The sequence below is a fragment of the Streptomyces sp. NPDC017529 genome (assembly GCF_044329785.1).
GTDB lineage: Bacteria > Actinomycetota > Actinomycetes > Streptomycetales > Streptomycetaceae > Streptomyces.
Genome location: NZ_JBIRJY010000002.1, coordinates 136297 through 190831 on the forward strand (window position 1 = coordinate 136297; position 54535 = coordinate 190831).

General features: G+C 72.3%; 57 protein-coding genes (1 of these 57 cut by a window edge). 19 read left to right on the plus strand and 38 right to left on the minus strand.

Going from position 1 to position 54535, the window contains the following annotated elements:
* Positions 1–165 precede the first annotated feature (165 nt).
* From ACH4K4_RS04235 to bldG, 3 genes are all read right to left on the minus strand, one after another.
* Positions 166–2562 (minus strand): sodium-translocating pyrophosphatase, encoded by a 2397-nt coding sequence (locus tag ACH4K4_RS04235; protein ID WP_398164695.1) that lies wholly within the window; start codon positions 2560–2562, stop codon positions 166–168.
* 923 nt (positions 2563–3485) lie between these two features.
* The gene (locus tag ACH4K4_RS04240) at positions 3486–3959 is read right to left on the minus strand and encodes an ATP-binding protein (RefSeq protein WP_398164697.1); all 474 of its coding nucleotides are present in this window, start codon (positions 3957–3959) and stop codon (positions 3486–3488) included.
* A 110-nt stretch (positions 3960–4069) separates the two neighbouring features.
* A complete protein-coding gene (bldG, locus tag ACH4K4_RS04245) occupies positions 4070–4411 on the minus strand; it encodes an anti-sigma factor antagonist BldG (protein ID WP_004571875.1) in 342 nt (113 codons plus the stop codon).
* A 136-nt stretch (positions 4412–4547) separates the two neighbouring features.
* On the opposite strand from bldG, the gene ACH4K4_RS04250 reads away from it, so the two are divergent.
* On the plus strand, positions 4548–6935 hold the full coding sequence (locus ACH4K4_RS04250) for a DEAD/DEAH box helicase (RefSeq protein ID WP_398164699.1): 2388 nt from the start codon (positions 4548–4550) through the stop codon (positions 6933–6935).
* Between the two features lie 127 nt (positions 6936–7062).
* Here ACH4K4_RS04250 and ACH4K4_RS04255 read toward each other — a convergent pair whose 3' ends face one another.
* From ACH4K4_RS04255 to ssd, 7 genes are all read right to left on the minus strand, one after another.
* Entirely contained in the window at positions 7063–7461 is a 399-nt protein-coding gene (locus ACH4K4_RS04255; protein ID WP_398165396.1) for an Rv3654c family TadE-like protein, read from the minus strand.
* 34 nt (positions 7462–7495) lie between these two features.
* Positions 7496–7885, minus strand: coding sequence for a TadE family type IV pilus minor pilin (locus ACH4K4_RS04260; protein WP_398164700.1), 390 nt, complete (start codon positions 7883–7885; stop codon positions 7496–7498).
* Positions 7878–8105, minus strand: coding sequence for a DUF4244 domain-containing protein (locus ACH4K4_RS04265; protein WP_398164701.1), 228 nt, complete (start codon positions 8103–8105; stop codon positions 7878–7880). Before ACH4K4_RS04265 ends, ACH4K4_RS04260 begins: the two co-directional genes overlap by 8 nt.
* A gap of 51 nt (positions 8106–8156) precedes the next feature.
* Positions 8157–8966: a type II secretion system F family protein gene (locus ACH4K4_RS04270; RefSeq protein ID WP_398164702.1), complete on the minus strand. Its 810-nt coding sequence runs from the start codon at positions 8964–8966 to the stop codon at positions 8157–8159.
* Positions 8956–9873: a type II secretion system F family protein gene (locus tag ACH4K4_RS04275; RefSeq protein WP_398164703.1), complete on the minus strand. Its 918-nt coding sequence runs from the start codon at positions 9871–9873 to the stop codon at positions 8956–8958. Before ACH4K4_RS04275 ends, ACH4K4_RS04270 begins: the two co-directional genes overlap by 11 nt.
* Positions 9866–11014: a TadA family conjugal transfer-associated ATPase gene (locus ACH4K4_RS04280; protein WP_398165398.1), complete on the minus strand. Its 1149-nt coding sequence runs from the start codon at positions 11012–11014 to the stop codon at positions 9866–9868. The genes ACH4K4_RS04275 and ACH4K4_RS04280 overlap by 8 nt, the downstream gene beginning before the upstream one ends.
* 101 nt (positions 11015–11115) lie before the next feature.
* Entirely contained in the window at positions 11116–12291 is a 1176-nt protein-coding gene (gene ssd / locus ACH4K4_RS04285; RefSeq protein ID WP_398164704.1) for a septum site-determining protein Ssd, read from the minus strand.
* Positions 12292–12727: 436 nt separating this feature from the next.
* Between ssd and ACH4K4_RS04290 the strand changes: the two genes are divergently transcribed.
* On the plus strand, positions 12728–13612 hold the full coding sequence (locus ACH4K4_RS04290; protein WP_398164705.1) for an HAD family hydrolase: 885 nt from the start codon (positions 12728–12730) through the stop codon (positions 13610–13612).
* A 339-nt stretch (positions 13613–13951) separates the two neighbouring features.
* On the opposite strand, the gene ACH4K4_RS04295 is transcribed toward ACH4K4_RS04290, so the two are convergent.
* A complete protein-coding gene (locus tag ACH4K4_RS04295; protein ID WP_398164707.1) occupies positions 13952–14773 on the minus strand; it encodes an oxidoreductase in 822 nt (273 codons plus the stop codon).
* A 110-nt stretch (positions 14774–14883) separates the two neighbouring features.
* Between ACH4K4_RS04295 and ACH4K4_RS04300 the strand changes: the two genes are divergently transcribed.
* Entirely contained in the window at positions 14884–15870 is a 987-nt protein-coding gene (locus ACH4K4_RS04300) for an ATP-binding protein (RefSeq protein WP_398164709.1), read from the plus strand.
* Here the strand turns inward: ACH4K4_RS04300 and ACH4K4_RS04305 are convergent, their stop codons facing one another.
* On the minus strand, positions 15871–17160 hold the full coding sequence (locus ACH4K4_RS04305; RefSeq protein ID WP_398164711.1) for a hypothetical protein: 1290 nt from the start codon (positions 17158–17160) through the stop codon (positions 15871–15873).
* Positions 17161–17487: 327 nt separating this feature from the next.
* Here ACH4K4_RS04305 and ACH4K4_RS04310 point away from each other — a divergent pair, with 327 nt between their 5' ends.
* The 7 genes from ACH4K4_RS04310 (at position 17488) to ACH4K4_RS04340 (ending at position 25878) form a co-directional block, all read left to right on the plus strand.
* Positions 17488–19791, plus strand: a complete 2304-nt coding sequence (locus ACH4K4_RS04310; protein ID WP_398164713.1) for a bifunctional SulP family inorganic anion transporter/carbonic anhydrase — start codon at positions 17488–17490, stop codon at positions 19789–19791.
* A 114-nt stretch (positions 19792–19905) separates the two neighbouring features.
* Positions 19906–20037 (plus strand): lasso RiPP family leader peptide-containing protein, encoded by a 132-nt coding sequence (locus tag ACH4K4_RS04315; protein WP_398164714.1) that lies wholly within the window; start codon positions 19906–19908, stop codon positions 20035–20037.
* A gap of 360 nt (positions 20038–20397) precedes the next feature.
* Positions 20398–22362 carry an acetate--CoA ligase gene (gene acs, locus ACH4K4_RS04320; protein ID WP_398164716.1) on the plus strand — a complete coding sequence of 655 codons (1965 nt, stop codon included), beginning with the start codon at positions 20398–20400 and terminating at the stop codon, positions 22360–22362.
* A gap of 396 nt (positions 22363–22758) precedes the next feature.
* Positions 22759–24111: a Na+/H+ antiporter NhaA gene (gene nhaA / locus ACH4K4_RS04325; protein ID WP_398165399.1), complete on the plus strand. Its 1353-nt coding sequence runs from the start codon at positions 22759–22761 to the stop codon at positions 24109–24111.
* A gap of 44 nt (positions 24112–24155) precedes the next feature.
* The gene (locus ACH4K4_RS04330; protein ID WP_360130798.1) at positions 24156–24614 is read left to right on the plus strand and encodes a phage holin family protein; all 459 of its coding nucleotides are present in this window, start codon (positions 24156–24158) and stop codon (positions 24612–24614) included.
* Entirely contained in the window at positions 24611–25537 is a 927-nt protein-coding gene (locus ACH4K4_RS04335) for an alpha/beta fold hydrolase (RefSeq protein ID WP_398164717.1), read from the plus strand. The genes ACH4K4_RS04330 and ACH4K4_RS04335 overlap by 4 nt, the downstream gene beginning before the upstream one ends.
* 143 nt (positions 25538–25680) lie before the next feature.
* Positions 25681–25878 (plus strand): hypothetical protein, encoded by a 198-nt coding sequence (locus ACH4K4_RS04340; protein WP_398165401.1) that lies wholly within the window; start codon positions 25681–25683, stop codon positions 25876–25878.
* Positions 25879–25920: 42 nt separating this feature from the next.
* On the opposite strand, the gene ACH4K4_RS04345 is transcribed toward ACH4K4_RS04340, so the two are convergent.
* From ACH4K4_RS04345 to nth, 3 genes are all read right to left on the minus strand, one after another.
* The gene (locus tag ACH4K4_RS04345) at positions 25921–27123 is read right to left on the minus strand and encodes a MarP family serine protease (RefSeq protein ID WP_398164719.1); all 1203 of its coding nucleotides are present in this window, start codon (positions 27121–27123) and stop codon (positions 25921–25923) included.
* Positions 27124–27136: 13 nt separating this feature from the next.
* Positions 27137–27841, minus strand: coding sequence for an NUDIX hydrolase (locus ACH4K4_RS04350; RefSeq protein ID WP_398164720.1), 705 nt, complete (start codon positions 27839–27841; stop codon positions 27137–27139).
* Between the two features lie 137 nt (positions 27842–27978).
* Entirely contained in the window at positions 27979–29007 is a 1029-nt protein-coding gene (gene nth / locus ACH4K4_RS04355) for an endonuclease III (RefSeq protein ID WP_398164721.1), read from the minus strand.
* 251 nt (positions 29008–29258) lie between these two features.
* Here nth and ACH4K4_RS04360 point away from each other — a divergent pair, with 251 nt between their 5' ends.
* Positions 29259–29933, plus strand: a complete 675-nt coding sequence (locus ACH4K4_RS04360; RefSeq protein WP_003981529.1) for a Crp/Fnr family transcriptional regulator — start codon at positions 29259–29261, stop codon at positions 29931–29933.
* Between the two features lie 106 nt (positions 29934–30039).
* On the opposite strand, the gene ACH4K4_RS04365 is transcribed toward ACH4K4_RS04360, so the two are convergent.
* Both ACH4K4_RS04365 and ACH4K4_RS04370 read right to left on the minus strand, forming a co-directional pair.
* Entirely contained in the window at positions 30040–31068 is a 1029-nt protein-coding gene (locus tag ACH4K4_RS04365) for an agmatine deiminase family protein (RefSeq protein ID WP_398164723.1), read from the minus strand.
* Between the two features lie 160 nt (positions 31069–31228).
* Positions 31229–31813, minus strand: a complete 585-nt coding sequence (locus ACH4K4_RS04370) for a TetR/AcrR family transcriptional regulator (protein WP_398164724.1) — start codon at positions 31811–31813, stop codon at positions 31229–31231.
* 115 nt (positions 31814–31928) lie between these two features.
* Between ACH4K4_RS04370 and ACH4K4_RS04375 the strand changes: the two genes are divergently transcribed.
* Both ACH4K4_RS04375 and ACH4K4_RS04380 read left to right on the plus strand, forming a co-directional pair.
* Positions 31929–32957, plus strand: a complete 1029-nt coding sequence (locus ACH4K4_RS04375; RefSeq protein ID WP_398164725.1) for an NADP-dependent oxidoreductase — start codon at positions 31929–31931, stop codon at positions 32955–32957.
* Positions 32958–33064: 107 nt separating this feature from the next.
* Complete coding sequence (locus ACH4K4_RS04380; RefSeq protein WP_398164727.1) at positions 33065–33649, plus strand: TetR/AcrR family transcriptional regulator; 585 nt, start codon at positions 33065–33067, stop codon at positions 33647–33649.
* Between the two features lie 49 nt (positions 33650–33698).
* Here ACH4K4_RS04380 and ACH4K4_RS04385 read toward each other — a convergent pair whose 3' ends face one another.
* The 9 genes from ACH4K4_RS04385 to ACH4K4_RS04425 form a co-directional block, all read right to left on the minus strand.
* On the minus strand, positions 33699–33962 hold the full coding sequence (locus tag ACH4K4_RS04385; protein WP_360130822.1) for a hypothetical protein: 264 nt from the start codon (positions 33960–33962) through the stop codon (positions 33699–33701).
* Positions 33962–34237: a hypothetical protein gene (locus ACH4K4_RS04390; protein ID WP_398164729.1), complete on the minus strand. Its 276-nt coding sequence runs from the start codon at positions 34235–34237 to the stop codon at positions 33962–33964. The genes ACH4K4_RS04385 and ACH4K4_RS04390 overlap by 1 nt, the downstream gene beginning before the upstream one ends.
* A 40-nt stretch (positions 34238–34277) precedes the next feature.
* Positions 34278–35144: a peptidoglycan-binding protein gene (locus ACH4K4_RS04395; protein ID WP_398164730.1), complete on the minus strand. Its 867-nt coding sequence runs from the start codon at positions 35142–35144 to the stop codon at positions 34278–34280.
* A 76-nt stretch (positions 35145–35220) separates the two neighbouring features.
* A complete protein-coding gene (locus ACH4K4_RS04400; protein ID WP_398164732.1) occupies positions 35221–35877 on the minus strand; it encodes a hypothetical protein in 657 nt (218 codons plus the stop codon).
* Between the two features lie 127 nt (positions 35878–36004).
* Complete coding sequence (locus ACH4K4_RS04405) at positions 36005–36226, minus strand: hypothetical protein (protein WP_398164734.1); 222 nt, start codon at positions 36224–36226, stop codon at positions 36005–36007.
* A complete protein-coding gene (locus tag ACH4K4_RS04410) occupies positions 36223–38610 on the minus strand; it encodes a hypothetical protein (protein WP_398164736.1) in 2388 nt (795 codons plus the stop codon). The genes ACH4K4_RS04405 and ACH4K4_RS04410 overlap by 4 nt, the downstream gene beginning before the upstream one ends.
* Positions 38597–39442: a hypothetical protein gene (locus tag ACH4K4_RS04415; protein WP_398164737.1), complete on the minus strand. Its 846-nt coding sequence runs from the start codon at positions 39440–39442 to the stop codon at positions 38597–38599. Before ACH4K4_RS04415 ends, ACH4K4_RS04410 begins: the two co-directional genes overlap by 14 nt.
* A 6-nt stretch (positions 39443–39448) precedes the next feature.
* A complete protein-coding gene (locus tag ACH4K4_RS04420) occupies positions 39449–40525 on the minus strand; it encodes a hypothetical protein (RefSeq protein WP_398164738.1) in 1077 nt (358 codons plus the stop codon).
* A 102-nt stretch (positions 40526–40627) separates the two neighbouring features.
* The gene (locus tag ACH4K4_RS04425) at positions 40628–41254 is read right to left on the minus strand and encodes a hypothetical protein (protein WP_398164739.1); all 627 of its coding nucleotides are present in this window, start codon (positions 41252–41254) and stop codon (positions 40628–40630) included.
* A gap of 128 nt (positions 41255–41382) precedes the next feature.
* Between ACH4K4_RS04425 and ACH4K4_RS04430 the strand changes: the two genes are divergently transcribed.
* Positions 41383–41745 carry a DUF3592 domain-containing protein gene (locus ACH4K4_RS04430; protein WP_398164741.1) on the plus strand — a complete coding sequence of 121 codons (363 nt, stop codon included), beginning with the start codon at positions 41383–41385 and terminating at the stop codon, positions 41743–41745.
* A gap of 46 nt (positions 41746–41791) precedes the next feature.
* Here ACH4K4_RS04430 and ACH4K4_RS04435 read toward each other — a convergent pair whose 3' ends face one another.
* From ACH4K4_RS04435 to ACH4K4_RS04465, 7 genes are all read right to left on the minus strand, one after another.
* Positions 41792–42160 carry a hypothetical protein gene (locus ACH4K4_RS04435; RefSeq protein ID WP_398164743.1) on the minus strand — a complete coding sequence of 123 codons (369 nt, stop codon included), beginning with the start codon at positions 42158–42160 and terminating at the stop codon, positions 41792–41794.
* A gap of 65 nt (positions 42161–42225) precedes the next feature.
* Positions 42226–42516, minus strand: a complete 291-nt coding sequence (locus ACH4K4_RS04440) for a hypothetical protein (RefSeq protein WP_360130855.1) — start codon at positions 42514–42516, stop codon at positions 42226–42228.
* A gap of 93 nt (positions 42517–42609) precedes the next feature.
* Positions 42610–43194, minus strand: a complete 585-nt coding sequence (locus ACH4K4_RS04445) for a phage tail protein (RefSeq protein WP_398164744.1) — start codon at positions 43192–43194, stop codon at positions 42610–42612.
* A 106-nt stretch (positions 43195–43300) separates the two neighbouring features.
* Complete coding sequence (locus tag ACH4K4_RS04450) at positions 43301–43708, minus strand: hypothetical protein (protein ID WP_398164746.1); 408 nt, start codon at positions 43706–43708, stop codon at positions 43301–43303.
* Positions 43709–44029: 321 nt separating this feature from the next.
* Positions 44030–44212 (minus strand): helix-turn-helix domain-containing protein, encoded by a 183-nt coding sequence (locus tag ACH4K4_RS04455; protein WP_360130992.1) that lies wholly within the window; start codon positions 44210–44212, stop codon positions 44030–44032.
* Entirely contained in the window at positions 44212–44940 is a 729-nt protein-coding gene (locus ACH4K4_RS04460; RefSeq protein WP_398164748.1) for a hypothetical protein, read from the minus strand. Before ACH4K4_RS04460 ends, ACH4K4_RS04455 begins: the two co-directional genes overlap by 1 nt.
* Complete coding sequence (locus tag ACH4K4_RS04465) at positions 44937–45194, minus strand: WhiB family transcriptional regulator (RefSeq protein ID WP_398164749.1); 258 nt, start codon at positions 45192–45194, stop codon at positions 44937–44939. Before ACH4K4_RS04465 ends, ACH4K4_RS04460 begins: the two co-directional genes overlap by 4 nt.
* A 233-nt stretch (positions 45195–45427) precedes the next feature.
* Between ACH4K4_RS04465 and ACH4K4_RS04470 the strand changes: the two genes are divergently transcribed.
* Positions 45428–45868 carry a transcriptional regulator gene (locus tag ACH4K4_RS04470; protein WP_398164751.1) on the plus strand — a complete coding sequence of 147 codons (441 nt, stop codon included), beginning with the start codon at positions 45428–45430 and terminating at the stop codon, positions 45866–45868.
* Positions 45869–45889: 21 nt separating this feature from the next.
* Complete coding sequence (locus tag ACH4K4_RS04475; RefSeq protein ID WP_398164752.1) at positions 45890–46288, plus strand: hypothetical protein; 399 nt, start codon at positions 45890–45892, stop codon at positions 46286–46288.
* A 30-nt stretch (positions 46289–46318) separates the two neighbouring features.
* Here ACH4K4_RS04475 and ACH4K4_RS04480 read toward each other — a convergent pair whose 3' ends face one another.
* From ACH4K4_RS04480 to ACH4K4_RS04495, 4 genes are all read right to left on the minus strand, one after another.
* Entirely contained in the window at positions 46319–47149 is an 831-nt protein-coding gene (locus ACH4K4_RS04480) for an MBL fold metallo-hydrolase (RefSeq protein ID WP_398164753.1), read from the minus strand.
* Entirely contained in the window at positions 47146–48078 is a 933-nt protein-coding gene (locus ACH4K4_RS04485; protein ID WP_398164754.1) for an NUDIX hydrolase, read from the minus strand. The genes ACH4K4_RS04480 and ACH4K4_RS04485 overlap by 4 nt, the downstream gene beginning before the upstream one ends.
* Before the next feature lie 158 nt (positions 48079–48236).
* Positions 48237–48701, minus strand: coding sequence for a RidA family protein (locus ACH4K4_RS04490; protein WP_398164756.1), 465 nt, complete (start codon positions 48699–48701; stop codon positions 48237–48239).
* Positions 48698–48859: a DUF4177 domain-containing protein gene (locus tag ACH4K4_RS04495; protein WP_003981536.1), complete on the minus strand. Its 162-nt coding sequence runs from the start codon at positions 48857–48859 to the stop codon at positions 48698–48700. Before ACH4K4_RS04495 ends, ACH4K4_RS04490 begins: the two co-directional genes overlap by 4 nt.
* Positions 48860–49054: 195 nt before the next feature.
* On the opposite strand from ACH4K4_RS04495, the gene ACH4K4_RS04500 reads away from it, so the two are divergent.
* Both ACH4K4_RS04500 and ACH4K4_RS04505 read left to right on the plus strand, forming a co-directional pair.
* Complete coding sequence (locus ACH4K4_RS04500) at positions 49055–50101, plus strand: ArsA-related P-loop ATPase (RefSeq protein ID WP_398164757.1); 1047 nt, start codon at positions 49055–49057, stop codon at positions 50099–50101.
* Complete coding sequence (locus ACH4K4_RS04505; RefSeq protein WP_398164758.1) at positions 50098–51522, plus strand: ArsA family ATPase; 1425 nt, start codon at positions 50098–50100, stop codon at positions 51520–51522. The genes ACH4K4_RS04500 and ACH4K4_RS04505 overlap by 4 nt, the downstream gene beginning before the upstream one ends.
* Before the next feature lie 386 nt (positions 51523–51908).
* Here the strand turns inward: ACH4K4_RS04505 and ACH4K4_RS04510 are convergent, their stop codons facing one another.
* Positions 51909–52301 carry a WhiB family transcriptional regulator gene (locus ACH4K4_RS04510; protein ID WP_398164759.1) on the minus strand — a complete coding sequence of 131 codons (393 nt, stop codon included), beginning with the start codon at positions 52299–52301 and terminating at the stop codon, positions 51909–51911.
* Positions 52302–52803: 502 nt separating this feature from the next.
* Between ACH4K4_RS04510 and ACH4K4_RS04515 the strand changes: the two genes are divergently transcribed.
* Positions 52804–54535 carry the 5' portion of a transglycosylase domain-containing protein gene (locus ACH4K4_RS04515; RefSeq protein ID WP_398164761.1) on the plus strand. Its footprint extends 467 nt past the window's final position, so only the first 1732 of its 2199 coding nucleotides appear in the window; its start codon is at positions 52804–52806; the stop codon falls past the right edge of the window.

Genomic DNA, 54535 nt, shown 5'->3' on the forward strand with positions numbered 1-54535 from the left:
CCGGGCCCCGGGCCCCCAACCGGGGGGGGGGGGCCCCTCCCCCCCGGTTTGGCCCCTTTGGCCCCCCCCCCCGGGCCCCCCCCCCCCGCGGGGGGGGGGGGGGGGGCGGCGCCCAAAACCCCCCCCCCCCCCCCCGCCCGTTGAGCGGCGCGGATGCTCCGCCCGTCAGGAGACCACCGCCGGGTCGACGGTCTGGGCCACCTTCCCCGAGTTGTTGTCTTCGTCACCCACCGCGATGCCGCGGCGCTTGGAGACGTACACCGCGCCGACGATGACCCCGATGGCCAGGACCGCGACCACGATCCGTACGCCGATGTTCTTGTCCGCGCCGTAGCTGAACTTCACGACGGCCGGCGCGATCAGCAGCGCCACCAGGTTCATGACCTTCAGCAGCGGGTTGATCGCGGGGCCCGCGGTGTCCTTGAACGGGTCGCCGACCGTGTCGCCGATGACGGTCGCGGCGTGCGCCTCGCTGCCCTTGCCGCCGTGATGGCCGTCCTCGACCAGCTTCTTGGCGTTGTCCCAGGCGCCCCCGGAGTTGGCGAGGAACACCGCCATCAGGGTGCCGGTGCCGATCGCGCCCGCCAGGAACGAGCCGAGCGCGCCGACACCGAGCGAGAAGCCGACGGCGATCGGTGTGAGCACCGCCAGCAGGCCGGGCGTGGCCAGCTCGCGCAGCGCGTCCTTGGTGCAGATGTCCACGACACGCCCGTACTCCGGCTGCTCCGTGTAGTCCATGATCCCGGGCTTCTCGCGGAACTGCCGGCGCACCTCGTAGACGACCGAGCCGGCCGACCGGGACACCGCGCTGATCGCCAGCCCCGAGAAGAGGAAGACGACCGAGGCGCCCAGCATCAGGCCCACCAGGTTGTTCGGCTGCGAGATGTCCAGGCTCAGGCCCATGCCCCGGGCGGCGTCCCCCACGTCCCGTACGGCCGTGGCGATGGCGTCGCGGTACGAGCCGAACAGCGCGGCCGCGGCCAGCACCGCCGTGGCGATGGCGATGCCCTTGGTGATGGCCTTGGTGGTGTTGCCGACGGCGTCGAGGTCGGTGAGGACCTGCGCGCCGTCGCCGGTGACGTCGCCGGACATCTCGGCGATGCCCTGCGCGTTGTCGGAGACCGGGCCGAAGGTGTCCATCGCGACGATGACGCCGACGGTGGTCAGCAGCCCGGTACCGGCCAGCGCCACCGCGAACAGGGCCAGCATGATGGACGCGCCGCCCAGCAGGAACGCCCCGTACACGGCCAGGCCGATCAGCACGGCGGAGTAGACAGCGGACTCCAGACCGATGGAGATCCCGGAGAGCACCACCGTCGCCGGGCCGGTCAGGGAGGTCTTGCCGATGTCGCGGACGGGCCGCCGGGTGGTCTCGGTGAAGTAGCCGGTGAGCTGCTGGATGAGCGCGGCCAGCACGATGCCGATGGCTACCGCCACCAGCGCCAGGATCCGCGGATCGCCGCTGCGGCCCAGGATGGCGGGGTCCGTGACGCCGGACAGGTCGGCGTACGAGGACGGCAGGTACGCGAAGACCGCGACCGCCACGAGGACCAGCGAGATGGCCGCGGAGATGAAGAAGCCGCGGTTGATGGCGGTCATGCCGCTGCGGTCGGAGCGCCGGGGCGCCACGACGAAGATGCCGACCATCGCCGTGAGCACGCCGATGGCCGGGACCAGCAGCGGGAAGGCCAGGCCCGAGTCGCCGAAGGCGGCCATGCCCAGGATCAGGGCGGCGACCAGCGTCACGGCGTACGACTCGAAGAGGTCGGCGGCCATGCCCGCGCAGTCGCCGACGTTGTCGCCCACGTTGTCCGCGATGGTCGCGGCGTTGCGCGGGTCGTCCTCGGGGATGCCCTTCTCGACCTTGCCGACGAGGTCGGCGCCGACGTCGGCGGCCTTGGTGAAGATGCCGCCGCCGACGCGCATGAACATCGCGATCAGCGCGGCGCCGAGGCCGAAGCCCTCCAGGACCTTGGGCGCGTCGACCGCGTAGACGAGCACCACACAGGACGCGCCCAGCAGGCCGAGCCCCACGGTGAACATGCCGACGACGCCACCCGTACGGAAAGCGATCTTCATGGCCCGGTGCGAAACGGCCGTGAGATCCTTTTTCGCTTCGCCCTCGGCCGGCGTGGCTTCCCTGGCGGCGGCAGCGACGCGCACATTGCTGCGCACCGCCAGCCACATCCCGATATAGCCGGTGGCGGCCGAGAAACCGGCGCCGATCAAGAAGAAGACGCTGCGCCCGGCGCGCTGCGTCCAGTTGTCCGCGGGTAGCAGCATGAGCAGGAAGAACACCACGACGGCGAAAACGCCGAGGGTGCGCAACTGCCGCGCGAGATAGGCATTCGCGCCTTCCTGCACGGCAGCGGCGATCTTCTTCATGCTGTCGGTGCCCTCACCGGCCGCGAGCACTTGACGCACCAGCACCGCCGCGACGGCCAGCGCCGCGAGCGCCACCACGGCGATCACCAGCACGATGCCGCGGTTTCCCGACGTCAGCGATGGCTCGGCCAGGTATGAGGGGTGTTCCAGCAACTGAGGGGTGTAAGGCCCCGCCATTCGTCCTCCTTGACGTTTGGCACATGGGCGCGCGGATGCACGCTCAGGCGTCCTGAGCAAAGGTGTGGACGGATTGTAGGTAGCGGCACCGGATCAAAACAGTGCGCCTCAAAGGGAATTCGCCGGTGACGGCCGAGATCGTTCGAAGCACGGGCGGAGATCGGACAGAGATCAGGCGAAGAAGCGGCGAAGATCGAAAATCGAGCGGCCGGAGAAGCCTCGCCGCAATTCGCCTGGACGAATGAATGTGAATAATTAGCTGACAACTGAGTGATGATCTCAGTGTCTTACCTAACGCCGCTGCTCAACGGAGCCGCGGGAGGTGCGGTGACGGGCCGGCGGGAGCGCCGGGCGGCCGGGGACGCGCGGGGACGTACGCGTGCGCTCGTCCGGTCGGCGGGGCGCCGGCGGCATGGAGGGCGCTCTCCCCGGGGCGGCGCGCGGGCGGCGGGCGACCGTCGGCCCGGACGCGCGGCACCGCCACGGAAGTACGCAGTCCGGTACGGGTGCGCGCGCTCCCCGAGCACGGCGGCGGACCGTACGACCCGTACGGCCGAGTGGGCGTACCGATCTGGCCTGAAGAACGGGGTGCGCGCAGAGACGGGCACATCCGGGCGACCGGCTACGTGCGGCGGCCGCGGGCGCGGGAAAGAGTCGGGGCGCGTACCGCCGAATGGTGGGGGTGCCGCCGGGTGAGGTGACGTAGCCGGCGGGCGGCGGGGCTGGCGGTGGGCGGCGGGGCCGTGGTGGCGCGGCTTCGCGGTGGCGCGGCTTCGTACGCTTCGTACGGTCGCGCGGCCCGGGTGATTCGGTCAGGGAACCCGGTAGGGCGGTCGGGCCTCGTACGGTGGCGCAGGGGCCTTCTACGGCGGTGTCAGGGCTTCCCGCGCGCTACGGAAGCGCGACGCGGGCCCGGGTGCCCGCTACGGAAGCACCGGCGCCGTCACCGTCGGCCAGCTCATGCGGATGACGCCGCCGCTCTCGCCCGAGGTCACCTCGACGTCGTCGACGAGCCCGCTGATGACCGCCAGGCCCATCTCGTCGTCGCCCTCCGCCCCGTCGCCGTTCTCCGAGGCGGGCGCGCCGGGCAGCGGCTCGCCGTCGATGCCGCGGACGCCGGGCACGGCCGCGGCGCCGGCCGGGCTGCCCGGGACCTCGTCGCCCACCTCGATGGAGAACTTCTTCTCGTCCTCCACCAGGGCGACCCGTACGGGCGCCGCGATGTTGTTGGTGCGGTGCAGGCCCACCGCGCGGGTGCACGCCTCGCCGACGGCGAGCCGAACCTCGTCCAACACGGCCTCGTCCACACCGGCCCGCCGCGCCACGGCGGCCGCGACCAGGCGCGCGGTCCGGACGTGCTCGGGAAGGGCGCTGAAACGGAGCTCGACGGTGGCCATGCCATCCCCCTCGGTATGCGGGCGTGCAACGCAGGGGGCCGGACCGCCAAGCCCGGTGCCCCCCCACTGCTTCCTGCCCCGCGCCCTCGGCACGGGGCCCCGGAAAACCGTCAGTCGGTGGCTGCGACGGCTTCGTCGACCGAGGTGTGAATCGGGAACACCTTGGTCAGTCCGGTGATACGGAAGATCTTCAAAATGCGCTCCTGGTTGCAGACCAGGCGCAGCGAGCCCTCATGGGCCCGCACCCGCTTGAGCCCGCCGACCAGAACGCCGAGCCCCGTGGAGTCCAGGAAGTCGACACGCTCCATGTCCACCACGAGGTGGTAGCTTCCGTCGTTCACGAGCTCGACCAGCTGCTCACGCAGCTTGGGCGCGGTGTATACATCAATCTCGCCACCGACCTCGACGACCGTACGGTCGCCAACGGTCCGGGTCGACAGGGACAGGTCCACGGATCCTCCAGCACCTTGCTATCGAGCGGTCGCCCCCCATGGATCGGCAGCCGCGATGGCATTCAATCACTTACCAGCAGGCGTGCACGACGCCTTGTGAGCATTGTCCGTCACACCGGTGACACACTCGGTGCCGATGGCCTCCAATCAGCTGCCCCCGGACGCGGGCATCAGCCCCTCCCCACGCACGGTCCTGGACCGTCTCACCCAGGGGGCGTCCCGCGCTACGCGCATCACTCATACGGAGCACTTGCCCCCGCGCATCGGCAGCCATGCGGAATGGCCCGCACGGATCCGTCCGGAGGTGATCGACGCCATCCGCGCCGCCGGGATCGAGCGCCCGTGGGAGCATCAGGCCCGTACGGCCGAGCACGCGTTGCGCGGCGAGTCGGTCGTCATCGCCACCGGCACGGCCTCGGGAAAGTCGCTCGCCTACCTGGCGCCGGTACTCTCCGGGCTGCTGGACGGATCGGAGGCGCCGAACGGCCGCGGCGCCACCGCCCTGTACCTCGCGCCCACCAAAGCGCTCGCCGCCGACCAGCGGCGCGCCGTGCGCGAACTCGCCGCGCCGCTCGGTACCGCGGTCCGGCCCGCCGTGTACGACGGCGACACGCCGGTCGAAGAACGCGAATGGGTGCGCCAGTACGGCAACTACGTCCTGACCAACCCCGACATGCTGCACCTGGGCATCCTCCCGGCCCACCCCCGCTGGTCCTCCTTCCTGCGCGCCCTGCGCTACGTCGTCATCGACGAGTGCCACGCCTACCGCGGCGTCTTCGGCTCGCATGTGTCCCAGGTCATACGCCGCCTCCGGCGTGTCTGCGCCCGGTACGGCTCCGAGCCGGTGTTCCTGCTGGCCTCGGCCACCGCCGCCGAGCCGGCGCAGGCGGCCGAACGCCTCACCGGGCTGCCCGTGGCACAGATCACGGAGGACACCTCGCCACGCGGCGAACTGGTCTTCGCCCTCTGGGAACCGCCACTGACGGACCTGCACGGCGAGCAGGGCGCCCCCGTCCGCCGCACCGCCACCGCCGAGACCGCCGACCTGCTCACCGACCTCGCCCTCCAGGACGTACGCACCGTCGCCTTCGTACGGTCCCGGCGCGGCGCCGAGCTGATCGCCCTCATCGCGCAGGAACGGCTCGGAGCGGCCGACCGCGCGCTGGCTCACCGGGTGGCCGCCTACCGGGGCGGCTACCTGCCCGAGGAGCGGCGGGCGCTGGAGCGCGCGCTGCACACCGGCGACCTGCTCGGCCTGGCCGCGACCACGGCCCTGGAGCTGGGCGTGGACGTCTCGGGGCTCGACGCGGTGCTGATCGCCGGCTATCCGGGCACCCGCGCCTCCCTGTGGCAGCAGGCCGGGCGCGCGGGGCGCTCCGGGCAGGGCGCGCTCGCCGTCCTCGTCGCCCGCGACGACCCTCTGGACACCTATCTCGTCCACCACCCGGAGGCGCTCTTCGACCAACCCGTCGAATCCACCGTCCTGGACCCGGACAACCCGTACGTCCTCGCCCCGCACCTGTGCGCGGCAGCCGCGGAACTCCCGCTCACCGAAGACGACTTCGCCCTCTTCGGCCCGGCCGCGCCCGGTCTGCTCCCCTCCCTGGAGGCCCGCAAGCTCCTGCGCCGCCGGGCCAAGGCCTGGCACTGGACGCGCCGCGAACGGGCCGCCGACCTCGCCGACATCCGCGGGCAGGGCGGCTCCCCCGTACAGGTCGTGGAGGCCGGTACGGGCCGCCTCCTGGGCACGGTGGACGCGGGCGCCGCGCACACCACCGTCCACGACGGCGCCGTCCACCTCCACCAGGGCCGTACATACCTGGTCGAGCACCTGGACCTGGAGGACGACGTGGCCCTCGTCGCGGAGGCGAACCCGCCGTATTCGACCACCGCCCGCGACACCACCGCCATCTCCATCCTGGAGACCGAGACCGAGATCGCCTGGGGCGACGCCCGCCTGTGCTTCGGCTCGGTGGAGGTGACCAACCAGGTCGTCTCCTACCTGCGCCGGCGGCTCATCACGGGCGAGGTGCTGGGCGAGACCAAGCTCGACCTGCCGCCCCGTACGCTGCGCACCAGGGCCGTGTGGTGGACGGTCACCGAGGACCAGCTCGACGCGGCCCGGGTCAACCCCGAGCAACTGGGCGGCGCCCTGCACGCCGCGGAGCACGCCTCCATCGGCCTGCTGCCGCTGTTCGCCACCTGCGACCGCTGGGACATCGGCGGCGTCTCCCTGCCCCTGCACCCCGACACCCTCCTTCCGACCGTGTTCGTGTACGACGGCCACCCGGGCGGCGCGGGCTTCGCCGAACGTGCCTTCCACACCGCCCCCGCCTGGCTCGCCGCCACCCGCAAGGCCATCGCCTCCTGCGAGTGCGAGGCCGGCTGCCCGTCCTGCATCCAGTCCCCCAAGTGCGGCAACGGCAACGACCCGCTCCACAAGCGAGGCGCGGTCCGCCTCCTGACCGAACTCCTCAGGTCGGCGCCGCGACCGGCCTCTCCTGGCACGGAAGACGCCACCTGAGCACCCGGGTGCGTCCCTTACTCCTCATCCGCCTCCAAGACCATCAACGAGCCCCGGCTGCCCGCCCGGACCGCGTGCGGTACGCCCGCCGGCAGCGCGGCCGCGGTCCCCAGTACGTCGATCACGGTCATGGCACGCCTCCCGGTGGTCGACCGTTCGGTAAAGGCTTCCGAGCCGGGGCCAAGGCCTGTGCCGAGGCCCCTGCCGGGGTGGGTGCCGAGGCGGGTATCGCCCTGGCAGGTACGGCCGTCGGCGGTCCCGCGCGGGCGCGGATGTCCGAGCTGAAGGGGCCGGTACGAGCCCGGGCCGTGACGTCGGCGACGTCCCCGCGCACAGCGCAGCGCACCAGCCGGACGCCTTGGGCCGCCGCCACCCTGCGGGCGTCACCGCAGGCGGCCGGCGCGCCGTGGACCGCCCTGCCCGCCGCGGCCAACGCCGCCAAGTCCGCCGCGGACGCCGCCCGGTGCCGAGCGATCACCGCCTGCGCCATGGCGATCACCACCGCGAACACGGTGCACAGCGCCATCGCCGCGAGCACCGCCCACACCGTGGCCGAGCCCTCATCGCCCCACCGTTTCCTCCGCAAGAGCCGCCGCCTCCCCTCTGAGCCCCAACGTCAGCGGTCCGACGCCCGGCGACGCCGCGTCGACCCGTACGCGGACCAGGTCGCCGTCCCGCGTCAGTGCCACCCGCGCACCGCGCGGCGCCGCACTACGGGCCACCGCGTCGACCGCCCCCGGCGTCTCCTGCCGGGCCGCCGCGCGCGCTCCGGCCCGCGCGGCGTCCACGCACTGGATCTGCGCGCAAGCGACCATCACTCCCCACAGCAGCATTCCCGTGATCACCACGAGGACCGGGATGACCAAGGCCGCCTCCGCCGTCACGTAACCCGCGTCGCCGGACTCGTCGCGAGGCCCTGCGCAGGCCCCGTCGCGCTCTTCGTCAGACATGGACGCCGAGCGCCTTTCCGATCACCGAGCGCAGCGCCGATTCCATCGCGCCGCTCGTCAGCACCTTGTAGAGCAGGGCGGCGGCCGCGCACGCCGCGAGCGTCCCCAAGGCGTACTCCGCCGTGGTCATGCCCTGGTCCGGTCCAGCCTTGCCGCGGGCCGCCGCGATCCGGCTCCGAACAGCCGTACCGGCTCGCTCCAACCACCTTCGTACGAACATCACTTCCCCCTGTCGATTCGTCCGCTTGGTTCACTTGCTCCGGTTCGTGCGTCAGTTGTGTGCCATGAGCCCCTCGGCCAGGCCGATCAGGACCGGGATCACGCCGAGCACCAGGAAGGCGGGAAGGAAGCACGCGGCGAGCGGCAGCGTGACCAACACGCCCGCCCGGTGCGCCCGTTCGGCCGCCGAGCGGGCCGACTCGGCGCGCAGCCCCGCGGCGATCCGCGACACCCCGTCCACGGCCGGGACCCCCGATATGCAGGCCCGCTCCATGCAGCGGGCCAGCCCCTGCGCACCGGGCAGTGAGCCGAACCGCCGCCACGACACCGCGGGCTCGCCGCCCAGCCGGAGCTCGGCGGCCACGTGTTGCAACCGCTCACCGACCACCCCTCCGAAGGAGCGCCCCACGGCCTCGGCGGACTCACGCGGCCCGGCGCCCGCCGCGAGGCAGGCCGCCAGGAGGTCCGCGGCCGGTGCCAGTGCCGCACGCAGGCCCGCCTCGGCCGTCCGCCGCGCCGTCCGGTCCCTGGTGTGGCGCTGCCATCGCCCGGCCCCGTACGCCACGGCGAGTCCCAGTACGGCACCGGCCGCTCCGCCGACGAGAATGGTCACGACCACCGCCACCGCCGCTGCCCCTGCCCACTCCCGAACCACTTCGGCCCAGCGTTTTCGCCATCTCTCCGGCACCGGGCGCCGGATGTCGCGGCCCTCTTCGGCAGCCGACAACGCCCGCGCCCGTCGCCGCGCGGCCCGTACGCCGTGTGCTTCCCGCAGGGACGAGACCGCGCAGGCCCCGGCGGTCAGGACGGGGAAAACAATCCCCAGGGTGTGGATAACTTTTTGGACGCTTTCAGCGGCCATGGCCCACCTCGCCGACCGCCGCGGACGGGTGCGTACGCGGCTGCTCCCCGGCCGCTCTGATGATGCGAGCCGTCCAGGCGATACCGCCCCACTCCAGAAGGCCGCCGATCAACAAGCACGCCCACCCGGCGGGCGTATGCAGCAGCACTCGCAACGGGTCGGCACCCAGCGCGCTGCCCATCACCAGGCCGCCCACAGGCAGCAGTGCGAGCATCAGGGCCGTCGCTCGCGGGCCCGCCAAGTGAGCCTGTAAATCCTCGCGTTGGTCACGCTGCGCCCGTAGAGCCGTCGCGATGCGCTCCAGCCCGGCGGCCAGCCCCGCGCCGCCTTCCACGGCGACCTGCCAGCACGCCGCCACGCCCGCCAGCCCTTCCGCGCCCGGCAACCGCGCCGCCGCCCGCAGGGCCTGCGGCACATCCCCGCCGAGCCGCGCCGCAGCCGCCACTGCCGCACCCGCCCCGCCGAGGCCCGGTGCCCCGGCCGCCACGAGCGCCTGGCCCGGCTGACGACCGGCCCGCAACTCGGCCGCCACCGCCTCGCACAGCTCGATCACCGCCGCACTCCGGCGGTCCCGCTCCCGCACCCGCTCGCGGGACCCGAGCCACCGCCGGACCAGGAACATGGCGACCACCGCGGCGAGCACCGGCAGCACCGATCTCCCCAACACGCCCAGGCCGACCCCGGCCGGCAGGCACCACACCTCCCGTGGAAAGCGGAGCAGCCTACGCGCGGCGCTCGCCGCACCCGCCACCTTCCTCGGCCCCGCCCGGCCCTCGTTCGCGAACAGCACGCGCGCCCGCCGCACGCCGTCGCACCGCCCACCGGACAGCCAGGCCGCCGCCCCCGCGCACAGCACGGCCGCACACACCGGCACCGAGCCGACCGCCGTCGCACCGACGTCACTCATCGCCTGCCCTCCCCCGCTCGCACAGCCGCGCCAACCGCTGGTGGCCGGGCGCCTCTTGAAATCCGTCCGGCCCCCACACAGCGGCCGGTACGGTCACCACGAACCCGTCCCGGTCCCGCTCCAGGACATCCACCCGCGCGAGCCGCCGCCGGCCCGTCCTGTCCCGTACGAGGTGCAGGACCACCGACAGCGCGGCCGCCAGCTGGCTGTGCAGCGCGGCCCGGTCGAGCCCCGCTGCCGACCCGAGGGCCTCCAGCCGCGCCGGGACGTCGCACGGGGAGTTCGCGTGGACGGTCCCGCAGCCGCCCTCATGGCCGGTGTTCAGCGCCGCCAGCAGGTCGGTGACCTCGGCGCCGCGCACCTCGCCGACCACCAGCCGGTCCGGCCGCATCCGCAGCGCCTGCCGCACCAGGTCCCGCAGGGTGACGCGACCGGTGCCCTCCTGGTTCGCCGGCCGCGTCTCCAGACGCACCACATGGGGGTGGTCCGGCCGCAGCTCCGCCGAGTCCTCGGCCAGTACGAGCCGTTCGGCGGGGCTCACCAGGCCGAGCAGCGTACTCAGCAGGGTGGTCTTGCCGGAGCCCGTGCCGCCGCTGATCAGGAAGGAGAGCCGGGCGTCCAGGACGGCCCGCAGGAGCCGGTCGCCACCGGGCGGCACCGTGCCCGCCGCGGCCAGTTCGGCCAGGGTGAAGGCGCGGGGCCGCGGCACCCGCAGCGACAGGCAGGTGCCCGCGACCGCCACCGGCGGCAGCACGGCGTGCAGGCGCGTCCCGTCGGGCAGCCGGGCGTCCACCCAGGGCCGGGCGTCGTCCAGCCGCCGCCCGGCCACCGAGGCGAGCCGCTGCGCGAGGCGGCGCACCGCGGCCTCGTCGGCGAAGCGCACGGCCGTCCGCTCCAGTCCGCAGCCGCGGTCGACCCACACCTCGTCCGGCGCGGTGACCAGTACGTCCGTCACCTCGGGTGCGGTGACGAGCGGTTCGAGCGGGCCGCTGCCGACCATTTCCGAGCGCAGGGCCGCCACGACGCCCAGCACCTCGGCGTCACCGAGCAGGCGTCCTTCGGCGCGCAGCGCCATCGCGACCCGCGCGGGCGTCGGCTCCGCGCCCGCCAGCGCCAGCCGCTCGCGCACCGCCTCCAACAGGGCGGTACCGATACCCGGGCCCGTGCGGAGACCGGGTTCCGTGAGGCGGAGGCCGGATTCCGCAAGGGGGCCAGGACTCGTGTCGAGAACCGGATCCCACCTCATACGCCCCCACCCCCCGTGGCTTGGCCAAGCCCCGCCCCGCCACCCGTCATCTGCTCGTCGCGCGGCAGGACCCGCTCCCAGAAGGCCGTGCCGAAGTGCCGCAACGGGCCCCGGGGGTCGCCTCCAGGGGGCGCGCCCCGGGCCAGTCCGTCGGGGAGGCCGGATTCCCAGGCGAGTTCGCCCGCCAGGGGGAGCCCCAGCAATCGGGCGATGTCGTCGGGCGCCGGCTCCGCGGCCCTTCCGACGGCCGGGTCGGGCCCGCCGCGCGCCACCACCCGCAGGTCCGGCAGCACCGCTTGGACGCCCGCCGCCACCCGCCGGGCCGCCGCGACCGCGCGCAGTTCGGCGGGGACGACCAGCAGCCCGAGGTCGACCTGCGCGAGGGCCTCCGCCACGGCCTCGTCCAGCCGCCGCGGCAGGTCGACCACCACGGCACCGCCCCGTCTGCGCGCCGCCGCGACGACCGCCCGCACCGCCTGCGGCGGGATCGCCACGCAATCACCGCGGTCCCAGCTCAGTACGCGCAAGGAGTGCAGCCGCGGCAGCGATTCCTCCAGGGCGCCGCCGGCCACCCGGCCCCGCGACTCGGCGAAGGCGGGCCAGCGCAGGCCCTCCTCCTTCTCGCCGCCCAGCAGGACGTCGAGGCCGCCGCCCAGCGGGTCCGCGTCGACCAGGATCGTCCGCCGGCCGGCGCGGGCCGCCGTCACGGCCAGGGCGCAGGCGAGGGTGCTCGCGCCGGCGCCGCCGCTGCCGCCGATCACCCCCACCGTCACGGCCGCGGGCCCGACGCCCTCCACCGCGTCGGCGATCCGGTCCACCAGCCAGCTCTCGCCGTCGGGCAGCACCAGCACCCGTTCCGCGCCCACGGCGACGGCCAGCTCCCACAGGCGGCGGTCGTCCGCGCTGCGGCCGACGAGCACCACTCCGCCGCGACGGCCGGCCCCGCACAGCCAGGGAGCGCAGTCGGCCCCGACGATCACCAGCGGGGCCGCCGCCCAGCCCCGGCCCCGGCCGCGGGCGGAGCCGCCGTACGCCACTTCCGGTGTCGCACCGGCCGCCGCGCACAGTCTCAGAAGGTCGTCCAGGAGAACGTCGTCCTCTGTGACGATCAATGGCCCGCCGGTCCGTTCACCGGTCGCGGGCGGCTGATCGGAAGTCATGCGTCCGGCCACGTTCCGTCTCCCTATCGCTACACAACTCACACATCCGCGAACTCGCGGAGTTTCACCGTGCAGCGATCCGGAAAATCCCGTGGATCTTGGTCCAAAACTGTGGACAACTCAATGGCTGTGAATATCCCAGTCACCTATACCGGCGACCTTGGGGACTTCCTTAGAGCAGCGCTACGGCTACCCTGCGTAACCTGTAACGGGCGTCAGCAAGCCGGGGACGTACGGCGAAGGGGAAGCGGCTGATCCGCCTCGGACGGCCAAAAACGCGTCCGGACATGCGACGACCCCCGCCGGGGGGGAGAGCGGGGGTCGTCCCCACGGCCGACTCGGGGGGGGAGGAGTCGGACCGGGTTAGCACGGTCGCGAACGATCCGTGACTTCCATGGTGTACCCGAGAGCCTTCTCAGGCAAACCCACGCGCCACACCTTACGCCGAATGGTGGGCGCCTATGCTCGCCTCGTGGAAAACCACTCCGTGCCCCACTCGGCGACTCACTCGACACCCCGGACAGCCGCGTTCTTCGACCTGGACAAGACAGTCATTGCTAAGTCGAGCACGCTGACCTTCAGCAAGTCGTTCTACCAAGGCGGCCTGATCAATCGCCGCGCCGTACTGCGCACCGCCTACGCCCAGTTCGTGTTCCTCGCCGGCGGCGCCGACCACGACCAGATGGAGCGGATGCGTGAATACCTGTCGGCCCTCTGCCGGGGCTGGGACGTGGCCCAGGTCCGGGAGATCGTCGCGGAAACCCTCCACGAGCTCATCGACCCGCTCATCTACGACGAGGCCGCCTCGCTCATCGAGGAGCACCACACCGCGGGCCGCGACGTGGTGATCGTCTCCACCTCGGGCGCCGAGGTGGTCGAGCCGATCGGCCAACTGCTCGGCGCCGACCGCGTGGTGGCCACCCGTATGGTCGTCGGCGAGGACGGCCGCTTCACCGGCGAGGTGGAGTACTACGCCTACGGGCCGACCAAGGCCCAGGCGGTCAGGGAACTCGCCGCCTCGGAGGGCTACGACCTCTCGCGCTGCTACGCCTACAGCGATTCGGCGACCGATGTCCCGATGCTCGAAAGCGTCGGCCATCCCTACGCCGTCAATCCGGACCGCGCGCTGCGCCGCGAGGCCGCGAACCGGGGCTGGCCGGTGCTCTCCTTCACCCGGCCGGTGCAGCTCAAGCAGCGGCTGCCATCCCTGAGCATGCCGTCGCGGCCGGTGCTCGCCACCGTGGCCGCGGTGGGCGCGGCCGCCGCCACCGCGGGCCTCGTCTGGTACGCGAGCCGGCGCCGCCCGGCTTTTGCCCGTATCACCCGCGTTTGAAACGAAAAGTAAAGAACTGTGGCGAGGGGTTCCGCTTACCCCTCGCCAGGAGTACAAAGGAATTAACGGCCCGCGAGACCGAGGACATCCGAGAGGAAGACCTTCTACGCATCAAGGCCCCACGGACCGAAGCACGGAAGCCGGGCACCCACGCGACGCCGACCCGTCGATTACGGGCCAGCCGCACCAGGTAACGGACCAAGTTCTCCGACCTGATCGGCACATACGGAGCACGCTTGGTAACCCGACGGACGTGCCAGCGGCGGTACCGGGAAGTTTCGGTACCGCCGCAACCCTTTGCCCGGAGCGCCTCCAGGTGCCCCCGTCAGGGCGACTCCGTCACGCCGCCCCGCGCTGCAGCGCCTCGCATACCGCCGTGCTCTCCCGCGCCCCCAGCTCGACCGCCCGGCCGCAGTGCGCGATCCAGGCCGCCACGCCCTCCGGCGTGCCGGACACGTAGCCCTCCAGAGCCGCCACGTATGCGGCCCGGTCCTGCTCCGCGTAACCGACCTCCGCCGGACAGACCGACTTCGGGTCCAGCCCGCTGCCGACCAGCACGATGCGCTCCGCCGCGCGCGCGACCAGCCCGTTGTACGAGCCGAAGGGCCGCAGCGCCAGCAGTTCGCCGTGCACCACCGCGGCCACCACCAGCGCAGGCGCCTCGCTGCCCGCCAGCAGCAGCCGCGCCAGCCCGTCCAGGCGTCCGGCGACCTCGTCCGCATCCGGCAGCGCCAGCTCGACCAGGGGCTCGTCGACCGGCTCGCCCGCCAGCCGCGGCCGCCCCACCGCCTCCTGCGGCGCGCCACCGCTCGCCGCCACCAGGTGCAGCCGGGCCAGCACCCGCAGCGGCGACTGCCGCCACACGCTCAGCAGCTGGCCGGCCTCGGCGGTCAGGCGCAGGGCCGCCCCGACCGTCCGGGGCTCGCCCTCCACACCGAAGTCGGTCCGCCGCCGCACCTCCTCCAGCGCCCAGTCGGCACCGGACAGCGCCGCGGAAGCGCGCGCTCCGCGCAGCGCGGCCTCGGAGGTGATCTCGTTGCTGCGCCGCCGCATGATCCGGTGCCCGTAGACCCGGTCCACGCTCTTGCGTACGGAGTCCACGGAGTCGGCGACGCCCGGGAGCGAGGCCAGGGTCGCGAGCGGATCGGCTGTCGTACTCATGGGTACGACCCTACGCACCCCGGGCACCGCAAGGCCGAACCGCTCGAAGGAGTGGTCTTCTTCACCCGCGGCTCTCACCCAAAGCAACCCGGCGATTACTGTTCGTGAACATGAAGATCGCTTTCGTGGGCAAGGGCGGCAGTGGGAAGACCACGCTGTCCTCGCTGTTCATCCGCCACCTCGCCACCGCCCGCGTCCCCGTGGTCGCGGTGGACGCCGACATCAACCAGCACTTGGCCACCGCCCTCGGCATGGACGAGACGGAGGCCGCCGGGCTGCCGGCGCTCGGCGCCCGGCTGCCGCTGGTCAAGGACTACCTGCGCGGCACCAACCCGCGCATCGCCTCCGCCGAGACGATGATCAAGACGACGCCGCCCGGCGAGGGCTCACGGCTGCTGCGGGTCGTCGAGGAGAACCCCGTGTACACGGCGTGCGCCCGCCCCGTGCACCTGGAGGGCGAGACGGTGCGTCTGATGGCGACCGGCCCGTTCGCCGAGTCGGACCTCGGCGTGGCCTGCTACCACTCCAAGGTCGGCGCGGTGGAGCTGTGCCTGAACCACCTCGTGGACGGCCGCGAGGAGTACGTCGTCGTCGACATGACGGCGGGCTCGGACTCGTTCGCCTCCGGGATGTTCACCCGCTTCGACATGACCTTCCTGGTCGCCGAGCCGACCCGTAAGGGCGTCGCGGTCTACCGCCAGTACAGGGACTACGCGCGGGACTACGGCATCACCCTCAAGGTCGTCGGCAACAAGGTGCAGGGGCCGGACGACGCCGACTTCCTGGCCGCCGAGGTGGGCGAGGACCTGCTGCTGACGGTCGGGGACTCGGCGTGGGTGCGGGCCATGGAGAAGGGCCGGCCGCCCCGCTTCGACCTGTTGGAAGCCGACAACCGGCAAGCGCTCAAGGAACTGCACGCCGCCGCTGACGAAACGTACGAGCAGCGCGACTGGGAGCGGTACACCCGCCAGATGGTGCACTTCCACCTGAAGAACGCGGAGAGCTGGGCGAACGCGAAGACGGGCGCCGACCTGGCGGCCCAGGTCGACCCCGCCTTCGTGCTCGCGGAGGCCGCAGGGGCCCCGCAGACCGTATGACTACTCCGCGCCCTGCCGCACGGGCTCGGCCGGGCTGGCCGAACCGCCGGGAGCGCCCGGTGCGCCGGGCCTGCTCGACGGCGTGGCCAGATAGCCGCCCCAGCCGCCCTTCGGCGCCCCGCCCACCGGCAGCGCGCGCAGCTTCTCCAGGACGCGTGGGTCCTGCGCGTCGAGCCAGTCGGCCAGTTGTTTGAACGTCACACAGCGCACGCCCTCGCGGGGGCAGATCGTCTTGATGGCGTCCTCGACAGCACGCATGTAGGTGCCGCCGTTCCAGGACTCGAAGTGGTTGCCGACGACGAGCGGCGCCCGGTTGCCCTTCTCGGCCCGGTCGAACGCGGCGACGAGACCGTCGCGCATCTGCTTGCCCCAGGCGGCGTGCATCGCCGGGTCGCCCTTGGTGGTGCCGGACTGGTTGGCGAGGAAGTTGTAGTCCATCGACAGCGTCTCGAAGGCACGGCCCGGCACCGGGATCTGCTGGAGGGGGAAGTCCCAGACGCCGTCGATCTGCTTGGGCCACAGCTGCCGGCCGCCGACGGAGCTGGAGTCGTAGCGGAAGCCCATCGCCTTGGCGGCCGGGATCAGGTTGCGCTGGCCTTCGAGGCAGGGGGCGCGGCCGCCGACGAGTTCCTTGCTGTAGTCGAAGGGCAGCGGCTTCTCCGACTTCAGGCCCGTGTGGGTCTTCCAGTTCTTCACGAAGGACTCGGCCTGCTGGATCTCGCTCTTCCACTCCTCGGGCGACCAGGTGCCCACCCCGCCGTTGGCGCCGCAGAAGTGGCCGTTGAAGTGCGTGCCGATCTCGTTGCCGTCCATCCAGGCGCCGCGGATCTGCTCCACGGTGTCGCGGACGCCTCTGACGTCGTTGAACCCGATGTCGGAGGCGCCCTGGTTGTGCTTGGGCGGGTTGTACGCCTCCTTCTTGCTGCCCGGGAGCAGGTAGACGCCGCTCAGGAAGTACGTCATGCGGGCGTTGTACTTCTTGCCGACCGCCCGGAAGTGGGAGAACAGCTTCTGGCTGTCCTCGCCTGCGCCGTCCCAGGAGAAGACGACGAACTGCGGGGGCCGCTCGCCGGGTCTCAGGCGTACGGCCTTCGGCTGCATCGGCTGGGCCCCCGTGTACGCGGTCGAGCCGTCGCCGATGAGCTTGGCCTGCTGTGCGGTGCGCTGCGGCGCCGCTTGGCGCCCACCGGCGCCGGCCGGCCCGTCCCCGTCAGCCCCGGCACAGCCGGCGACCGCCGCCAGCGCCGTCGCCGTGACGATCCCGGCCGTGACCTTCGATGCGGCTGCCATCAGCCACCTCACTCCTTGAACTGCGAACCTGCGGAACGGAAATCGAAAAAGCTGATAAACCGCTTACAAATTCGCATACGCCAAGAAATGGGTACGAAAGGACAAGCGACCCGACGCGATGTTCACCCGAAGGGTGGAACGATTGGGCCGAATGCCCGAAAAGACTTCTCTCTTCATTTACGCGTCATTACGCTTCATTTACCGATGCTTGAGAGTCACTGATCCGTCACCGACCGTGACGGCGATCGGCCGGCTCGCGTCCCGCCGCAGTACACCGCCGCCCACGCTCGCGCCCCGCGCGAGCGCGCCGCCCCGGAGGAGACGGGAATGTCGCAGCTCCAGAAGCCGCCAGGCCCACCGGCCCCACCCGCAGCACCAAGCACACCGGACCAGGCCCGCCCGCCGTGCGGCTCCGGGGCCGGGGCCTGGCGCGGGGACCTGTCCGCGTCGGTCGTCGTCTTCCTGATCGCCGTACCGCTCTCGCTCGGCCTCGCCCTCGCCACCGGCGCGCCCCTCCAGGCCGGCCTGGTCGCCGCGGCCGTCGGCGGCATCGTGGCCGGGCTGCTCGGCGGCGCGCCCCTCCAGGTCAGCGGCGCCGCGACGGGCCTCCTCGTGGTCACGGCCGAGCTGGTGCAGCGCTACGGATGGCGGGCCACCTGCGCCGTGACGGTCCTCGCGGGCGCGCTACAGCTCCTGCTCGGCGCCGTACGGGTCGCCCGCGCCGCGCTCGCCGTCAGCCCCGCGATCGTGCACGGCATGCTCGCGGGCATCGGCGTCACGATCGCCCTCGGCCAGCTCCACGTGGTGCTCGGCGGCAGCCCCGACAGCTCGGCGGTCGACAACCTCGCCGCGCTGCCCGGCCAGTTGGCGCACCCGCACGGCGCCGCCCTGCTCATCGGCGCCGTCACGGTCGCGGTGCTCGCCTGCTGGCGGCGGCTTCCCGGGCGCGCCGGGCGGCTGCTGCGTACGGTCCCGGCCCCGCTGGCCGCCGTGGCGGCGGCCACCGCGGCCGGCGCGGCCCTGCCGGTGCCGCGCGTCGCACTGCCCGACTGGGCGCCGCAGGCCCTGCCCGCCCTCCCGGACGCGCCGGCCCTGGCGCTCGTCGCGGCCGTCCTGACCGTCACCCTCGTAGCCGCCATGGAGTCGCTCCTGTCGGCCGTCGCGGTCGACCGCCTCGCCTCGGACCGGGGCGGTTCGCGCCCCCGCATCGACCTGAACCGCGAACTGGCGGGCCAGGGCGTCGCCAACATGGTGTCCGGGCTGCTGGGCGGCCTGCCGGTGGCCGGCGGCGCGATGCGGGGCTCGGCGAACGTACAGGCGGGCGCGGTGAGCCGGCGGGCCACCGTGCTGCACGGCGTGTGGGTGGTCCTCTGCGCCGGCCTCCTCGCCACCGCCCTGGAGCTCATCCCGCTGGCCGCGCTCGCCGCCCTGGTCATGGCCGTCGGCGTACGGATGGTGAGCTTCGCGCACATCAAGCACGTCCAGCGGCACCGCGAGTTCCCGGTGTACGCGGTCGCCCTGGGCGGCGTGGTGCTCTTCGGCGTCCTCCAGGGCGTGGCCCTCGGGATCGGGGTCGCGGTCTTCCTGTCGCTGCGGCGGCTGACCCACACCCGGGTCACGGTCGGCACCGAGAACGGCCGCCACAGGGTGTGCGTCAACGGGCAGTTGACATTCCTCGCGGTACCGAGGCTGACCCGCGCCCTCGCCCAGGTGCCGGCCGGCGCGGACGCCGTCGTGGAGCTGGGCGGCTCGTTCATGGACCACGCCGCGTACGAGGCCCTGCGGGCCTGGTCGGACGCGCACCGAGCGGGCGGCGGCTGGGTGACGCTCGGCGGACGCTCCGGCCGCCCGATCGCGGAGCCGGCGAGCGCCCACTCCTGCCGCCCGTGGACCCCGTGGCGCAACCACCACTGCACCCGCCCGCCCCAGGAGGCAGCGGCGGCCCCGCAGTCCAGCGGCAACCAACTCCTCGGCGGCGTCACCGCGTTCCAGCGCCACACGGCCCCGCTCGTACGAGAAGAGCTGGCACGCCTCGCCCACGAAGGCCAGCGGCCCACCCAACTCTTCCTGACCTGCGCCGACTCCCGCCTCGTCACCAGCATGATCACCTCCAGCGGCCCCGGCGACCTGTTCACCGTCCGCAACGTCGGCAACCTGATGCCGCCCCCCGGCACGGACGCCGCCTGCGACTCGGTGGGCGCCGCCATCGAGTACGCCGTAGAAGTCCTGAAGGTCGGCTCACTGACCGTCTGCGGGCATTCGGGGTGCGGCGCGATGCAGGCGCTGCTCGGCTCCGGCCACGAGCCGGGCGCGCAGACACCGCTCGCACGCTGGCTGCGGCACGGCCGCCCGAGCCTGGCACGGATGCAGCGGATCGGCCGGCTGGGCCGGGGCGAAGTGGCGCTTGCCGACCGCCCGGTCGCCGACGACGTGGAACGGCTCGCGCTCGTCAACGTCGTCCAGCAGCTCGACCACCTCATGTCCTACCCGTGCGTCGCCCGCCGCGTCGCCGAGGGCGCGCTCACGCTGCACGGCATGTACTTCCACGTAGCCGAGGCCCAGGCATACGTACTGGACCGGACCACGGGCCGCTTCTACGCGGTACGCCCGGAGGCGGCGGTGAGCGCGTAGCGCGCCCGCGCACCACTCGACCATCCCAAAGAGTGAGTGGGGCGCGCCTCGCTGACGGGCATACAGACGGCGAGCGCAGTGCGCGCACCCATCACGCAAAGAAGGAGCCTCCCCATGCAGGAGCCCCTGGAGGAGACCGAGTACGAAACCCCCGAACTGGCCGAAGCAGGCGGCTTCGCCGTCCTGACCCAGGGCCACGCCGGCATCTACTGGGACGGCTATTCGGGGTTCTTCGGCTCGCCTTGACGCGGTCCCGGCCCGGCAAGCTCCACCCGCCGACTCCGCGGCCACCGCGTCCCCATCTCGAATGAACAACGCGGCGATCAGCGTCATCGCGACCGCAAGCCGGGCCATCAGGGCCACGTAGGAGCAGGCCGGGCAGCCCCGGTCGGGGCGCGACACGCCCGGCCCCGCCGTCCCCCGGCGTCAGTTCGCGCTGTCCCCGTCACCCCCTTCGCCCGCCCATGGCCCCAGCCGTAAACGGTGCTTGACCTGCACATCAGGACAGGTCTACACCAATTTTGCCCGGCAACCCTTGTCAGGCCGGGTGGTGGGCTGATGAGCTATGGCCGGGACACATCGCACGCCCTGGGATTGGGAGATGACGTGAGCAACGAAAGCCTGGCCAACCTGCTCAAGGAGGAACGGCGGTTCGCTCCGCCCGCCGAGCTGGCCGCGAACGCCAACGTCACCGCCGAGGCGTACGAGCGGGCCGCGGCGGACCGGTTGGGGTTCTGGGCGGACCAGGCCAAGCGGCTGGACTGGGCGACCGAGCCCACCGAGACGCTCGACTGGTCCAATCCGCCGTTCGCCAAATGGTTCGCCGACGGCAAGCTCAACGTCGCGTACAACTGCGTGGACCGCCACGTGGAGAACGGGCTCGGCGACCGGGTCGCCATCCACTTCGAGGGCGAGCCCGGCGACACGCGCGCCATCACCTACGCCGAGTTGCAGCGCGAGGTCTCCCAGGCCGCCAACGCGCTGACCGAGCTGGGCGTCACGGCCGGCGACCGGGTCGCGATCTACCTGCCGATGATCCCCGAGGCCGTCGTCGCCATGCTGGCCTGCGCCCGGCTGGGAGCGCCGCACTCGGTCGTCTTCGGCGGCTTCTCCGCGGACGCGCTGGCGACCCGCATCAACGACGCGGACGCCCGCGTGGTGATCACCGCGGACGGCGGCTACCGGCGCGGCAAGCCCTCCGCCCTCAAGCCCGCCGTCGACGAGGCGCTGACCAGGCCCGGTACGGAGAACGTGCGCAGTGTGCTGGTCGTACGCCGTACCGGCCAGGAGGACGTGGCCTGGACCGAGGGCCGCGACGTGTGGTGGCACGAGATCGTCGGGCGGCAGGACGAGACGCACACCCCCGAGGCGTTCGACGCGGAGCACCCGCTGTTCATCCTCTACACCTCCGGCACCACCGGTAAGCCCAAGGGCATCCTGCACACCACCGGCGGCTACCTCACCCAGGTGGCGTACACCCACCACGCCGTCTTCGACCTCAAGCCGGAGACCGACGTCTACTGGTGCACCGCCGACATCGGCTGGGTGACCGGCCACTCGTACATCACCTACGGGCCGCTGGCCAACGGCGCGACCGAGGTGCTCTACGAGGGCACGCCCGACTCCCCGCACCAGGGCCGCTGGTGGGAGATCGTGCAGAAGTACGGCGTCACGGTCCTCTACACCGCGCCGACCGCGATCCGCGCCTGCATGAAGTGGGGCGACGACATCCCCGCGAAGTACGACCTGTCCTCCCTGCGGGTCCTCGGTTCGGTGGGCGAGCCCATCAACCCCGAGGCGTGGATGTGGTACCGCAAGCACATCGGCGCCGACCGGGCCCCGATCGTCGACACGTGGTGGCAGACGGAGACCGGCGGCATGATGCTCAGCCCGCTGCCCGGGGTCACGGAGACCAAGCCCGGCTCGGCGCAGCGCCCGCTGCCCGGCATCGCGGCGACAGTGGTGGACGACGAGGCCCGCGAGGTCCCGGACGGTGGCGGCGGCTACCTGGTGCTGACCGAGCCGTGGCCGTCGATGCTGCGCACGATCTGGGGCGACGACCAGCGTTACCTGGAGACGTACTGGTCCCGCTTCGAGGGCAAGTACTTCGCGGGTGACGGCGCGAAGAAGGACGGGGACGGCGACATCTGGCTGCTGGGCCGGGTGGACGACGTGATGCTGGTGTCCGGCCACAACATCTCCACCACCGAGGTCGAGTCCGCGCTGGTCTCGCACCCGAAGGTCGCCGAGGCCGCGGTCGTCGGCGCCGCCGACCCGCAGACCACCCAGGCGATCTGCGCGTTCGTCATCCTGCGCGGTGGTGCGGCGGAGGACGAGGGGCTGGTGGAGGAGCTGCGTGCGCACGTCGCCAAGCAGCTGGGCCCGATCGCCAAGCCCAAGCGGATCATGCCGGTCGCCGAGCTGCCGAAGACCCGCTCCGGCAAGATCATGCGCCGGCTGCTGCGCGATGTCGCCGAGAACCGCGACCTGGGCGATGTGACGACCCTGACGGACGCCACCGTCATGGGTCTCATCCAGTCGAAGCTGCCCGCCGCTCCGAGTGAGGACTGAGGGAAGAGGGAACTTTCACGAGGCTCGGCGCGCGCTCGGCCAGAGCGCGTCCGGCGGTCGTCCCCAGGCACCGCGCGCTCGAACGCATGTGCCGATGACTGACCGTTGACCAGAGGGGCACCCGTCCGCAGACCGGCCGGGTGCCCCTTCGCCCTGTTCCGGGCGTCCCGCACCTCTGGCCGGGCGGCCGTTCGCACCATATGCCCGTAAGGTGAAGCTCGCCGGAATGTTCCCCGAGCGGCCCGGGTACAGTGGGGTCGCGTCAAGAACGCGACAACGCCAAAGGTGCGCCGGGAAGTCTGGTCGGCAACTGCAACAGCCGTATCCAGCTGCCGAGACACCGGAGGTCCTCGCGTGAGCGCGCCCAACAACCGCCGATCCATATTCCTCGGGCGGATGTCCCTGCCCGAGCGGACCTTCATCGCGGATGCCCTGCGCGCCGAGACCGTGGGCGGCGTCCTGCTGCTGGTCGCCGCCGTCGTGGCCCTCGTCTGGGCCAACACCCTGGGGGGCAGTTACGAGTCGGTACGGGGTTTCCACCTCGGCTTCGGCTCCATCGGGCTGGACCTGTCCGTACAGCACTGGGCCGCCGACGGCCTGCTCGCCGTCTTCTTCTTCGTCGCCGGCATCGAGCTCAAGCGTGAACTGGTCGCGGGTGATCTGCGCGAACCCAAGAAGGCCGCCCTCCCCGTGGTCGCCGCGCTGTGCGGTATGGCGATGCCCGCCCTCGTCTACGTCCTGGTCAACACGGTCGGCGGCGGCTCGACGGACGGCTGGGCGGTGCCCACCGCCACCGACATCGCCTTCGCGCTCGCCGTCCTCGCGGTCATCGGCACGTCCCTGCCGTCCGCGCTGCGCGCCTTCCTGCTCACCCTCGCCGTCGTCGACGACCTCTTCGCGATCCTGATCATCGCGGTCTTCTTCACCTCGCAGCTCAACTTCCTGGCCCTCGGCTTCGCCGTCGTCGGCCTCGTCGTCTTCTACCTGCTGCTGCGCAAGGGCGTACGCGGCTGGTACGTCTACGTGCCGCTCGCGCTGGTCATCTGGGGCCTGATGTACAACAGCGGCGTGCACGCCACCATCGCGGGCGTCGCGATGGGCCTGATGCTGCGCTGCCACCGCCGCGACGGCGAGGAGCAGTCCCCTGGCGAGCACATCGAGCACCTGGTGCGGCCCGTCTCGGCCGGCCTCGCGGTGCCGCTGTTCGCCCTGTTCTCCGCGGGTGTGTCGGTCTCCGGCAGCGCGCTGCACGACGTGTTCACCAAGCCGGAGACGCTCGGCGTCGTCCTCGGCCTGGTCGTCGGCAAAGCGGTCGGCATTTTCGGCGGTACGTGGTGCGCGGCCCGCTTCACCAAGGCGGAGCTGAACCCCGACCTGAGATGGCCGGACGTCTTCGCCGTCGCCGCGCTCGCCGGCATCGGCTTCACGGTCTCCCTGCTCATCGGCGAGCTGGCCTTCACCGACGACCCGCTGCTCACCGACGAGGTGAAGGCGGCCGTGCTGACGGGCTCGCTGATCGCCGCGGTGTTCTCCGGGGTCCTGCTGAAAATACGTAACGCCAAGTACCGGAAGCTCTGCGAGGACGAGGACCGCGACGAGGACCAGGACGGCATCCCGGACGTGTACGAACTCGGCAACCCGGAGTACCACCTGCGGATGGCGAAAATCCTCGAAGCGAAGGCCGCGGAACACCGCCGCCTTGCCGAAGTGGCCTCCGGCGCCGACGCCGGGGACGATGGTCCGGCATGATCTGAGAGGCTTTGCATCCGGGAGAAGACAAGAGGGAGACGTCGATGAGCACAGCCGACGACGGCGCGGACCGCAGCCTCGGGCAGCTGGTGGCCTCGGCCACCGCCGAGATGTCCGCGCTGGTGCACGACGAGATCGCACTGGCCAAGGCCGAGCTGCGGCAGGACGCCAAGCGGGCCGGCATCGGCAGTGCCGCGTTCCTGGTGGCCGGCGCGCTGGCGCTCTTCGCGCTGCCCGTACTGAGCTTTGCGGCCGCGTACGGCATCCACAATCTCGGCCTCGGCCTGGCCTGGTCCTTCCTGATCGTCGGAGGCGCCTTCCTGATCGTGGCGCTGCTGCTGGTCCTGGTGGCCGTGGCCAAGCTCAAGAAGATCAAGAAGCCCGAGAAGACCATCAGTTCGGCCAAGGAGACGGCCGCCGTACTGCAGAACGTCAAGCCGCACCCGCGTGCGGTCCCTGAGGACCACCCGGTGCTGGAGTCTGTGACACGCTCCTCCGTATGACGGTTCCCGATAGTTCCGACTCGGTCGTACGTCCCGACGGGCCCTGGACCCACCGGGACGTCGCGGCCAACGGCGCGCGCTTCCACATCGCCGAGATGGGCGACGGCCCGCTGGTCCTGCTGCTGCACGGGTTCCCGCAGTTCTGGTGGGCCTGGCGCCACCAGCTCCCGGCACTCGCCGAGGCGGGTTTCCGCGCGGTGGCGATGGACCTGCGGGGCGTGGGCGGCAGCGACCGCACGCCCCGCGGGTACGATCCGGCCAACCTGGCGCTGGACATCACCGGTGTCGTGCGGTCCCTGGGCGAGCCGGACGCCGCCATCGTCGGGCACGACCTCGGCGGCTACCTCGCCTGGACGGCGGCGGTCATGCGGCCGAAGCTGGTGCGACGCCTGGCGGTGTCCTCGATGCCGCACCCGCGGCGCTGGCGCGCGGCGATGCTCGCCGACTTCCGGCAGAGCCGGCAGAGCTCCTACGTCTGGAACTTCCAGCAGCCCTGGCTGCCCGAACGCCGGCTGGTGGCGGACGACGCCGCCCTGGTGGGCCGCCTGATCCGGGACTGGTCGGGGCCGCGGCTGCCCGAGGACGAGGAGGTCGAGGTCTACCGGCGGGCGATGAGCATCCCCTCGACCGCGCACTGCACGATCGAGCCGTACCGCTGGATGGTGCGGTCGATGGCCCGGCCGGACGGCATCCAGTTCAACCGGCGCATGAAGTGGCCCGTACGGGTGCCGACGCTGCACCTGCACGGCTCGCTCGACCCGGTGATGCGCACCCGCAGCGCCGCCGGCTCCGGCGAGTACGTGGAGGCCCCGTACCGCTGGCGGCTCTTCGACGGCCTCGGGCACTTCCCGCACGAGGAGGACCCGGTGGCGTTCTCGACCGAACTGATCAACTGGCTGAAGGACCCGGAGCCGGACCGGTAGGCCGGGGGCACAGGCGCCGGGTGGGGCGGTGCGCCGGACGGATCCGAACGCACGTATGTCGAACAGCCAATTGCCGCCCGCATAGGCCAATTGACGGCCCGCCGGGCGATTACGGACCCCGGGGTACGGGCAGAGTCGTGGGTATGGGCTGGACGCACGACTACCGTGACGTGGCACGCAACCGCCGCAGCAGCGCCGCTGCAGTGGGCACACAGGAGAGGGGCCCCTCGGACGTTGTGTCCGGTGAGTCCCCCGACCTCGCCCACCCGCTGGGGATTCCGCGCATCCTGCGCCGCCGGGCGCGCTGGATGACCGCGCGCCTCAAGCATCCACGGGCCTGATCCCCGCCGGGGCCCACCGGCACCGGCGGGGACCGCCGGCCGTCACATCGCGCATCCCTGACTGTCCACCGGCCGCTCGGCCGTACGCCCCTTGGTGATGTCCTCGCGGATCTCGTCGGCGGTCAGCGCGTACCCGGTGTTGGCGTCGTCCCGGGACTTGGCGAAGACGACTCCGTACACCTCGCCGCTCGGCGTGAGCAGCGGGCCGCCGGAGTTGCCGGGCCGGACCGTGGCGTACAGGGAGTAGACATCACGGTCGACCGTGCCGCGGTGGTAGATGTCCGCGCCGTTGTTGGCCTGGATACGGCTGCGGACGCGGGCGGCGCGGACGTCGTAGCCGCCGTTCTCCGGGAAGCCGGCGACGATGGCGCTCTCGCCGCTGCTCGCGTCGTCCGGCGCGAAGCGCAGCGCGGGCGCCGACAGCGACGGCACGTCCAGGACCGCGATGTCGCGCTTCCAGTCGTACAGGACGACCTTCGCGTCGTAGGCGCGGCCCTCGCCGCCTATCTGGACGGTCGGTTCCTTGACGCCGCCGACGACGTGCGCGTTGGTCATGACCCGGTGCGGCGCGAAGACGAAGCCACTGCCTTCGAGGACCTTGCCGCAGCTCGGCGCCGTACCGACGACCTTGACTATGCTCTTGCGCGCCTGGGCCGCGACCGGGCTGCCGGCCAGCTTGGGGTCGGGCGCCGGCACCGAGTGGATCGGCTCGTTCGAGAACGGCGTGAAGACCTGCGGGAAGCCGTTCTGCGCCAGGATCGAGGAGAAGTCCTGGAACCAGGTGCCCGCCTGCTGCGGCATCACCTGCTGGACGCCGAGCAGCACCCTGGAGTTGCGGACCTCCTTGCCCAGCGTCGGCAGCGAGGTGCCGGCCAGCGCGGAGCCGATGAGCCAGGCGACCGCCAGCATCGCCAGGACGTTGACCAGCGCGCCGCCCGTGGCGTCCAGGGCGCGCGCCGGCGACCAGGTGATGTAGCGCCGGACCTTGTTGCCCAGGTGGGTGGTGAGGGCCTGGCCCACCGAGGCGCAGACGATCACGATGGCGACCGCCGCGACGGCCGCGAAGGTGCCCGGTGTGGCGTCTTCGGTGATCTCGTTCCAGATCACCGGCAGCAGATAGACCGCGACCAGGCCGCCTCCGAGGAAGCCGGTCACGGACAGGATGCCGACGACGAAGCCTTGGCGGTACCCGACGACGGCGAACCACACGGCGGCGACCAGCAGCACGATGTCCAGGACGTTCACGCCCGCCACCGTCTCACGCGCGCCGGTCGAGCGGGACCTGCTTGGTGCGGTCCCACGGCCGCTCCCACCCCGCGTAGTGCAGGATCCGGTCGATCACCCCGGCGGTGAAACCCCAGACCAAAGCGTCCTGGACGAGGAAGGCGGGGCCCACGTGGCCGCTGGGGTGCCGGGCGGTGACCCGGTTCGCGGGATCCGTGAGATCCGCCACGGGAACCGTGAAGACCCGGGCGGTCTCCGCCGCGTCCACCGCGCCGACCGGGCTGGGCTCGCGCCACCAGCCCAGGACCGGAGCGACGACGAAGCCGCTCACGGGGATGTACAGCCGCGGCAGCACGCCGAAGACCTGGACGCCGGACGGGTCGAGGCCGGTCTCCTCCCACGCCTCGCGCAGCGCGGCACGCACCGGGCCCGGCCCCTCCGGGTCGCCGTCCTCGGGGTCGAGGGCGCCACCGGGGAACGAGGGCTGGCCGGCGTGCGAGCGCAGGGTGCCGGCGCGCTCCATGAGGAGCAGCTCGGGACCCCGGTCGCCGTGGCCGAACAGGACCAGTACGGCGGACTGCCGGCCGCCGCTGTCGGGCGGCAGGAACCGGCTGAGCTGGTGGGGCTCGATCGTGGCGGCGGCGCGGGCCACCGGCGCCAGCCACCCCGGCAGGCCCTCGGCGGTGACGGCCGTCTCGTACTCCGCTGTCTTCCCGTACTGCTCCCGTGCGCTCGTCATACGCGCCCCCTCAGGCCCTTGGATCGGTGGGATCGATGGTCATTCGGCCGTGGCCGGTCCTATTCGGGCTGAGTCCGTTTGCGGCCGGTTCGGTTCCGCTTCGGCGTGTGACGGTTTCGTCCCGGCCGGGGCGGCGGTCAACGGCCCGCCAGCGGGGGCGCGGGCTGTCCCGGGTAGTCGGCCGGGGGCCGCAGCCGCTGGCCCGGCTGACCGCCCATCTCGTACTTGAGCAGCTTCTTCGCCTTCTCCGGGTCCGTCTCGCCCTCGCCGTACGAAGGGCAGTCGTGCGCGATGGGGCAGGCGCCGCAGGCGGGCTTGCGGAAGTGGCAGATACGGCGGCCGTGGAAGACGACGCGGTGCGAGAGCATCGTCCACTCGCTCTTCGGGAAGATCTCGGCGATCTCCGCCTCGACCTTCTCCGGGTCCGTCTGCTCCGTCCAGCCGAAGCGCCGGACCAGCCGCCCGAAGTGGGTGTCGACCGTGATGCCCGGTACACCGTAGGCGTTGCCCAGGACCACGTTGGCGGTCTTGCGGCCCACGCCCGGCAGGGTCACCAGGTCCTCCAGGCGGCCGGGGACCTCGCCGTCGAAACGGTCCCGCAGCGCCGTCGAGAGGCCCAGCAGGGACTTCGCCTTGGCGCGGAAGAAGCCGGTCGGCCGGATCAGCTCCTCCAGCCGCTCGGGATCGGCGGCGGCCATGTCCTCGGGGGTGGGGTACGCGGCGAACAGGGCGGGGGTGGTCTGGTTGACCCGCAGGTCGGTGGTCTGCGCGGACAGGACCGTGGCGACCAGCAGCTCGAAGGAGTCGCGGAAGTCGAGCTCGGGGTGGGCGTACGGGTACACCTCGGCCAGCTCGCGGTTCATCCGCCGGGCCCGGCGGACCATGGCCACCCGGGACTCGGCCTTGGCGGCCGGCGCCTTGGCCGCGGCCTTCTTCGCGGTCGCGGCGGTCTTCTTGGCGGTCGCGGCCGTCTTCTTCGCGGTAGCGGTCGCCTTCTTCGCCACCGTCTTCTTGGCCGCGGCGGTCTTCTTCGCGGCGGCCGTCTTCTTCGCGGCGGTGGCGCCGGTTGCGGCCGTGGCGGCCGACTTCTTGCGCACTGCCGCCTCACGCGGCTTCTGCCCTGATTTCACCGCCTTCGCGGCCTCGCCGGGCGCTTGTTCGCCCACAGCAGAATCACGGCCCGCACTCACTCGCTCAGCCCCCTTGCCCTGTGCTCTCACCGGCGTATTGGACACTCGGCCAGACTAAGGCCACCCACTGACATCCGGTCCGACCACCGGTGCTCGTGGGTCCAATCGGCCCCCTGCCGTATGGCTTGCGCCACGGGTCCGGCATCCTTGTGATTGATCGCACTGTTTTGCATTCCGGCATGATGGGGACCAAGGTCCCTTTGAGCATGTCGACAAGGAGAGATCTCGTGGACGACGTTCTGCGGCGCGCACCGCTCTTCGCGGCGCTCGATGACGAGCAGGCGGCCGAGCTGCGCGCCTCGATGGGAGAGGTCACGCTCGCCCGCGGCGACGCCCTGTTCCACGAAGGGGACCCGGGCGACCGCCTGTACGTGGTCACCGAGGGCAAGGTGAAGCTGCACCGCACTTCCCCGGACGGCCGGGAGAACATGCTCGCCGTCCTCGGCCCCGGCGAGCTGATCGGCGAACTCTCGCTGTTCGACCCGGGCCCGCGTACCGCCACCGCCACCGCGCTGACCGAGGTCAAGCTGCTCGGCCTCGGCCACGGCGACCTCCAGCCCTGGCTGAACGCCCGCCCCGAGGTGGCCACGGCGCTGCTGCGCGCCGTCGCCCGCCGCCTGCGCAAGACCAACGACCAGATGTCCGACCTGGTCTTCTCCGATGTGCCCGGCCGTGTGGCCCGGGCGCTCCTGGACCTGTCGCGCCGCTTCGGCGTGCAGTCCGAGGAGGGCATCCACGTCGTACACGACCTCACGCAGGAGGAGCTGGCCCAGCTCGTCGGCGCCTCGCGCGAGACGGTCAACAAGGCCCTCGCGGACTTCGCGGGCCGCGGCTGGCTGCGCCTGGAGGCGCGCGCGGTGATCCTGCTGGACGTGGAGCGCCTGGCGAAGCGTTCGCGCTGACGCGCACCGGCTGCACGACACAGGGCAGCACCGAAAGGGTCCTTCTCCTGCGGGAGCGGGACCCTTTCGCATGAACCCGGCCGGCCGGCCCTACGCCCCTGACCGGCTACGGCACCGCCGGGAGCTGCTGCGTGGCGCAGTGGATGCCGCCCCCGCCCTCACCGACCGCGTCGATCGTGAGCTGCCGGATCTCCCGCCCGGGGTACAGCTCGCGCAGCGTCCCGGCGGCACGGTCGTCGGCCCGGCGGTCGCCGAAGCGCGGCAGGACGACCACGCCGTTCGCCACGTAGTAGTTGAGGTACGAGGCGAGGAACTGCTGACCGCGGTCACCGATCGCGTACGGGTCGGGCTCCGCGATCTCGACGAGTTCCAGCCGCCTGCCGCGGGCGTCGCGGGCCTCCTCCAGGACGCCGCGGGCCTGGTCGTACACCCGCGTCCAGACGTCCGGGCCGCCCCCGTGCCAGGGGCGGTTCAGGGCGACGACGCCCGGCTCCACGAAGCGCGCGACGGTGTCGACGTGGCAGTCGGTGATGTCCTCGCCGCGCACACCCGCGACCCAGATCACCCGGGTCACGCCCAGCACGCGCTTCAGCTCCCGTTCGATCCCGTCCCGCGTCCTGCCCGGGTTGCGGTTCGGGTTGACCAGCGAGCTTTCGGCGACGAGCAGCGTTCCCTCGCCGTCCGTCTCGAAGGAGCCGCCCTCGGCGGTGATCCCGGCGCCGACGCGGGCGATGCCCTCGTGGCGCAGCAGGTTCCGGGCGACCTCGGCGTCGTGCGGGTGGCGCTGCTTGCCGCCCCAGCCGTTGAAGTGGAAGTCGACGCCCTCGCGTGCGGCGTCCGGCCGGAGGACGGTGACCGGCCCGGTGTCGCGTATCCACAGGTCGTCGACCGGGATCGGTACGACCTCCACCGACGTGCCGCACGCCCGGCGGGCTCGTCCCTCCTCCTCCGGGCCGGCCAGCAGGGTGACCGGCTCGTACTCGGCGAGCGTGCGCGCCAGCCGGGCGATGTCGCGCTGCACGGCGGGGGCCTGCTCGCCCCAGAGGGAGTCGGCCGGCGGCCAGGCGAGGTACGTCGCGGCGTGCGGTCGCCATTCGGCGGGCATGCGCACGGCCGCCCCGTCAGGCATGTACATGATCTTCCGCTCCCTCGTCCGGCGGCACCAGGCCGCGAGGCACCTAACTGACTGAAATTTCAGTCAGACTCTAGGCCGAACGCAGCACCGAGGAGAAGAGGCCGAGGTACATCCGTGTCAGATCGTGCGCCAAGCGTTCGCAGGCACGCTCGCAGCGGTCTCACCGTTCGCCGTACGCACCCGCGCCCTGGCCGGCGCCCGCGCTCGTCAGAACGGCGCTTGCGACGATGTCGAAGAGGTGGCCGGCGCGGGGCGCGAGCGCGGGCTGATCACCGGCCCACGCGAGCATGGCGATCAGCGCGAACAGGTCGTCGCCATCGATATCACTCCGGGCCCCGCCTGTGGCCTGAGCCCGGACGAGGAGCCGGGCACCGGCTGCGCGCAGGGTGACGCACGAGGCGTGCAGTGCGGATTCGGGGTCCTCGATAGCGGCCGCCATCAGCACGGTCACCCCTCGGTACTCAGTCGTCCAGGCAACGCAGTCGCGAACCCATGAGACGAGAGCGTCTTCGGCCGCATGCGATGTCTCAAGCTCGCTCGCTTTGGCCGTCAGGTCGCCGAAGCTCGTGTGGAGCAGAGCCTCCAGCAGTGCCTCCCGTGTCGGGAAGTGCCGCAGCAGCGTCGCGAGCCCGACGCCGGCCCTGCGCGCGATGTCGCGCATCGACACGTCGATGCCCTGCTCGGCGGCGGTGGTGCCCGCCACGGCGAGCAGGTGGTCGCGGTTTCTCTTGGCGTCGGCCCGCATCGGTCTCCTCACTTGACCAAACGGTTCACTGATCCATATATTCGGATCAGTGAACCGTTTATGTGGTTCGCTGATCCAGATTAGCGCATCCCGCGCTGCGGCCAGGAGGAAGACCATGCCGATCCACACGATGAAGGCGATTCGGGTGCACGAGTTCGGGGGCCCTGGCGCGCTGCGTTACGAGGACGTGGCAGTTCCCGAACCGGCGCCTGGTGAGGTGCTCGTCCGCGTGCACGCGGTCGGTCTCAACCCGCCCGACTGGTACGTACGCGAGGGCATGCCCGGCATTCCTCCCGAGTTCAGGCCCCCGTTCGACTTGCCCCTGATCCCGGGGACCGACATCTCGGGTGTCGTGGAAGCGGTCGTCGCCGGAGTTCACGGCTTCGCGGCCGGGGACGAGGTGGTGGGCCTGCTGCGCTTTCCCGCCCCGATGCAGAGCGGCGCGTACGCCGAGTACGTCACCGCACCGGCATCCGACCTCGCCCTCAAGCCGGCCGCCGTCGACCACGCGCACGCTGCCGGGCTGCCCATGTCGGGGCTGACAGCGTGGCAATACCTGATCGAGGTCGGGCACGACCACCCCTCCCCGTTCCAGGACGCCAGGCACCGCCCCATGGCGCTGGGCAGCGACACCACCGTGCTCGTCAACGGAGCCGGCGGTGGCGTGGGCCACCTCGCCCTGCAGCTGGCCAAGTGGAGAGGGGCCCGTGTCATCGCCGTGGCCTCCGGTGCCCACGAGGCATTCCTTCGCGACCTCGGCGCCGACGAGTACATCGACTACACCAAGCAGCGCCCCGAAGACGTCGTCCGAGACGTCGACCTCGTCCTGGACGCCGTCGGCGGTCCCGCCAGCCGGCGCTTCCTGCCCACCCTCAAGCGCGGGGGCGCCCTGTATCCGGTGTACTTCGGGGAGTTCGACGACGAGGAGAACGCGGAACTGGGCGTCACCGTCACCGGCACTCAAGTCCGCGCGAACGGCGCACAACTCGCCGAACTGGGGCGCCTGCTCGACGCGGGGACGATCCGCGTCGCGATCGACAGCACGTTCACGCTCGCGGACGCCCGAGCAGCACACGAGCGCGCCGCCCAGGGGCACATCCAGGGCAAGATCGTGCTCACCGTCCCTCAGGCCCTGTCGGACTGACCTTGCCCCCAGGGGCCGCAGTCCCCCAGGCGCCGCGGCGGTGTCCCCGGCGCAGCCGGTCCGGCCACCGTCCGCCGCGTTCCGGCCACGGAGTACGGTGGGCGACTGTGTCCGAGCGCCGAGTACAGATCCTGGAAGCCGCGACCCGCATCATCGCGCGGAACGGCGTACGCGGCCTGCGCGTCGAGGAGATCGCGGCCGCGGCCGGCGTGTCGACCGGGCTGATCTACTACCACTTCGGCGGCCGCGCCGAGTTGCTGCGCCGCACCCTGGACTTCATCGGGGAACGCGCCGAGCGCTACACGGCACCGGACCCGCGGACCGCGCGCGCGGCGGGCCCCCGCGCCCGGTTGGAGGAGATGCTGCTGCGCGAGCTCCAGGACTCCCCCGAGATGGTCGAGAACAGCACCGCCTGGGGGGAGTTCCAGTCCAGCGCCGTTTTCGACGCGGGGCTGCGGGCGCAGCTGCGCGAGGCGACCCGGCAGTGGACCGACGACCTGTCCGACCTGATCCGGGAGGCGCAGACCGCGGGGACGGCCGACCGGGACGCCCCGGTGGCCGACGCGGCCGAGCGGCTCACCGCGCTCGTGGAAGGGCTCAGCACCCGCTGGCTGAGCGGTTCGGTACCGCTGGAGCGGGCCCGCGAGCTGCTGCGCGGCGGCATCGCACGCGAGCTGGGCCCGGCGGAATGACGCGACGGCCCCCGCGACCGGATCGGGGTCGCGGGGGCCGGGTGCGGGTTCAGCGCGCGAAGGTGCCGTACGCCGCGGTCAGGAGGGCCAGGACGCCGGTGAGGGCCGCCACCGACGGCAGCGGCCACCGGATGCGTTCCAGGGCGTCCAGGCGGGCCTCGTGGTCGGCGAGCTGCTTGTCGGTCTGGTCGCTGCGCTGGACCAGCAGGGCGAGCGAGCCGTCGGCGCGGGCGAAGCCCGCCTCGACCGTGCCGCGCAGCCGTTCCAGTTCCACGACGACCGGGCCGGCGCCGCGCGGTTCGTGATCGGTCATCAGCGGCCCCGGCCGGTGGACGCGAGCCGGCGCCACCGCTCGTCGCCCGGCGGTTCGGTGCGCAGCCAGGCGGGCAGCAGGGCCTGCACGCCCGGCAGGGCCATCACCCGCGCGAGCCCGCCGGCCACCGCGAGCGCGCCCGCGACCCAGGGGAGGGCCGCCGGGACGCCCGACGCCTGGACGACGGCGGGCAGCACGAGGGCGATGCCCACGGCGGCCTGCACGACCGTGCGGACCGTGCGCTTGAGGGCGTCGTGCCGGGAAGAGTCGCTCATCGAGGGATCCTTTCGGTCGGAGAGACGGTCGGACGGGCGGTCAGGCGGCGCGCGGCACGCACAGCCGGTCCCAGCTCACGCGCCCCGGTATGCCGTCGGCGTCGCCGCCGCTGTACCCGAGCTTGCGCTGCCAGGCGGCGTAGGAGTTCCGGTCGGCGGCCGTCCACTCGGGGCCCGGACCGACCTCGTACCGCGCGCAGCCTTCGGCTACCAGCCGCCGGCCCATCGCGGTGATCACCGGGCTGCGCCGGCCCTCCGCGAAGAACGCGGCACCCGGGAAGGGCTCGCAGGCGGGCGCGGGGCCGGGCGTGGCGGGCGACGGCGCGCCGCCGAGGCGCTTGGCGATACGGGTACGCATCGCCGCCATCGAGAAGGACGGGTCGATCTTGCGGGTCGTCCACTCCTTGTGGCCGATGACGCTCTCCGCGTGCCAGCCGTGGGCCCGGCACACCGCGGCGGCGATCCGCTCCACGGCGTCGAGCTGGGCGCCGGGGTAGGAATCCCGGCCGTTGCCGAGGTTCTCGATCTCGAAGCCGTAGAAGTGGACGTTGCCGTCGACCGTGTCGGGCCCCGGCCTGGCGGGCGGCGCCGACTCGGCGCGTACGCAGTCGTACGCGGCCCGGGCGCCGCGGCCCGCGTGGTTGGTCCGGCCGTAGCCGACCAGGTGCACCGAGCCGTCCTTGGCGACGACTCCGATGCACAGCGGGCCCGGCAGGTCGTTCATGCCGTCCCGGCACAGGGCCACGCTGTCGCGGCCCGCCGTGTGGTGCAGCATCACTCCGTGTACCGGGCCCCAGGGGCCCTTCCGGTTGCGGTTGTGGGTGCGCCAGCCGTCGTGCTCGACGACCCGCACGCCCTCGGCGCGCAGGGCGTCGAGGAAGCGTTCGGCGCTCAGAGGTGTGGCCATGGGGGGGTCTCCGTACAGGTGCGTGTCAGGGGGTGCGGTGCGGGGACCGCTCAACGGCGGCGGGCCCGGGGGCGGTTCAGGCCGGGTCGACGCGGACGAAGCGGTTGTCGTAGTTGGCGGTGGTGGTCGCGGCGCTCGCCCGGTAGCAGGGGGTCGCGGTGTAGGCGCCGCCCGGCGTCAGGCCCGTGACCAGGAACTGGGTGGTGGCCGAGGCGCGCGTCGGGCCGCCGGCCGACGCGGCGCGCTCGTCGGCGGCGGCCAGGGTGACGGTGGTGCCCTGGCGGATGTTCGCCGCCATGTAGCAGACGGGGATCCCGGGGGCCCCGGCGGCTGCGGTAGCGAACATGTAGGCCCCCACGGTGACGATCACCTTGCCGGAGACCGGTGCGGTGAAGGCCGTCGCCATCGGGTCGCCCAGGGCGTCGCTCAACGTCTCGGTGTACGTGGTCGACACCGTCGAACCGCCGTCGTAGTTGGCGCGCAGGACGGGGGCCGGCGTCACCTGGGCCCAGTGGCCGGCGGCGTAGTGGAAGAGCCGGCCCGGGTTGTCGAGCCAGGCGACCATGCCCGCGACCGGGGAGGTGACCCGGGCGTCGCGGGTGGCCGCGTCGGCGAAGCGCAGCACGGTGCGCCCGTCGACCGCTTCGGCCAGCGACTGGAGGTGGACCGGGATGTCGGCGAGGTCGGTGGGCTGGGGATAGGGCAGGTTCCCGAGCGGGGTGGTCTTGCTCATGCGGGTCTCCGGTTCCAGGGGCGGGAGGGGGCGTACGGGCAGGCGGACGTGCCCGTACGCGGAGGGGTGGGCGTACGGGTGAGGGGCTGCGAAAAGCGGTGACGGGAACGGCGGGGCGGAGCTCGGGTCAGTACCCGGCCTCCGGCGGCAGGGTGTCCGCCACGGATCCCGCGTCCCCTTCGCTCGCCGCCGGATCGTCGACCGGCACCGGCACGGCGGGCACCGGCAACGGCCGGCCGGGCTGCGGCCAGCCGTCGGACGGCACGTCCGGCACGGGCTCCGTACCGGGGTCCGGCTCGGGTACGTCCGCCGGCGCTCGCGCAGCGCCCGGCGGCAGCGGCTCGCTCATTGGGGAACCTCCTTGATCTCCAGCAGGTCCCGGTACGTGGCCTTCGCCGTCGTGAGGTCGGCCAGCGTCGGGTAGGCCGCGGTGACGGCCGCGTACCGCCGCCGCCGTCCGTACGCCGGGTCGACCGGCGGGTCCGGGGTCAGGCCGGTGTCCTCGGGGACCCCGTTGAAGGCGGCGCCCCTGAGGGTGAGCACCTGCTGCGGGGCGGCGCCCGCGGTGCAGGTGGTGCGGATGCCGACCACCCAGGCGAGGGTCTGGAGGCTGGCTCCGGCGGAGTCCACCACCCGTACGACGTCGCCCAGCTGGACGCGCGGGTCGTGGAGGACCTCGACCTCACCGAGCAGCGGCACCGGGTACCGGCCGGCGGCCAGCATCACCTGGGAGAGCGCGGAGGCGGCGGCGGAGGACTGCACCCACTCCGAGGCGGGCGCCAGCAGCTCCTGTTTGCCGTAGTGACGCTGGCTGACCGAGTTCCACCTGGCCACCTTGCGCTGCTTGGGGTCCTTGGCCGGCTTCAGGGTCTCGATGTACACCGACGGTTTGCCGGCCTTGGTGGCCGTCCACACAGGTGCCGTGCCGCGATTGGTGAAGCGCACGATGAAGGACGCGCCCACCCGCCGGCAGGCCACCGAGACGCTGCCCTTGACCGCGCTGCCGCCACTGGCCGCCGTACCGAAGCGCACCCTCGCGCCGCCGTCGATCGGCACGACGTCGTCGTCGGTGACGGGCGGGCCCACGTCGGCCTCGTCCTCGGCCATCGCGTACGCGACCTCGACGGACTTCCCCGGGTCGATCCTGCGCACCGCCGTGTCGGTGACGGTGGTGCCGACCGCGGCGCCGATCCCTCCCCAGTCCTCGTAGGGCTGCTCGCAGTAGTTGCGGCAGGCGTCGATCTCCTCGGTGACGGTGAGGGCGGCGATCTCCCGGGTGCTGGAGACCGTGAGGTCGGGACGGACGGGCGCGGACTGGAAGCGGGACGGGTTGTGCCAGCGGAAGACGCCGTACTCGTCGAACTCCGCGGTGGACATGCTCGCCTTGGCGATCTCGGAGATCACGTCCCACTGCGAGCCGGACACCTTCGGTACGGAGATCAGCGGCAGGACGACGTCGTCGAGGACGGCGCCCTTGCTCCACTTGCCCCTCTGCTCCCACTCCTCGGGCGGGTACGACGCGGTGTCGGCCCAGACCCGGTCGGTCACCTGGAGGCACTCCACCGCCATGTCGGTGATGAGGTCGACGCGGTTGAGCTCGGAGCGCGGGTGGACACCGTCGGCGCCGCCGAACGTGCCCTTGCCACCCACGTGGTACGACCCGTCGGGGCTGGTCAGCCGCGGCTGGACGACCGGGGCGACGGTGGCGCCCGCCGAGGTGGTGTCCACCATGAAGCCGAAGTGCCACACCCCTTTGAGCGCCGCCAGCTTGGGAAACGTCCACTGGAGGGACTGCCCCGGGCCGTTGATCTTGCCCGAGATGACCGTGACGTTTCCCGTGCCGGTGTCGAAGACACAGCTGATGTGCCCCAGCGCGCCGGCGCTGCGGTCCAGGATGGCCTTGAGTTCGAACCGGTTGCCCCTGGCCAGCGCGGTGTTGACCCAGCACTCGACCTGGAAGACCCGGCCGGGGACCGTGAAGCGGGAGCGCGGCATCCAAGAGGCGGTCAGCCCGGTCGCCTTGGGCATGAGCGCCAGCTCGAAGGGCGCGCCCTCGCGAACCCAGTCGTACTCCGACGGCAGGGGGAAGGATTCCGGCTGCCCGTAGGAGGCGTTGAAGCCGCCGTGCAGCGACGCGTAGAGCACGGTGAGCGGTTTGGTGTCGTCCGGATCGACGTCCGGGTCGAACTCCGGCGCGCGCGGGGGCGGGCAGGTGTGGATGCCCGCCTGGCGCAGCAGCTCGTCCACGCACCAGGTGCCGGAGGCGACCGGCCGCTTCCAGTAGAAGCCGTGGTACGGGCGCGGCAGGGCGGCCGGGCCGCGCAGCCGCTCGGCGCCGTCCAGGCACTGGACGGTGACGGTGTCGGTCCCGGAGGCCGCCTCCCGGGACCGTACGGTCCCGCGGAAGGCGGGCAGCAGGCGGCCGGTGACCCCGGCCCGGTGGACCGCGGACTGGCCAGGACGTACGACGTCGCCGGTGGCCCGCGGCGCCCACGCCGAGTAAAGGCGCGGCCCCGGTACCCCGCCGGCGCCGCCGAGCTGCAACTCCAGCTGCGCCGAGGCGCTGCCGGAGAACGCCCGCATCGACTCCGGCAGGTCGGTGTTGTAGGCCCGCTCCACCTTCCACGACTGGACCTGCGGGCCCAGTTCGCGCCCGCCGAGGCGCGTGGAGTGGGCGGGTGCGCGCAGCGGCGCGGCGAGGGCCGCGTCCAGCGCTTCGTCAGAGGGCTGCACCGAGCACCTCCACCAGGTCGATGCTGATGTTGCGGTAGGGCAGGCGGGACGCGGGCGTGTCGGTGAAGGCGGTGATCGCCATCGCCGGGCAGCCGTCGCCCAGCGCGTACGGCTCCGGGGGCTCGCCCATCGTCAGGCAGGCGCCGCCCAGGCCGGTCAGGCCGGTCGCGCCGGGCTTGCCGACGGGGGTGACGAACGCGGCGCCCTCGGGCGCGGTGCCGGTTACCACGGGGCCCGCCGCGCTGACGCTGGACAGGTAGCCGCCGTCGGCGCCCTTCCAGTCCAGCTGGGCCGAGCACAGGCCCGGGTTCCAGTCCGGCGGCACCATCCAGGACATGGCCATGCCCGGTACGACGGGGTGGCCGTCCCAGGTGCCGTGCCGCCAGCCGATGGCGGTGGCCGGGTCCTGGCAGTCGCCGATGACGGTGTCGCCCACGAGCGGGCTGACGGTCAGGGCGCCGGTCACGGTGAACCAGTGGTCGGTGCCGTTGGCGCGCTCGCTCTGCCCGGCGGCCTGGAGCGGGTCGAGGAGGTTGACGGAGGCGGGGTCGACGAGAGCGACCGCGCCGCCCGCGTACCCGTTGCGGCCGAGCATGCCGGCGCCGTTGACGCGGCGCGCGAGCCGGGTCAGGTGCTGGGCGTCGGCCGGCTCCAGCCACTCCCACGTCAGCTTCATGCGCCGGGTCGTACGGGCCGGCGCGACTGCCGTCACCCGGCCCTCCAGGGAACGGAATTCGGACAGGTTCAGCTCGGCGCTGCGGTCCCAGCTGCGCGCCGCCTGACTGATCTCACGCAGCAGGCCGGGCTTGCCGATCCACAGGTTTCTGGGCATCCGGGCTCACCTCCGGGCGAGTTGGCGCCGGCCGAGGAAGACCGCGCGGGCGATGGTCTGGGAGTCGACCTGGACGTGGACGGGGCGGTCGGCGAGTTCCTCGACGGCACGGGCCAGCCGGTGCAGGGCGGCGCTGCCGCCGGGGTGCCCGCCCATCAGCCGCTGGAGCTTGCTCAGCGGGATGACGGCCTCGGCCTCGCCGCCCTCGGCGAGCAGCGCGAGGCGTCCGCCGCGGCGGGCCGGGACGATGCCGCCCTCGGCGAGGGCCGGGATGTTGGGCAGGGTGGGGATGCTCAGCCCGAAGGACTTCCCGCCGAAGACCGGCACCCAGCCCGGGATGTTCACCTTGATCCGGTTGAGGCCGCGGATGGCGCCGTTCATGGCGTTGATCAGGCCGCGGATCGGCGCGGTGAAGAGGTTCACCACGCCCCGCAGGACGGGCGTCAGGAACTTCATCGCCCGGTCCGTGGCGCTCTGGATCGCCCGCCAGGCGACTTCGAATCCCCTCTTGGCGACCTTGACGACCTTGTCCATGCTGACGAACTTGGCGATCAGCGGCGCGAGCAGCGTCATGATCAGCCCGAAGGGGCTGGCGGACATCGCCAGGTTGAGCCCCTTCTGCGCGAGCGAGGCGCCCTTGAGGCCCTTGCCGAGCCCGCCCATGGACTTGCCCGTACGGTCCGCGTTCTTGCCGGCCTTGCCGACCGACTTCTCCACGGCGTCGGACTGCTTCTTGACGTCCCGCAGCGCCTTCTGCGCCTTGGCGGCCGACGACTTGAGCTTGTCCAGGGAGGACTTGAGCTTGTCGGCGCCCGACTTGGCCTTCGTGAAGGCGCCGGTGGACTGGGTGACGGACGTCTTGACCTTGTTGACGCCGGTACTGGACTGCGTGGCCGCCGTACGCAGCTTGCCCAGCGCGGTGCCGGCCTTGCCGGCGCCGGTGACCAGCTTGGTGAGCGAGCCGACGCCCTGGGTCGAGGCGGTCCTGACCCGGTTGATCCCGGACTGGGCCTGGGCCCCGGAATTCTTGATTCTGGCGAGCGCCCCCGTACTGGCCTGGGCGCTCCTCTGTATCCTCCCCATACCGGACGAAGCCTGGGACAGGGAATTACGCATCCCGCTCAGGCTCTTGGTTGCTTGGTTGACTGCCTGCTTGAAATTCATGTCCACCCCACGGTGAGCCGCTCAGGCGAGGGAAGATGCGGCGTTTTCGGCTTCCTTGGCCAGCGCCCGCATGTCCTTGCGGATTTGGACGAAGGAGGAGCTGCTGGCCTTTCTGGCATCGGCCACGGACTTCGCCTCCTGGCTTGCCTTGCGCTCCAGCCGGTGCACTTCCTGGTACATCCGGCGGACGTCCTTCTGAACTTTCTGCGCCTCCTTCAGGGACTTCTGCGCCTTTTCGGCGGCGGTGACCCGCTCGTAGTCCTGTCCGAAGGAGGGGCTCGCGGCGCCGCCGCGCCTGGGCGCCGCGGCCAGCCGGCTCGCCCGCTCCTGGGCCCGCTTCGCCGTCCGGTACGCCTTGTCGGCCTCCTTCACGCCCGCCGCCAGCTTCTTGTCGGCGGCCTCCAGCTTCGCCTTGGCGTCCCGGGCGTGCGGCCAGGTCCACTTCTGGACGCCGGCGATGACGATGCCCTTCTCGTCCACCTTCAGGCCGGTGAAGTCGATCTTCACGGGGGTCAGCCCCAGGGCAAGTCCGGTGAACCCGAACTTGAGGAATTCCACCGTGGTGGCGACGCCGTTCAGCTTGTGCTTGAAGACATCGGCCTCACTTTTCGTCCAGAGATACAGGACGCTGTCGTCCTTCTGTCCCATGTCCAGTCTCCTAGGAGGTTGCATGGCCCACCGATACCTTGTGCACGGTTCGCGCGCCCGGTACTGTCCGGCGAATGAACGGCCTCGCATGGGTGTCCGTAGCGGTATCACTGTTACCGATACCGTTCATGATCTGGTTCGGTTTCCATCCGCTGTGGGTGGACCGGCGGCTGCGCCGGGCCGGCGTCGAAACCACCGCCGAATGCCGGGGATATTCGGTGTCCGAGGACCGTTACTCGACGAGCTTCGAATTCCTGGACGCCGAGGGATTCCGTACGGTCTACATCTCACCGCTCCTCGGCTGCCCGGTGGCCGCCTCGGGGGAAAAGGTGGCCATCGTGTACGACCCCCGCAAACCGGAGCGGGCCCGGACCCGCCGGGAACTGCGCCGGCGGTCGCCCGCCTGGTTCAGCCTGGGCGTCCTCGGCGCCATCGAGCTGTTCTTCCTGTGCTCGATGGCAGCGGTCTTCGTCTATTTCGACGTCTGGTGAACGGGGCGCCGCGGTACGGCCGTTGCGGCACGGAGCGGCTCGCGGCTCAGCTGAAGAAACGGATCAGCTCTGCGGCGGACGGTCCCGCCGCATCATCTTGCGCACCGTCCTCGGCACCGCTCACCGCCTCCTCCGCACCGGCCCCGGTCTCGCTTTCCGGGCCGGCGCCCGGTCGCTGAAGCGGCTCGGGGTACTCCGGCGGCTCCGTGTCCTCGTCCCTGTTGACCGTGGCGAACATCCAGTTCGCCACCGCCAGGTGGTCCGCGACCGTGGCCAGGAGGTGGTCGGTCACCGACCACTCCGCGGCCTCGTCGTGCAGCGCGCGGGCGACCGCGCCGTCGCGTGGCAGGTGCGCGAGCAGCACCGAGAGCCGGCGGGCGGAGAGCCGGCCGCGGTGCCAGTCGAGCAGGTCCACACCGTAGTGGTGGAGCAGGTCGGCTTCGAGGGCCTCGGCGTGTTCGTCGACGAACGCGTCGAGGCTCAGCCTTCCCCCAGGCCGAGCCCGGTCTCGGTGCCGTACGCCTCCAGGATCGCGGCGATGTCCTGCATCGTCGCCTCGTGGCGGTCGAAGCGCTCGAACTGCGCCTGGCCCAGCAGGATGCGCAGCAGCCCGTCGACGTCGTTGTCGTCCAGGGCGCGCAGCGCGCGGGCGGTGTCGCGGGGCAACTCGGTCGGCAGCTCGAAGACCTCGTCGTCCAGCTGGAAGGACCAGGCCGTGCCGAGCGCTTCGAGGCGCTGGGCGCGGGCCGCGTTGACGTTGAATCCGGCCATGCGGAAGGGCTCCTTCAAGAGTGGGGTGTGCGGGTGGGTACCGGAGCGGGTACGGGCGGCGGCGTGCGGCCGCCGCCCGTACCCGGCGCCGGATCAGGCGGCCGGGGCCCCGTAGGCCTTGTCCTTCATCAGGATGGTCGCCAGCGGCTTGGTGTCGTCCACGGCCAGCGCGGTGAAGGTGACACCGAGCTTGACCGCCCCGGTGCGGGTCAGGGCCATCTCCTCGGTCTCGGTCACCTGGCCGCGCTGCATGATGAAGCGGTACGTGGCCTCGCCGCCGTCCGAGAACTCGATGGCCAGCGCCCGCTCGTCCTTCTTCGGGTTGCTGGCCAGCTCGTACTTGAACTGCCCGTTGGCCGGGGTGCCGACCGCGGTGACCGCGTCGCCGCCCATGAAGAAGGGCAGCGTGTCCTTGTTCAGCTGGAGCAGCTGGAACTTCACGGTCAGGTCCCGGTCGGAGTAGATGAACCGCGCCGGGCTCACCGACTGCCAGGTGTCGACCGGGTCGATCTTGTCCTTCTTGTTGAACTTGATGCCGTCGGTCGTGGTGTAGCCGAGGTCGGCCCAGTCGGCGGACCAGGGGGCGGCGGTGTCGGCCGGGATGGCCGTGCCCGCCTTGGCGACGAGGATCTTGCCCGTTCCGGCGACGCGGATCTCGGAACCGTTGTTGCCTGCCATGGGAACTCCTGTGTGTGGTGGGTACGACGAAGGCCCCGCCGGTCTCGACGGGGCCCGTAAGGGGAGCGGCGCGCCCCGGTGGGAGGCACGGCCGCGGGTGGAGCGGTCAGTTCGCGCGGATCAGCAGCCGCACCGTGGACAGGTAGCGGTTGCCGGCCGGGCGGTTGAAGTCGGGCAGCCAGCGCGGTCCGTCGGCCTCGACGACGTCGGTGACGTACGCGCTGCCGTAGGTGGTCCCGCGGGCCGTGAAGAGCGCGGCGCGGGCGGCCAGCGCCACCGTGTGCGCCGCGGTCTTGTCGGGTCCGTAGACCTCCAGGTCGACCAGCGGCTGGTCGAGCCGCTGGTCGTCCACCCAGGCACCGCCGACCCGGGAGACCAGCACGGCCTTCGCCGTGCCGTCGAAGCCGGCGGGCGGCCGGTTGTCGACCACCGTGCCGGCCAGCTCGGGGCGGTTCTTGAGGTGGTCCACGACCAGGCGTTCCACATCGGGGAAGGCGATCAGGGCATCACTCACATGCGGTCTCCTTGTCGACGGCTCCTTGGCGGAGGAAGAGGTGCGTGCGCGGTGCCCGTACGGGCGGATGGAGGAAGGAGTACGTACGGGCGGCGCGCCGCGGACATGCGAAACGGCGGGCCGCCCCGGGTAGTCGGGCACAGCTCCGCCGCTGCACCAAGTGTGAACGACAGCGCGCGAGCGCGCAACCAAGGCTCGTCGCGGGGCCCGGCGCGGGCCGCGGCAGGCCCCGTACGCGCAACGAAAGAGCCCCGCCTCACCAGCATCTGGTGAGGCGGGGCTCGTACGGCGGGTCTTCTCTCTAGAACGTGCCGCTTCCGGTCACAGCTCGCTTCTGCGGCGGGTGGCCCGCTCGGCGGCGAACACGTCCTCCAGCCGGAAGAGCAGCGCCCTCCCCTGCCGCCCGACCGCGGCCAGGTGGCCCTGCTGGACCCATTTGCGGATGGTGGCGGCGCTGACGCCGACCTCCGCCGCGGCCAGCGCGCCGGTCAGCAGTCCCGCGATCACAGGGCCGCCCCCAGCGCCGTGCGCCGCGGCCCGCCGCCGGCGCCGAGTTCGGCCCACCGCGCCTCCGGCCAGGTGTGCCGGTAGGCGGGGCTGTCCGTACAGCCGCAGTCCTCGTCCGTACAGCGGCAGGCGGGGTTGATGCAGAGCACCGCGCCGCGTACGGGGAAGGCGCGCAGCGACACCGAGTCGCACCACGGGCAGCGGCCGTCCACCCGCACCAGCGGCTCCACCTCGCCGAGCGCCCGGCCGCAGCGCCGCACCATCCGCCGGGCTTCGGCCCGTACGTGTGCGGCGAGCACCGGGTCGGCGGCGGCGCGGTCGAGCAGCGCGGCGATCCGGCGCAGCCGCTCCGGTACGTCCGCCTTGCGCGGCCGTCCCTCCCGGAGGCGGTCGCAGACCGCTTCCTCCAGTTCGACGACGCCGTCGGTGATGTCGCGCAGCGCGTCGGAGACCTCCAGCCGCAGCGGTGCCGCGCCGCCGCCGAGCGGGGCGATCCCGTTGCGCTCGTTCCAGCGGGCGGCCTCGCGGTCGGCCCGCGCTTCGCCGGCCTGCCGTTCCAGGGCCGCTTCGTCCAGGACGCGGGAGGGGCGGGAGCCGGGCCGGCCGGGGACGAGTTCGGTGACCAGCTCGGTGAACTGGCGGCTCAGCATGCCGAGCAGGGCGCGGGTCCGGATCGCGGTGCCGGTCTGTCCCGCGGCCACCGCGGCTTCGCTAGTCAGGTTCATGACAGTGGTACCTCTCGGCCGTTGCTCCAGAGCCGTCCGCCGCAGACGCCGTCGAACCAGGTGTTCGCGGGGTCCACGGTGCGCAGACAGGATTCGATGACAGGACAGGCGTTGCACGCGCGCAACACGGGACGGGCCTCGGCGGCCGTTCGGGAGAAGACCGCGGCGACCGGAAGGTCCGCACAGCGGGCACGCTCCCGCCAGTCCGGGAACTCGGGGGCCGGCCGCGGTATGAGCGGGGTCTGCTGCGTCATGTGCACTCCGATGAGAGATGACCGGACGGAGTGGGGGGACCGTGGGGGAAGTATTCGAACGCCTTTTCGAGGCTCTAAGAATCTTGCCACGTTGCGCGCTCGCACGCAACTCACACACCCTTCACCTCCCCTCCACAAGCCGTTCCCCCACCCCTCCACGGCCACCGGACCCGCGGCATTTCGCTCGCGCACGCGCGTTAGGCTGTCGCGCGGATGGAGGGAGCGGACTGCCCATGAAGGACGAACTGGAGGACTTCGCAGCCTGGATGGAGGACCTGATGAGGTCCCGGGGCTACGACATCGACCATCCGCGCGGCGGCGGACGGTCCAAGATCGCCGACGACGCGGGGGTACACCGCGCCGCGGTCACCCGGCTGCTCCAGCGGCAGAGCATGCCCGACCTCGCGACGATGCGCGGCCTGGCCCGTGCGCTGGAGGTGCCCGTACGGGACGTACTGATCCGATCGGGGAAACTGACCGAAGAGGACCTGCCACTGCCCGTGGCGTACTCTCCCCGCGGCACGGACCGGACCCGCGCCATCACCTTGGAGGAAGCCGCCGAACTTCTGGAGGTCCCGGCAGACCGGCGGGCACTCTTCGTCCAGGTGGCAGCACCGTTTCTGCCGTCGGAGGTGAGCAGGCCGCGGCAACGCCGGGCGGCGGGTGCCGGCTGAGGAAGGATCAGGGGGACACAGATGGGCCATGACGACGGGACAGCCGAACACCGGCGCCCCGGTGACGTCCGCGACGCCCTGGGGCAGGGCGACCGGGACTCCGCCCGGTCCGTCACGCTCGGCTCCCGTGAACTGGCGGACCTGCTGCTGGAGATGGGTCGCGCGGCGACCAGCGGCGAGCTGGGCGTCTACCGGCGCGACGAGCTCGACCGGGCACACGAATCGGGCTATGCGCAGGGGTGGCAGGACGCGGTGCAGTTCCTCGCCGAGCAGGGCGGCGCCGACCCGCACACCACCTCCCTCGCCGAGGTCATCGCCCTCATGGACGCCCCGCTCCCGGCGCCGCGCGCCAGCGAACTGCGCTCCCAGGAACCCCTGATGCCGCACCGCAAGCGCAAACCCGGCGAGCGGTCGGGGTGACCGGGCCGGCGCCGGGCGGGTGAGCGCCCCTCAGATCAGCCCGTGCTCACCCAGGTAGTCCAGCTGTGCCCGTACGGACAGTTCGGCGGCGGGCCACAGCGTGCGGTCCACGTCCGCGTACACGCTCGCGACGACCTCCGACGGCGTCCGGTGCCCCGCCTCCACCGCCGTCTCGACCTGCGCCAGCCGGTTGGCGCGGTGCGCGAGGTAGAACTCCACGGCGCCCTGCGCGTCGTTCAGCACGGGGCCGTGGCCCGGCAGCACGGTCGTGACGCCGTCGTCCACCGTCAGGGAGCGCAGCCGCCGCAGCGAGTCCAGGTAGTCGCCGAACCGGCCGTCCGGATGGGCGACGACGGTGGTGCCGCGGCCCAGGATCGTGTCGCCGGTCAGCACGGCGGCGTCGGCCGGCAGGTGGAAGGAGAGCGAGTCGGCGGTGTGCCCCGGGGTCGGTACGACCCGCAGTTCCAGGCCGCCGGTGGTGATCACGTCCCCCGCCGCCAGCCCCTCGTCGCCCAGGCGCAGCGCCGGGTCCAGGGCCCGCACGGGCGAGCCCGTCAGCTCGGCGAACCGCCCGGCGCCCTCGGAGTGGTCCGGGTGACCGTGCGTCAGGAGGGTCAGCGCGACCCGCTTCCCGGCCTGTTCCACGGCGTCGACGACGGCCTTGAGGTGGGTCTCGTCCAGCGGGCCCGGGTCGATGACCACCGCGAGGCGGGAGTCCGGCTCGGCGACGATCCAGGTGTTGGTGCCGTCCAGGGTCATCGGGGACGGGTTCGGGGCGAGCACGCACCGGGCGCGGTCGGTGGCGGGCCCGGCGATGTCCCCGCCCCGGGGCCGGCCGGGAAGGGCGGCTGCGTACGTCATGCGGTGGACTCTCCGGAGGTCGTGGGCGGGGCGGCGGCGGCCGGAGCGGACTGCGGCCCGGCGCCGATGCGCTTGGTGAACTCCTCGTGCCCCGGCCAGCTCAGGACGATCTCGCCGCCCCGGACCTCCGCCTGCGCGAGGACCGGCGCCAGATCCCGCCCGCCGGCCGCGGCGAGTGCCTCGGCGGCCGTCCCGTACGCCTCCAGGCCGCGCAGCGTCGAGATCGTCGGCGGCATCATCAGCAGCTCGCCGCGGTCGTAGCCGGCGGCGGCCTCGGCGGGGCGTATCCACACCGTACGGTCCGCTTCCGTGGAAGCGTTCCGGGTGCGCTGGCCCTCGGGCAGCGCGGCCACGAAGAACCAGGTGTCGTAGCGGCGCGGCTCGAACTCGGGGGTGATCCAGCGGGCCCACGCCCCCAGGAGGTCGCTGCGCAGCACGAGGCCGCGGCGGTCCAGGAAGTCCGCGAAGGACAGCTCGCGGGCGACCAGCGCCGCGCGGTCCGCCTCCCAGTCGTCACCGGTGGTGTCCGCGGCCACGGTCCCGGCGCAGGACCCGGCGAGCAGCACGCCCGCCTCCTCGAAGGTCTCCCGGACGGCCGCGCAGACGACGGCCTGCGCCGCCGCCTCGTCCCCCGCGCCGAAGCCGAGGCGGGCGGCCCACTCGGCGCGCGAGGGCCCGGCCCAGGCCACCGGCCGCTCGTCGCGCGGGTCGACGGACCCGCCGGGGTAGGCGTAGGCGCCGCCGGCGAAGGCCATGGAGGTGCGTCTGCGCAGCATGTGGACGGCGGGGCCGCCCGTGTCGGTGTCCCGCAGCAGCAGGACGGTCGCGGCCCGGCGGGGCGCCGCCGGAGTCAGCTCGCCGTGCGCGAGGGCCCGGATGCGGGCCGGCCATTCCGGCGGGTACCACTGGCCATTGGGGGTCGACGACATGGCCGGATGCTATGCGTTCGCGGGCGGATGTTCGAGAGGGCGTGGGAGGCCGGAGCGCGGCCGGACGGCGGCCGCCGGACCGGCGGACGGCACATACGGGCGCGGGGCGGGCCGGTTCCCCCGGCCCGCCCCGCGACGTCGTACGCGGCCGCGTGACGTCAGTCCGCGACCTCGACCTGCATCTCGACCTCGACCGGCGCGTCGATCGGCAGCACGGCCACGCCCACGGCGGAGCGGGCGTGCACGCCCTTGTCGCCCAGCACCTCGCCCAGCAGCTCGCTGGCGCCGTTGACGACGCCCGGCTGGCCGGTGAAGCCGGGGGCCGAGGCGACGAAGCCGACGACCTTGACGACCCGCACGATCTTGTCGAGGTCGCCGATCACGGACTTCACCGCGGCCAGCGCGTTCAGCGCGCAGGTCGCGGCCAGCTCCTTGGCCTGCTCGGGGCTGACCTCGGCGCCCACCTTGCCGGTGGCCGGCAGCGCGCCGTCCACCATCGGCAGCTGGCCGGAGGTGTGGACGTACGCGCCCGAGCGCACCGCGGGCTGGTACGCCGCCAGCGGCGGTACGACCTGCGGCAGCTTCAGGCCCAGCTCGGCGAGCTTCGCCTCCACCGCGCTCATGCCTGCTTCTCCCGCTTCAGGTAGGCCACCAGCTGCTCGGGGTTGTTCGGGCCCGGCACGACCTGGACCAGCTCCCAGCCGTCCTCGCCCCAGGTGTCCAGAATCTGCTTCGTCGCGTGCACGAGCAGCGGCACGGTCACGTATTCCCACTTGGTCATGGGGCCGAGCGTAATGCCTGTCCGCCCGGCGCGCGGACGCGGCGGGGCGGCCCGGCCGCACGGCGGGTACCGGGCCTTCCCCGGCCCGGCGCGGCACCGCGCCCACCGCGCACCGCACCTCTTCCGCGCCCCCGGCGCACAACCCGACGCCGGTCCCGTGCGTAGCCCGCCCCCGGACTGGTTAGGCTCCTTGGCGTGAGCAGGCTCCATGTCGTCAGTGGCAAGGGCGGTACCGGCAAGACCACGGTCGCCGCTGCCCTCGCCCTCGCCCTGGCCACCGAGGGACGCCGTACCCTCCTGGTCGAGGTCGAGGGCCGGCAGGGCATTGCCCAGGTGTTCGAGACCGAAGCGCTCCCGTACGAGGAGCGCAAGATCGCGGTGGCGCCGGGGCCCGACCCCAGAGGGGCGTCGCGCGGCGATTCCGCCGGGGGCGGCGGCACGCCGCGGGCGGGCGAGGTGCACGCACTCGCCATCGACGCCGAGCGGGCGCTCCTGGACTACCTCCAGATGTTCTACAAGCTCGGCGGCGCCGGCCGGGCCCTGAAGAAGCTCGGCGCCATCGACTTCGCCACGACCATCGCGCCCGGCCTGCGGGACGTCCTCCTGACGGGCAAGGCGTGCGAGGCGGTGCGCCGCAAGGACAAGCGCGGCCGGTACGTGTACGACGCGGTCGTCATGGACGCCCCGCCCACCGGCCGCATCACCCGCTTCCTGAACGTCAACGACGAGGTCGCCGGCCTGGCCAAGATCGGCCCGATCCACAACCAGGCGCAGGCCGTGATGCGCGTCCTGAAGTCCCCGGAAACCGCGGTCCACCTGGTCACGCTCCTGGAGGAGATGCCCGTACAGGAAACCGTGGACGGCGTCGCGGAGCTGCGCGCGGCCGGGCTGCCCGTGGGCGGCGTCGTGATCAACATGACCCGGCCCGAGGTGCTGGGCACCGGCGAGGTCGACATCGCCGCCAACGGGGCGCGCCGCGGCATCGCCGAGGCGCTGGCCGGAGCCGGGCTGAGCGGCGGCCGCCGCGGCGCAGCCGGTGTGACGTGGGCGGACGGGCTCATCGATCCGCTCCTCGAAGAGGCCGGCGAGCACGCGCAGCGCGTCGACCTGGAGCGCACCGGGCACGCCGAGCTGGCGGGCCTCGGCCTGCCCACCTACGAGCTGGAGCTGCTCCCCGAGGGAGTGGACCTCGCCGGGCTGTACCGGCTGGCGAGAGACCTGCGGAAACAGGGGCCCATATGACCGAGGAAGCGAGCATCCCGGACGAGAGCGCCGCGCAGACCCGGCGCACCGCGCCGCACGCCCCCGGGCGCGGCGCGCTGGACTCGCCCGCCGCCCCCCTCGAAGTCGACCCGCTGCTGGACGACCCGCACACCCGCATCGTGGTGTGCTGCGGCTCCGGCGGCGTCGGCAAGACCACGACCGCCGCGGCCCTCGGCGTACGCGCCGCCGAACGCGGCCGCAAGGCCGTCGTGCTGACCATCGACCCGGCCCGCCGGCTGGCGCAGTCGATGGGCATCTCGGAGCTGGACAACGTCCCCCGCCGGGTCAAGGGCGTCGACGAGAGCGCGGGCGGCGAGCTGCACGCCATGATGCTGGACATGAAGCGCACCTTCGACGAGATCGTCGAGGCGCACGCGGACGCCGAACGGGCCCGCGCGATCCTGGAGAACCCCTTCTACCAGTCCCTGTCGGCCGGTTTCGCGGGCACGCAGGAGTACATGGCCATGGAGAAGCTGGGCCAGCTGCGCACCCGCGACGCGTGGGACCTGATCATCGTCGACACGCCGCCCAGCCGCTCCGCGCTCGACTTCCTGGACGCGCCCAAGCGCCTCGGGTCGTTCCTGGACGGCAAGTTCATCCGGATACTCATGGCGCCGGCCAAGGCCGGCGGGCGGGCCGGCATGAAGTTCCTCAATGTCGGCATGTCGATGATGACCGGCACGCTCAGCAAGATCATGGGTGGCCAGCTCCTCCGCGACGTACAGACGTTCGCGGCCGCCATGGACACCATGTTCGGCGGCTTCCGTACGCGCGCGGACGCGACGTACCGGCTGCTCCAGGCGCCCGGCACCGCGTTCCTCGTGGTGGCGGCGCCGGAGCGGGACGCGCTGCGCGAGGCGGCGTACTTCGTCGAGCGGCTGGCCGCCGAGCGGATGCCGCTGGCCGGGCTCGTCCTGAACCGGGTGCACGGCAGCGGCGCCGCGCGGCTCAGCGCCGAGCGGGCGCTGGCCGCGGCCGAGGCCCTCGCGGACCGGGCCGCCGCCGAGGACGACCAGTGCGAAAATCTTGGCGGCGACGGCATTGTGGATCTAGAGGGCGGGAAGGCTGATTCTCGTACCGCCGACGGCCACTCCCCCGCCGCGGCGGCCTCACCCCCAACGGACGACACCCCCTCGGCGGCCCGCCTCGCCGCCGGACTGCTGCGGTTGCACGCCGAGCGCATGCAGGTGCTCGCACGCGAGCGGCGCACCCGCGACCGCTTCACCGCGCTGCATCCCGAGGTGCCGGTTGCGGAGATCGCCGCGATGCCCGGTGACGTCCACGACCTGGCAGGACTGCGCGCGATCGGCGACCGCCTCGCCGTACAGCAGCACGCCGCACAGCAACACGCCGCACAGCAACACGACGACGCCCACCACGCTGACGGCGACCACTCCTAGGACCGGCACCGACCGGGACACCGATACCGACCGGGGCCGACACGGCTGCCCACGGCGCTCGGACCCGCTACGTCACGGCACGCCTCATCCACAGCACCGGTCACAGGGCCGACCGGGGCGCGGCTGACCGGCCTCCCTGCCCGAATCCGGCCGCATACGGACGCTTACGGCCATGGGCACGGCTCGGGCATGGCTTGGACATGCCTGACCGCCACAACGGCCCTGCCCGTCACAACGGTCCTACCCGTCACGACGACATAGGTACCCGGGCGCCGGCGCCCGCGCGGCACCGCCGCGCCGACCGCTGCCCACCCGTACAGCTGCCCGCCCGTACACCGCACGACCGACACTGGACCGGTCGGCGTACGGCCTACGGCTACCGCCGTCTAGCCGACCGCGGCGTAGTTGTCGTAGGTGCCGTCGTAGCGGTCGCCGTACGCGTTGTCGTAGGTGCTCTCGTACGTCTCGTCGTCCTCACAGTCCACGGGCAGGATGCCCGTGCTGCGCTCGTATTCCGTGCGCGCCGTCTCCAACAGCCGGCGCCACGAGGTGACGGTCGGGCGGCGGCGCAGCAGCGCCCTCCGCTCGCGCTCGGTCATGCCGCCCCAGACACCGAACTCCACGCGGTTGTCCAGGGCGTCGGCCAGGCACTCCGTCCGCACCGGGCATCCGGTGCAGACCGCCTTGGCGCGGTTCTGGGCCGCCCCCTGAACGAACAGCTCGTCCGGATCGGTGGTGCGGCAGGCTGCCTGTGTACTCCAGTCGGTTACCCAGCTCATGCTGGCGCCGTCCTCTCCCGAATCGAGGCTCCCCCACGGCGGCAAGCGGCATATTCACCGTTGCCAGTTGAGGACGTTACGGAAGGCAGGCAGGGCGCAACACCCCCTTCGGGTCCAATCTTGGATGGCCCGAACGGACTATGCGTACGCGGCAGATCACCCAACGGAGTGAGCCGACGGCATACGTCACCTTCCCGGCAGTGTGGGGCACTTCACCAACGCCACAGCGGGATTCGGGCGACACATCCGGGCGTAAGGGACGCGGTCCGCGGGGGATTGCGGGGTTGACGGGCCGACACGATCTGTCTTCCCGGGCCGGACGGATTCAGATTAAGCGAACAGATGCCCGCCTGTCCGGTGATTGAGAACGTCGCCACCTCGCGAAGTCGAGATCACCGGCCGTCCCCGCCCGATCCCCCCGAATGTCACGGTCCGGTACGCGAACGGCCCGAGGGAGCACCGCTCCTCCTGAACTCCGCCCCCTAGGGATTAGGGTGCCCTTATGGGTAAGAAGCGCGACGGCGGGGGTCTGACCAAGACCCAGCAGGCCGCTAAATTCCTGGGTGTCAGCGTCCTCGCCGGAGCGGTGCTGGCGGGCCTGGCCCTTCCTGCCGCCGGCGCGCTGGGCCTCGCGGCCAAGGGATCGGTCGAGGGCTTCGACGAGATCCCCGCCAACCTCAAGACTCCGCCGCTGAGCCAGCGGACCACCATCCTCGACGCGAACGGCGGCGAGATCGCCAAGGTCTACTCGCGCGACCGCACCGTGGTCGACCTCAAGGACATGTCGCCGTACATCCAGAAGGCGATCGTCGCCATCGAGGACGCGCGCTTCTACCAGCACGGCGCGATCGACCTGAAGGGCATCCTGCGCGCGCTGAACAAGAACGCGCAGACCGGCGGCGTCTCCGAGGGCGCCTCGACGCTGACGCAGCAGTACGTGAAGAACGTCTTCATCGAGGAGGCCGGCGACGACCCGGACAAGGTCGCGCAGGCCACCCAGCAGACCATCGGCCGCAAGGTCAAGGAGCTGAAGTACGCGATCCAGGTCGAGGAGGAGCTGGGCAAGCAGAAGATCCTGCAGAACTACCTGAACATCACCTTCTTCGGGCAGCAGGCGTACGGGGTCGAGGCTGCCTCCCAGCGGTACTTCAGCAAGCACGCCAAGGACCTGACGCTGGACGAGTCCGCGCTGCTGGCGGGCATCGTGCAGTCGCCGAGCCGGTACGACCCGGTCAACGACCCCAAGGAGGCGATGCGGCGCCGCAACATCGTGCTGCAGCGGATGGCCGAAACGAAGGCCGTCACGCAGGCCCAGGCCGACGCCGCCGCCAAGAAGCCGATCAAGCTCAAGGTCAGCCGCCCCAAGAACGGCTGCATCACGGCGGGTTCGGGCGCCGGCTTCTTCTGCGACTACGTCCGCGAGGTGCTGCTGAACGACCCGGCGTTCGGCAAGACCAGGAAAGAGCGCGGAAAGCGCTGGAACCAGGGCGGCCTGACGATCCGTACGACGCTCGACCCGCAGACCCAGCAGTCGATCCAGTCGGCCGTCACCGGCCGGGTCTACGACAACGACCCGGTCGCGGCGGCGGCCACCATCGTCCAGCCCGGCACCGGCAAGATCCTCGGCATGGGCCAGTCGCGGCCGTACGGCTTCGGCACCCACCAGACCCAGATGAACCTGTCCGTCGACCAGAAGATGGGCGGCGGCGCGGGCTTCCAGCCCGGCTCGACGTTCAAGCCGGTGATCGCGGCGGCGGCCCTGGAGGCGGGCAAGAGCCCGGAGCAGTCGTACTCGTCGCCGTACAAGATGCCCTACCCGAGCCCGATCTCCACCTGTACGGGCCAGTGGACGGGCAGCGCCCCGGTCCAGAACGAGAACACCTCGGAGGTCGGCCCGTACAGCATGAAGGAGGCGACGGCGAAGTCGGTCAACACCTACTTCGTACAGCTCATCAGCGACATCGGTATCTGCCCCGCGACCAAGATGGCCGCCAAGATGGGCATCCAGCGGGCCGACGGAAAGCCGGTGGAGCAGAAGCCCGCCATCGCGCTCGGTTCCCCCGAGGTGTCCCCGCTGACCATGGCCAACGCGTACGCCACCTTCGCCAACGAGGGCGTCGCCTGCACGCCGGTCGCCATCGAGTCGATCACGGACACCACCGGCAAGGCGCTGACCGTGCCGAAGACCAGCTGCCGGCGCGCGATGTCGCAGCAGACCGCCAAGACCGTCAACA

Excerpts from the sequence above, each read along its gene's own strand:
- ACH4K4_RS04235 (WP_398164695.1), bottom strand. The coding sequence starts at position 2,562 with ATGGCGGGGCCTTACACCCCTCAGTTGCTGGAACACCCCTCATACCTG.
- ACH4K4_RS04240 (WP_398164697.1), bottom strand. The coding sequence starts at position 3,959 with ATGGCCACCGTCGAGCTCCGTTTCAGCGCCCTTCCCGAGCACGTCCGG.
- ACH4K4_RS04250 (WP_398164699.1), top strand. The coding sequence starts at position 4,548 with ATGGCCTCCAATCAGCTGCCCCCGGACGCGGGCATCAGCCCCTCCCCA.
- ACH4K4_RS04255 (WP_398165396.1), bottom strand. The coding sequence starts at position 7,461 with ATGGCGCTGTGCACCGTGTTCGCGGTGGTGATCGCCATGGCGCAGGCG.
- ACH4K4_RS04260 (WP_398164700.1), bottom strand. The coding sequence starts at position 7,885 with ATGTCTGACGAAGAGCGCGACGGGGCCTGCGCAGGGCCTCGCGACGAG.
- ACH4K4_RS04265 (WP_398164701.1), bottom strand. The coding sequence starts at position 8,105 with ATGTTCGTACGAAGGTGGTTGGAGCGAGCCGGTACGGCTGTTCGGAGC.
- ACH4K4_RS04270 (WP_398164702.1), bottom strand. The coding sequence starts at position 8,966 with ATGGCCGCTGAAAGCGTCCAAAAAGTTATCCACACCCTGGGGATTGTT.
- ACH4K4_RS04275 (WP_398164703.1), bottom strand. The coding sequence starts at position 9,873 with ATGAGTGACGTCGGTGCGACGGCGGTCGGCTCGGTGCCGGTGTGTGCG.
- ACH4K4_RS04290 (WP_398164705.1), top strand. The coding sequence starts at position 12,728 with ATGGTGGGCGCCTATGCTCGCCTCGTGGAAAACCACTCCGTGCCCCAC.
- ACH4K4_RS04295 (WP_398164707.1), bottom strand. The coding sequence starts at position 14,773 with ATGAGTACGACAGCCGATCCGCTCGCGACCCTGGCCTCGCTCCCGGGC.
- ACH4K4_RS04300 (WP_398164709.1), top strand. The coding sequence starts at position 14,884 with ATGAAGATCGCTTTCGTGGGCAAGGGCGGCAGTGGGAAGACCACGCTG.
- ACH4K4_RS04305 (WP_398164711.1), bottom strand. The coding sequence starts at position 17,160 with ATGGCAGCCGCATCGAAGGTCACGGCCGGGATCGTCACGGCGACGGCG.
- ACH4K4_RS04310 (WP_398164713.1), top strand. The coding sequence starts at position 17,488 with ATGTCGCAGCTCCAGAAGCCGCCAGGCCCACCGGCCCCACCCGCAGCA.
- ACH4K4_RS04315 (WP_398164714.1), top strand. The coding sequence starts at position 19,906 with ATGCAGGAGCCCCTGGAGGAGACCGAGTACGAAACCCCCGAACTGGCC.
- nhaA (WP_398165399.1), top strand. The coding sequence starts at position 22,759 with ATGTCCCTGCCCGAGCGGACCTTCATCGCGGATGCCCTGCGCGCCGAG.
- ACH4K4_RS04330 (WP_360130798.1), top strand. The coding sequence starts at position 24,156 with ATGAGCACAGCCGACGACGGCGCGGACCGCAGCCTCGGGCAGCTGGTG.
- ACH4K4_RS04335 (WP_398164717.1), top strand. The coding sequence starts at position 24,611 with ATGACGGTTCCCGATAGTTCCGACTCGGTCGTACGTCCCGACGGGCCC.
- ACH4K4_RS04340 (WP_398165401.1), top strand. The coding sequence starts at position 25,681 with ATGGGCTGGACGCACGACTACCGTGACGTGGCACGCAACCGCCGCAGC.
- ACH4K4_RS04350 (WP_398164720.1), bottom strand. The coding sequence starts at position 27,841 with ATGACGAGCGCACGGGAGCAGTACGGGAAGACAGCGGAGTACGAGACG.
- ACH4K4_RS04365 (WP_398164723.1), bottom strand. The coding sequence starts at position 31,068 with ATGTACATGCCTGACGGGGCGGCCGTGCGCATGCCCGCCGAATGGCGA.
- ACH4K4_RS04370 (WP_398164724.1), bottom strand. The coding sequence starts at position 31,813 with ATGCGGGCCGACGCCAAGAGAAACCGCGACCACCTGCTCGCCGTGGCG.
- ACH4K4_RS04375 (WP_398164725.1), top strand. The coding sequence starts at position 31,929 with ATGCCGATCCACACGATGAAGGCGATTCGGGTGCACGAGTTCGGGGGC.
- ACH4K4_RS04385 (WP_360130822.1), bottom strand. The coding sequence starts at position 33,962 with ATGACCGATCACGAACCGCGCGGCGCCGGCCCGGTCGTCGTGGAACTG.
- ACH4K4_RS04390 (WP_398164729.1), bottom strand. The coding sequence starts at position 34,237 with ATGAGCGACTCTTCCCGGCACGACGCCCTCAAGCGCACGGTCCGCACG.
- ACH4K4_RS04395 (WP_398164730.1), bottom strand. The coding sequence starts at position 35,144 with ATGGCCACACCTCTGAGCGCCGAACGCTTCCTCGACGCCCTGCGCGCC.
- ACH4K4_RS04400 (WP_398164732.1), bottom strand. The coding sequence starts at position 35,877 with ATGAGCAAGACCACCCCGCTCGGGAACCTGCCCTATCCCCAGCCCACC.
- ACH4K4_RS04405 (WP_398164734.1), bottom strand. The coding sequence starts at position 36,226 with ATGAGCGAGCCGCTGCCGCCGGGCGCTGCGCGAGCGCCGGCGGACGTA.
- ACH4K4_RS04415 (WP_398164737.1), bottom strand. The coding sequence starts at position 39,442 with ATGCCCAGAAACCTGTGGATCGGCAAGCCCGGCCTGCTGCGTGAGATC.
- ACH4K4_RS04420 (WP_398164738.1), bottom strand. The coding sequence starts at position 40,525 with ATGGGGAGGATACAGAGGAGCGCCCAGGCCAGTACGGGGGCGCTCGCC.
- ACH4K4_RS04425 (WP_398164739.1), bottom strand. The coding sequence starts at position 41,254 with ATGGGACAGAAGGACGACAGCGTCCTGTATCTCTGGACGAAAAGTGAG.
- ACH4K4_RS04430 (WP_398164741.1), top strand. The coding sequence starts at position 41,383 with ATGATCTGGTTCGGTTTCCATCCGCTGTGGGTGGACCGGCGGCTGCGC.
- ACH4K4_RS04440 (WP_360130855.1), bottom strand. The coding sequence starts at position 42,516 with ATGGCCGGATTCAACGTCAACGCGGCCCGCGCCCAGCGCCTCGAAGCG.
- ACH4K4_RS04445 (WP_398164744.1), bottom strand. The coding sequence starts at position 43,194 with ATGGCAGGCAACAACGGTTCCGAGATCCGCGTCGCCGGAACGGGCAAG.
- ACH4K4_RS04460 (WP_398164748.1), bottom strand. The coding sequence starts at position 44,940 with ATGAACCTGACTAGCGAAGCCGCGGTGGCCGCGGGACAGACCGGCACC.
- ACH4K4_RS04465 (WP_398164749.1), bottom strand. The coding sequence starts at position 45,194 with ATGACGCAGCAGACCCCGCTCATACCGCGGCCGGCCCCCGAGTTCCCG.
- ACH4K4_RS04470 (WP_398164751.1), top strand. The coding sequence starts at position 45,428 with ATGAAGGACGAACTGGAGGACTTCGCAGCCTGGATGGAGGACCTGATG.
- ACH4K4_RS04475 (WP_398164752.1), top strand. The coding sequence starts at position 45,890 with ATGGGCCATGACGACGGGACAGCCGAACACCGGCGCCCCGGTGACGTC.
- ACH4K4_RS04480 (WP_398164753.1), bottom strand. The coding sequence starts at position 47,149 with ATGACGTACGCAGCCGCCCTTCCCGGCCGGCCCCGGGGCGGGGACATC.
- ACH4K4_RS04485 (WP_398164754.1), bottom strand. The coding sequence starts at position 48,078 with ATGTCGTCGACCCCCAATGGCCAGTGGTACCCGCCGGAATGGCCGGCC.
- ACH4K4_RS04490 (WP_398164756.1), bottom strand. The coding sequence starts at position 48,701 with ATGAGCGCGGTGGAGGCGAAGCTCGCCGAGCTGGGCCTGAAGCTGCCG.
- ACH4K4_RS04495 (WP_003981536.1), bottom strand. The coding sequence starts at position 48,859 with ATGACCAAGTGGGAATACGTGACCGTGCCGCTGCTCGTGCACGCGACG.
- ACH4K4_RS04505 (WP_398164758.1), top strand. The coding sequence starts at position 50,098 with ATGACCGAGGAAGCGAGCATCCCGGACGAGAGCGCCGCGCAGACCCGG.
- ACH4K4_RS04510 (WP_398164759.1), bottom strand. The coding sequence starts at position 52,301 with ATGAGCTGGGTAACCGACTGGAGTACACAGGCAGCCTGCCGCACCACC.